The sequence below is a fragment of the Deltaproteobacteria bacterium genome, from assembly GCA_013151915.1.
Classification (GTDB): Bacteria; BMS3Abin14; BMS3Abin14; order BMS3Abin14; family BMS3Abin14; genus BMS3ABIN14.
In genome coordinates, this window is the sequence record JAADHJ010000002.1 from 1 (window position 1) to 55,600 (window position 55,600).

Consider the following 55,600-nt stretch of genomic DNA (forward strand, 5'->3'; position numbering starts at 1 on the left):
GACGGGACAGGCACTATTGACCTTCGGTCATGTTTGAGGTGGGATGCCCGCCTTCGTTATGCCTCCAGTCTTCGCTTTCAGCTTCGCCATGGCAAGTAGGCGTAACTTCGATGGGACGAGTCGGCGTGGCATCTGAAAACGTAAAGGCCCCAAGGCAATTGTTATCACCGTAGGGCTTAAGTTCGAGTGCCCTTCGACGCGGCACTCTTGCTTTCGGTGCCTTGCTCAGGACAACTCGACGCTGCTCGTGTCGTGCGTCTTCCGCATGTGGCCTGCCACGAGCAAATAAAAGCCCTTCCAGAAATGGAAGGGCTTTTATGCGTCGAGTGGAGCCGGGAATCGGACTTCCTTCGTCCCTCCTGAATCGGGACTCAGGACAGGTTCACTGGTGACCTTCGGTCATGTTCAAGTCCTCCGGCAATCCAGCCGCGCCCCCAAAAAAATACCCCATCATTGCGGATGGGGTATCGTTTTGGGATGGAGCCGGGAATCGGACTTGAACCGACGGCCTACTGATTACGAATCAGTTGCTCTACCAACTGAGCTATCCCGGCGTTGCATCAACGGCGGAATGATAGTCAAAGCCCGTGCGGCTGTCAAGGAATCCGTCCCGTGTTGCCAACACAGGATTTTTCATGTAGCTTTCCCCATATTGAGGTAAGTTGTAAGCTATGTGAATACGATTATTTATGCCCATTCGATTTCAATAATGGGTTGATCGGCGGGAATTGACTGTTGGCGAAAGGAGAGCCTACCCATGTGTGGAGAATCAGCATTTGTCCTCTTTTTCCCGAAAGGCCACCGTCACCTGGACGATGTGGATCTCATGGAGTTTACGGATGAGGGGGTCAAACTGAGGGATATGAACGGGAACGAAACATCCGTACCGGGCCGGATCAGAACCATTGATTTTGTGAACCGAAGGATCGAGCTTACGTAGAGGGGTAATTCAGGGTCTTAGGATCTTGGGTCTAGCCTTCGACCAGCTCAGGCCAGAGGAGTTCAGAGTCCAGAGGGGTTCGATACACACCCTGGTTGGAAAATGGCCGATGCAGCCTAAGCGGATATCCCCATGCGCCCATGGTTACCCACGAGATCGCTTCGCATGGAAAACGGCTCGCGATGACATCGCTGGACGTTGAACCTTGAACGTTGAACATTGAACTCTCTTTATCCCGTTGGACCTTAACTGTCCCCCTTCCGCTTTTTCCCACGTTTTCCCAGGAGGCCGTACTTCCTGAGCCTTTCCCGCAGAGTGTTCCGGTTAATCCCCAATATCCTGGCCGCCCTGAACTGGTTGCCCCCGGAGGCCTCCAGTGTCAGTTCGAAAAGGGGCTTTTCCATCCGTGTAAGGAGCTGGTCGTAAAGGTCCCCCTCCTCGAGGTTGCTCCACGTAGAGACGATCTCCCCTATCCGCGCGCGAAGGACCTCCTCGAAGGAATTCTCCCCGTCACCGTCCTTTTCAATCCCATCCAGTTCCAGGTCCTCAGTCTGGATAACCTGTCCCTGGGTCAGTACGGAAGCCCTTCTGATGGTGTTCATCAGCTCTCGGACGTTTCCAGGCCATGGATATCCGATAAGCAGGGCACGTGCGTCCTTGGACAGGCGCTTTGGGGGATGCCCGCTTTCCTCCGCGAAGACCCTCAGGAAATGCTCCGACAGGACAGGGATATCCTCCCTCCTTTCCCTCAACGGGGGAACATGAAGGGAGACGACGTTGAGCCGGTAATACAGGTCCTCGCGAAACTCCCCCTTGGACACAGCCTCTCTCAAGTCCCGGTGGGTAGCCGAGATGGTCCTCACGTTGGCGGTTATGCTTCGGTGGCCCCCAACCCGTTCGAACTCCCTGTTTTCCAGAACGCGAAGGATCTTTGCCTGGAGGTTCATGGGCATATCACCTATCTCATCAAGGAAGAGGGTACCTCCCTTCGCCAGTTCAAACTTTCCTTTGCGCGTTTCCGTGGCTCCGGTGAAAGCGCCCTTCTCATGCCCGAAGAGAACGCTCTCGAGAAGTTCCCCGGGGATGGCCGAGGCGTTGACGGCGATAAAGGGCCCTCCTGAACGACCGCTGAAGCGGTGAATGGCCCGGGCCACCAGTTCCTTTCCAGAACCGCTTTCGCCCAGGATAAGAACGGTGGCTTCGGTTGCGGCGACGCGCCCCATGGCTTTAAAAAGATCCTCCATAATAGGGGAGCGGCCGATCATGTCCTCCTTTTCCGGAAGTGGCTGGGTGGCCCCTGCCGGCGTACCCTCACCCTTTGCCAGCGCCAGCCCGCGTGCGACGTATTCCAGGAGGACGGGGATATCGAAAGGTTTGGGAAGATAATCAAAAGCCCCATGACGCATGGCCTCAATGGCGTTACTCATGATGTTCTGCGCTGTGATGATCAGGACGGGCAGTGATGGTTTTGATTCTTTTATCCTCTTTAAAACCGTGAGGCCGTCCATGTCGGGTATGAGGATGTCCAGAATCACCAGATCGGGATTATGTCGCCGGGCGATGGAGAGCCCATCAATGCCCCCGGAGGCCGTTTCGACCAGGTACCCTTCCTTGGTAAGGGACTTTTCCAGAACCCATCGCATGCTCTGGTCGTCCTCGATGATGAGTACCTTTTCCTCCGGCATCAACTGTTCCTTTCACTATTGGGAAGGGGCAGGATAACCCTTACCCGTGCACCACCTCCGGCCATATTTGCAAGCAGGAGATTTCCCCCGTGATTCTGAATGATCTGTTCGCTTATGGCAAGACCGAGGCCGACGCCTTTTGGTTTGGTGGTGAAGAAGGGAGCCGCGAAATCTTCAATGGAGGGATCAAAGCCCGGTCCATGGTCCAGGATATCAACCTCCAGAACGCCGCCGCGGCGGCCGGCGGCGGCGTTGTTTGTCCCTGCAACCGGTGCCAGAGTCCTGATGGTAATTATTCCATCTCCACCAGAGGCTTCCACCGAATTTTTGATGAGGTTAAGAAAAACCTGGACCAGGCCGCCCCTGTTTCCAAGTATATGGGGAAGACTCGGATCGAAGTCCCTCGTAAATGTTGTATGGGCCGCGTCTTCCCACCGCCTGATGAGGCGAAGAACATCGTCAAGGACCTCGTGGATGTTCAGAAGATTTAAGGGAGCGTTTTTTCTGGGGGCGGCGGCGAGCAGGTTTTCGAGAAGCGTGTCGATCCTCTCAACCTCGCGAAGAATGATATCGCAGTTTTCCAGGAGTGGACTGTCATCCCCCAGTTCGGATCGTAGAAGCTGGGTTGCGCCCTTGATCCCGCCTAGGGGATTCTTGACCTCATGGGCCATTCCCAGGTTGAGGCTGCCGATGGTTGCCAGGTGGTCCGCCCTGCGAAACGAGCGGGAAAGCTCGCTGAGCAGAGTTTCATCACTGGCCAGAAGGACGACTCCCAGTACCTTTCCATCCGGTTCCTGGAGGGGGGAAAGGCTGACGGAAAGTTGAAAGCGGTGCTCTTCAAGAGAAACGAGCTTAACCCCCCTGTTCGTTACGGGTCTGCCCTCCTTCAAAACGCCGGCGATAAGGTCGCACAGCTCGGTGTTCCCTGGAAATACCTCTTTGGCCGATCGGCCAAAGAGGTATTTTTCCGAGCGTCCAACGAACCTTTCTCCGGAAGGGTTGAGGCGGACAAGAACCCCTTTAGTATCGAAGATGAACAGTCCCTCGGAGAGGCTGGGTATGATGTAGCGTTCAAGGGTCATCGTTTAGTTCCACGTTTCAGAGTCCAGCGTCCAGAGTCCAGAGTTTCAAGTTTTTCGACACTTCGGTTTGTCACGCTGTAGCCTTGGCATAGGTGGATGGCGAAGGCGGATACTCCCATACGCCCATACAAGTCCCGTCAGGAATGTCACTGCGAAGCCGCCTTCCGGGCCGCGGCAGTCTCGCCATGCGGGATTGCTTCACACAGTTATCGGTTCGCAATGACTGCGCTTTGTTCCCCGCGTCATCCTTTCTTCGTGTCTCCGAGTCTGCTTTTCCCGCGTTGGACCTTGGACGTTGGACTCTTCAACAGGTTCAGCATTGAACCTGTCGAAGCCCCAGGAACTCCACCGCCAGGTCAACAATATCGTCGGGGTCATCCAGGCCGTTTATCTCCCTCCGAAAATCGGATCCGCCTGGAATCCCTTTGCTGTACCAACCGAGATGCTTTCGCAGATGTACCGTGCTTCTTTGGCCCGGCATCTCTCTTATTATAAGGTCAATGTGTGTTGATATGAGCCGTCGCCTGAAGTGGACATCGGCTTCCTCCGGATGCCCTTCAAGACTGGACTTTATTTCCCCGAAGATCCAGGGCTTCCCAAAAGCCCCCCTGCCTATCATGACGGCGTCGCATCCCGTGGTCTGGAACATGGCAATGGCGTTCTCGCTTGTTCTGACATCGCCGCTTCCGATGACGGGGATGGTGATAGCTTCCTTCAAATAGGCGATGTGCTTCCATTGGGCATCGCCGGCATAGCCCTGGACCCTTGTGCGAGGATGCAGGGTAATGGCCGACAGCCCCTCGGATTCCAGGATGCGGGCGATGGATATGTAGTTCTCCTCCATGGCCGACCACCCCAGACGTATCTTGGCTGTCACAGGTACATCCACCCTGGCGACAACCGCCCGGGCGATGGCGCCGGCGCGGTCGGGTTCCCTCATGAGCTGAACCCCGCTTCCGCTCTTCAGGATCTTTTTGACGGGGCAGCCCATGTTGATGTCTATAATGCCGGCTCCGGCCTCGGCCAGGTATTGAGCCGCCAGGGCCATCTCTTCCGGCTCCCTCCCGAAGATCTGGGCCGCCACAGGATGTTCGTCCGGGTGGAAAACGCCCATTTCCTTCGTTCTGCGGGACCCGAATCTAAACGCCCTGGCGCTTATCATTTCCGTAAAGACCAGCCCGGCCCCTCCTTCTCGGCAGACACGCCGAAAAGGCCCGTTGGAAATCCCTGCCATGGGCGCGAGAAACAGGGGCGTTGCCCCAACAGGGCAGGGGAGGGGGGAGCTGTTCAGTTCAGCTCTTCGGAGCATACCAACCCCCTGTCTCTGATATAGTTGAAGTCGTCATCGCGGGCGCCGGTATGGCAGGTGCGACAGACGCTTGCCTTCGGGATCTTTACCATGTGGTACAGACCGGGCGAGGAAACATGGAGAGACCCCATGCCGTGGCAGGCCTCACACTGGACGCCGAGGAGGTCCTTTCTCGGCCGGGCCGGAGCATACCCGGTGGGCCGGAGATACCCGGTAACGTGACAGGGAATGCAGTCCGGATCGGCCTCGGCGTCCTTGGGAGCAAGCGACTGGATGGCGGTTGAGTGAGGAGTTCCCTTCCAGAAGGCATACCTCCCCCTGTGACAGTCCAAACATGAGTCAGAACCTGTATATCTTATTTCCGTATCGGTTACGTCGCCGCCCGGATTGGCTTTACCGGCGGTCTCCTTGAGACCCCTTCGATAGTCCCTGATCATGGTGGCAATCTTCGGATCGTCCATGAAGGATGAAGCCAGGGATACCATGTCGCCGTCATAGCGGGTCATCTTATCAAGCTTGGTCAACTCTTTTCGAAAGCCGCCGGCCTGTCCGCTCCCGGGGCTGGCTGGTCCCCTGTCTTTTTCCGAGGATATCCTTTTCCTGAGGAAGTCGATCCTCGGCCCCGAAGCCCACCCTCTGCCGGACCGGTCAGGTCCGGCAAGGTGAAGCAGAAGCTTGCCCACGGCCCTCCCCTGAAAATATCCCGAGGTGATAAGGGTGCCGCTCTCCTCCCTGGGGTTCTTGATCCACGTCCGGCTTTTTCCGCCTACGATAACGTCAATCCCCTTGACGGCCTTCGCCAGTTCCCTGTCCTTTGGAAAGCCTATATTGGTAAGGGCGATCACCAGGTCGGATTTCCTCTCCAGTTCGGGGACAATCCTGGAAGCGATCCTGATGGGATCGTCCACCCAGATGCCTGGTACGCGGCGTTCCATGAGATCAACATTCACCTGCCGGGAGGTCAGCCCGAGCACCCCGATCTTTGTGCCGCCCACATCGAAAACCGCCCACGGATCGAAGACGGGCTTTCCCGCGGAATTCTTAATGTTTGCGGAAAGAAACCTGATGCTGGTGGATGCCGCAAGCCGCTTCAGGTTTTTCTCCCCCAGGTAGAGGTCCAGTTCTCCCACGGCGGCTGCCCGGTAATCCATCATCTCCATTGCCCGAAGGATGAGTTCAGCCTTCTTCAACGCCGGTTCAAGGGCCGCGTTTGAAAGCGGCTTTTCAGCAAAGATGTTGCCGGAATCCAGCACCAGGATGGGGATTCCCTCCCTTTCTTCCTGGTGGATAAATGTGGCTCGACGGGGCAGTCCCCCCACCTGCGCCGTCTTTCAGCCGCACGGATCAATGATGCCCCCTACGTCCCCGGTGTAGATGATCTTCACCGGGCCCACCGCTTTTTCTTCAGAACTGCAGCCCGAGACGAAGAAAACCGGCAAGAGCACCAGGAGAAATATGTAAGCGGTGTGCCGCATGTTAAGGTTCCACGTTCCACATGACTTTGATACTCCGGAAAAAGGTTTTCAAACCTGCCTCTATTCCCTCCATCCCTTTCATCCCTGTAAAATACACATATTTTTTTGCGGCTTCGCCTGAGATTGCCACGCCCGTAGTTTCACTCGGGGCTCGCAATGACATCTTTTCGTCCCCCGCGTCTGATCTTTCATCTCTGGACACTGGACCCTTCGACAGGCTCAGGGCAGGCTCTGGACTGACCCATCCCGTTGGACCTTAGACGTTGGACGTTCTTTACCCCTCTGGACTCTGGACCCTTCGACAGGCTCAGGGCAGGCTCTGGACACTGGACTATCCTTACGACCCCTCCAAACATTCTACATGTCCTTGAGGACACGGTAAAGGTCCGGCAGCTGATCCTCCGAGGGAGGAGGGACGATGGCTATCGACCAGCCCTGTCCCCATGCCAACAGCAGTCCGCTGATGAGATCCTCCACAGGAATCCGCTCGCCGGTCACCCAGTTTTTAGACTGGAATTTTAGGACAACTCGTGCCTTTTGTCCAAATCGTTCAGACAGGTCCTTAAGGGAGTTGTCCAGCAACTCGAGCGTCTGGGGTAACGTCAATCCCAACTCATCCTGTATCTGCCGGTGATAGAGCATGACACCCGCGTAGGAAGTGCCGTGGTCCAGTACGGAGCGCAGATCCTGGGATAGCCATAGCCGGCCGTTTTCCGGCGAGGTCACCGCCTCGTAGGTCAGATTCATTATCACACGTATTCCTGGATTGAATTTCCGGACCGTGTTCTCCAACTCCCGGGCCAGCGAGGTGATCCCCTCCGTTTTCCATCGCACCCACCGTTCGAATGACGGGGATGCCTTCATGTAGGTTTTCCCGTCGTCCCCGTGGTCCGAAAAAAGATATGTATAGGGCGGTACCCGGTCGCCGGTCTGCTGCGTGTAGCGGGCAAGGTTGCCCTCAGTGAAACCCTCTCCCATCCTGGATGCCAGGTCGTCCTGAAGGAGGATTCCGTCAACACCTGTTGAGGCCAGATCCATGTAGAGATTTTTCAGATAGGTTCTGACACGGGGATCGAAGATGTCCAGGTCCGTGAGGGTACGGAAGGTGTCGTCATCGGGGGAATAGGCAACGTCCTTCGGTAAATCGGCGTTACCAAAGGCTCCCTTTCTGGTAACCATCCACGCGTAGGCATTCAGCCCTTCCTGATGACAAAGACGGACGAAGGTGGTCATCATGTCCTTCACCACGGGTGCGCGTCGGGTAGGAAAATAGACCCCCTCGCTCTTGATGCCGGGCTGTCCAGCGGCGGCCGCGTGGTAGCGATCCCCCTTCAATTGGAAAGCTCGCAGGATTACGGTGTTAAAGCCCATTTTTCGGACCCGGTTGAGCCAGAGAGAAGTGGATCTATTGTCCCTGGGGCTGAGAACCAGGACCTGGACCGCCTTGATGCGTTTGAGCCCCTGGATCTCGGGCGCCTTTATGGTCCGGTGGTCCACGCAGCCCGAGAGGAGAATCAGGAGAGCAAGGGCGGCCGGGATGTATCTAGTCGAAAGCCGTGTCAAGGGCGTCCTCGATGTTCCGGACAGGTATGATCTCTATTCCGTCGACCCTGGGAAGGTGGTCCAGGCCGGAGGAGGATACAATTGCTCTTTCCATGCCGAGCCTTGCGGCTTCCCGGAGGCGTCCTTCCAGGCGCGGGACCGGCCTTACCTCGCCGGCCAGTCCGAGTTCACCGGAAACTCCTGTCCTTGGGCGGATGGACCGTTCCCGCATGCTGGATACCATGGCAAGGGCGATTCCCAGATCAGCGGCGGGTTCGGTGAGTCTCAGGCCTCCGGCGACGTTGACGAACACGTCCAGGCCGCCCGTCTGTATCCCCGCTTTCCTCTCCAGGACGGCGAGAATCAGAAGAACCCTAGACATGTCGGCCCCGGTTACGGTGCGGCGGGGGTTGGCGAATGGGGATGGGGCGGTCAATGCCTGGATCTCGACCATGATGGGCCGCGTACCCTCGATTCCCATGACAGCGGCGGAACCGGATGAGTGACGTCCGGGAGATGGGAGGAACAGACTCGACGGATCCGCAACCTCCACGAGGCCCTGCCCCGTCATTTCCAGCAGGGCTATTTCGTTGGTAGAGCCGAACCGGTTTTTGACCGCCCTCAGGATGCGGAAGCTGTGGGATGCGTCGCCCTCGAAATACAGTACCGTGTCAACAAGGTGTTCGAGAACCCTTGGCCCGGCGATGGCCCCGTCTTTGGTTACGTGGCCCACGATCCAGACGGCTATTTCCTGGGACTTGGCAAGGGTGACGGCCTGAGATGCGATTTCCCGGACCTGGGTAATGCTGCCCGCCGAGGAGGGGATATCCGGATGGTATAGAGTCTGGACTGAATCGAGAACGACGGCGTCCGGGGCGGTGGAACGGATCGCTTCCAGTACGGATGGAAAACTGTTTTCAGCCAGGACAAGAAGATTGTCCGATTCGGCGCTGACTCTCCTGGCCCGAATCCCGATCTGCTTTGCGGATTCCTCGGCGGTGGCGTAAAGGACCTTTTTCCCGTTCCCTGAAAGGGCGGACATTGTCTGGAGAAGCAGAGTCGACTTGCCGATGCCCGGGTCCCCGCCCAGGAGAATGGCCGATCCGGGCACGATCCCTCCGCCAAGGACCCGGTCGAGTTCGGCCGAACCGGTGGAAAGCCGTTCGACAGCATCCTCGGGAATCCGGGAAATCGGGACAGGTTCAGCCGCGGGGGAAAGGATATTTCTTTTTTCAACAGGCCGGTGGGGTTGTTCCGCAACCGATCCCCATGTACCGCAATCCGGGCACCGACCGAACCACTTCGGGCTGGTGGCACCGCACTCCTGGCAGGCGAAAATGGTTTTGGGTGCGGCCATGATTTCTCAGGGGATTCCCGCGCTGCCAAGAACATACTTGATGTCATCGTCCCTGAAGGTGAGACCAAGCCCCAACAAAAGGGATGGGTTACGCACACTGTTGACAATATCGTCCACACCGAGGTTGACATGGAAGTAGTCCAGAAATCGGTAGGCCATGTAGACGGTCAGGTGAGGATTTTCCTCACGGCTGAAATCGTAGGCGTCGAACGTGAGGCGAAGGTTGTCGTCCAGGGCAAACTGATCCACACCGACCCCGAAGGCAGACTCGATGTATCCGATACGAAGCGCCGTGTCGTTATACCGCCTGCCGTACTCCACCGAAAGTTTAAATGTGTCCTCGGCTTTGACCTGGCTGGTTTGGGTGACGGTGGTTCCCCCTCCCGTGGTGGTAGTGGTCGTGGTGTCCTTCCATGTCCGTTTTCCCTCCGAATCATCCACCAGTTCGAGGCGGTAGAATTTGTTTTTTCCGGGAATGATGTCCAGGCCAGCGTAACCTTTGAACTCATCGGTTTTTTCGAAGTAGCTCCCGTAAAAGTCCCACTTCAATTTGATTGAATCCTTCTTCTGGATGGCCTTGTTAACCCCCGCAAGGGTCTCGTTGAGATTGTTGTATACTGCTTTCTCGTTGATGAGTTTGCCCAAGGTTCCCTGTCCCGACTCTATACGTTGTGCGATGGTCCTGACGGATTTCAGGGTATTTTCAAGGATTTCCGAGTCCCGCTGAATGCGTTCGATGGTGGATTTGATATTCTCCCGGTTTTCGGAGATGATCCCGGTAACCTCGTCGGAGGCATTTCCAAGTTTTGATGTAAGGGTGGGCAGATCATCCCTGAGGCTCTCCGATACCTGGCGGATATTGGAGATGGCCGTCCTGAACTCCTCCCTGTTTTCCGATGCGATGGCGTCCAGGTTTTTCGAAAGACTTTCAACGTTAGAGAGGATCCGTTTCACCTTGCCCTGGTTTTCGGAAACCATACGATTGAGGTTGCCGGAAAGGTCTCTGGTGTTTTTCAGGATCTGGGAGAGGGACTTTTCCCCCTCATCGGAGGCTATAACCTTTCGCAGGCTGCTGAGGAGACCGGACAGGTCCCGCCCGGCGGATTCCAGTGATTGAAACAGCTTGTCCATGTCAACGGACGATTTGGTACGCACCACCGTCTCGCCGGGACGATAATAGTCCTTCGCGGTCCCGGGCTCGATCTGTATGTACTTGTCGCCCAGAATCCCCTGGTTCTTGATGGACAGGGAGGCGTCACGATCCACGCTGAACCGCTCTTCGATGACCATGGTGACCTGGGCCTGGCGCTCAACAATATCTATGTTCTTCACCCTGCCCACGTTAACCCCCACCATCCTCACCGGCGCATTGATTTCAAGGCCGCTTGCGTCGTGGAAGACGGCCGTCAGCTCATAGCCGTTTTTTTCCCCGAGTTGGGTCACCTTCATGGTGCCCCAAACGAAGATGGCAAAGCCGACGATTACGAAGATTCCCAGGCGGGCTTCAGCGCTGAATTTTGCCATGTACTTCTCTCCGTGTTAAGTTCGCTCTAATTTTGACAACCGCGTAAAAAGTCCATCAATTTTCCAGTTCCTCGGTTATGGGCCCCTGCGCTCTGCCGTTGATGAACTGTTGAACGTAGGGGTTGCCGGTTGTCCGGATCTCCTCCGGCGTTCCACTCTCTATAATCTTTCCTTTGTACAACATGGCGATGCGGTCGGCAATCTTGTATGCGCTGGTCATGTCGTGGGTAATGGATATTGAAGTAATTCCCAGGTCCTCCCTGAGCTGGACGATGAGGTCATTGATGGTGGCCGCCATAATGGGGTCCAGACCTGTTGTGGGCTCGTCGTAGAGGAGGATCTCGGGTTCCGTCGCAATGGCCCTGGCGAGTCCCACCCTTTTGCGCATGCCGCCGGACAGCTCGGCCGGAAAGAGATCAAGAATGTCGGAAAGGCCCACCTTGCCGAGCTTCTCCTCGACGATCCGCCGGATCTCCCTCTCCTTGAGGCCCGACTGCTGGATCAGGGCAAACCCGACATTCTCCCAGACCCTGAGGGAATCGAAGAGAGCCGCTCCCTGAAACAGCATCCCGAACTTCCTTCTCATCCGGTCCATCTCTTCGGGAGGTTGACCGATGATAGAGACACCGTCAACCTCAATTTCCCCCGCATCGGGTTTCAGAATCCCGATGATGCACTTGATCAAGACACTTTTGCCCACCCCGCTTCCGCCGATTACCACCAGGCTTTCGCCCTTCATGACGTCCAGGCCGGCGCCGTCGAGGACGAGCTTTTCCCCAAACGATTTTACCAGGCCCCTGACCTTTATCTTCGGCCGTGCGTTCATCAGAACATGAAAGCCGTGAGAAAATAGTTGAAGATAAGGATGAGGATGGATGCCCCCACCACGGCTCTGGTAGTGGCCCTTCCCACTCCCTCCGCGCCTCCGCTGGCATGAAACCCCATGTGACATCCCACCAGCGCGATGATCATCCCAAAGATGGAGGCTTTAAAGAGACCGGCTGTTATGTCTGAAAATTCCAGGTATTGGAGGGTCCGGTTGACGTAGATGGCGCTGCTGGTCCCGAGAATGGTCACGGAGACCAGGTAGCCTCCAATGATGCCTATCAGGTCGGCGAACACCACGAGAAAAGGGAGCATGATCATTGCCGCGATGAAGCGGGGCACGACCAGGTAGCGGACCGGATCTGTGGCCAGGGTGACGAGGGCGTCGATCTGCTCCGTCACCTTCATTGTTCCCAGTTCCGCCGCCATTGCCGAGCCGACGCGGCCTGCCACCATTATGCTTGCCAGCACGGGTCCCAGTTCGCGTGTCATTGACAGGGCGACCACGGTTCCTACCAGGCCCTCCGCGCCGAACCTCTTGAATCCACTGAAGGTCTGGAGGGCCAGAACAGCTCCGGTGAAAAGACCCGTAATCAGGACAACGGGAAGGGACCTGACCCCCACCTCCTCCATCTGCTGGATTGTCAGACGAAAGGGAACCGGCCGATGGAAGACGCCGCGGACGACCCTCACGAGCAGAAGAAAGCCGTCCCCTATTTCCTCCAGATATGTAAGGCTCAGTTCACCGATCCATTCGAAGGGGGAGGCAAGTCTCATGATTCTACGTGCCTTTTAATCCTTCGTCGTGATAGAACCTCGGGACCCGGCTGGAAATGCCGCAGAATATTTCGTAGTTGATGGTATGACAAAGATCTGCGATTTCCTCAGCTGTTACGGACACATCCCCCTGTTGCCCTATCACCACCGCCTCGTCACCCGGAAAAATACCGTCGATCCCGGTAATGTCCACCATGGTCATGTCCATGGTCACCCGCCCCACCACCGGGACGCGTTTTCCTCCAAGGAGAACCTGTCCGCAGTTGGTAAGGGATCTTGGATATCCGTCGGCGTATCCAACGGCGATGGTGGCGATCCGGCTGTCCCGGGAGGTGATGAAATCATGTCCGTAGCTGATCCCTGTCCCGGGAGGGATGTCCTTGACCTGTATGACACGGCACTTCCACGTCAGGATGGGTGACAGTTCGCCGGTGGCGGTGTCAGGGGAAGGCGCTGCCCCGTACAGCATGATTCCAGGCCTTACGCCGGTGCCTTCGGGGTATCTGGAGGTAAGGACAGCGGCTGAATTGGCCAGGTGGTAGAGGTTTCCCGGGAACCCGGATTTCCGAAGACTGTTCCGGACCTCCTCGAACCTTTCGATCTGGATCCTGGTCATCTCGGTGTCGGCGAGGTCCGCATTTGCAAAATGGGTGTAAACGCCCACCATTTCCAGGGCCGGCAGGCCCCGAATGGCGGTTGCCTCCTGCAGTGCGTCATGCCATGGAACGCCCAGCCGGGACATGCCGGTGTCCACCTTCAGGTGGACCTTCATCCTGCGGCCCCGGCCGACGGCTATTTCAGACAGCTTTTCAGCAAGCCGGGTGTGTGGGATGGTCAACTCCACGTTCCACCTGACTGCTTTTTCCAGGTCGGCCTCAATAGTTCTTCCCATGACCATCACCCGGCCGGAAATACCCGCCACGCGCAGCTCCCGGGCCTCTTCCACGTTGGCCACTCCCAGGATCGACGCGCCTTCCTCGACAAGCGCCCTGGCGACGGGTACCGCCCCATGGCCGTAGGCATTGGCCTTGATAATGGATATTACGGGTGTGTCGGGAGGAATTCGGCGGCGGACAAGCCTGAAATTACGGCGCAGGGCGGACAGGTCAACTTCAACCCAGCAGGCGGTGTTTTCATGTGTCGGCGGTTTCGAATGCGACATGGAATTATTAGAAAGTCTCGCGGTTAGTGAAGTCCTCGAATCGGGTGTACTTGTCGAGCCAGGCCAGCTTTCGGGTGCCCACGGGGCCGTTCCGCTGTTTGCCGATGATGATTTCAGCGGTGCCCTTGTCCGCCGAATTCTTGTCGTAGAATTCATCCCGGTAGATAAAGAAGATAACGTCGGCATCCTGTTCGATGGCGCCCGATTCCCTCAGGTCAGCCAGCATGGGCCTCTTATCCTGCCGGTTCTCCACCGCTCTGTTTAGCTGGGAAAGGGCGACAACGGGAAGGGCCAACTCCTTGGCAAGGGCCTTGAGCGAACGGCTGATTTCGGAGATCTCCTGTTCTCTGTTGTCGATTCTCCCTCTGCCGCGCATCAGCTGTAGATAGTCAACGATGACCAGATCCAGCCCCTTGTCCGCTTTCATCCGCCGCGTCTTCGCCCGCATCTCCATGGCGCTGAGAGCTGGGGTATCGTCTATGAAAATGGAGGCGTCCGACAGCAGGCCCGCGGCCCGCGTCAGCTTGGGCCAGTCGGTATCCCCAAGATACCCACTCCGCAGACGGTGAGCATCTATGCGTGCTTCCGAGCACAGCATCCTCGTTACGAGCTGTTCCCTGGCCATCTCCAGGCTGAAGATGGCCACGTTGAGTTTGCCGGCACACGCGGCGTTCTGTGCGATATTGAGGGCGAAGGCGGTCTTGCCCATGGAGGGGCGACCAGCTACGATAATCAGGTCGGAAGACTGCAGCCCGGATGTCAGATCGTCGATATCTTTAAACCCGGTAGGGACTCCGGTGACATGTTCCTTGCGGGCGTAAAGGCCCTCAATGGTTCTGAAACTGCTTTTGACGATCTCCTTGATGGAGAAAAACGTGGCGCCGATCCTCCTGTCGGATATCTGGAAGATACGGCGTTCAGCTTCATCAATGATTTCATCGACATCGCCGGGGGAATCGAAGCATTCCTCGACAATCTCGGAGGAAGTGGTGATAAGAGCCCGGAGGATGGCCTTTTCCTTGACGATATTTGCATAGTGGGCGGCCCCGGCGGATGTGGGCACGGCCTCGGCCAGGGAAGGGATATAGGCCGCTCCACCCGCCCGTTCCAGGAGACCGTCTGATCTCAATCGGTTGGTGAGGGTTACAAGGTCGATGGGTTGGCCACGCTCATTGAGGCTGAGCATGGAGGAAAAGATGGTTCGATGGCCCTCCTGGTAGAAGGCGTTGGGATCAAGGACCTCCAAAACCGTGAAAATGACCTCGTTGTCCAGAAGAATAGCGCCGAGGACGGCTCTTTCCGCCTCCAGGTTCTGAGGGGGGACTTTCCTTGGATCAACGTGGTCAGGCATGGGGCATTTTATTGAGCTTCACTTTCCGCTTCCCCGACGACTGCGATTTTGACGGTAGCGGAAACATTCTGGTGGAGCTTGATGGATACCTCGAATTCGCCAAGTTCCTTGATGTTATCCTCAAGCAGGATATCCCTCCGGTCAATATTTATCCCTTCGGCGGCCAGGGCTTCTCCAATGTCCATGTTGGTTACGGATCCGAAAAGCCTTCCAGCCTCGCCGGCCTTTCTGGTCAGCGTCAGGGAAACTCCCAAAAGCTTTTCAGCAATCGACTGGGCATCGGTACGTGTTTTCTCAACCTTTTTCTGAAGGGCTTGCAGCTGGTGTTCCTGAGACTTGATGTTTCTGGACGTGGCCTGAACCGCCAGTTTACGGGGGATAAGGTAATTTCTGGCATAGCCCTGCCGGACTTCCACCGAATCTCCCATTTTGCCAAGGCTGGATACGTCTTCCAAAAGTATAACCTTCATCGTCTGTCTCCTCTGTCCGTTTGGTGAACCACAGCTAACAAAATGGTGATCGTCTCAACCATCTGATGGGGGGGCGGTACCCTCTCCGAGGGGAAACCGTCGCCTGAAGTCAAACCATGTGTCGAACAATCCAAGCAAGGCGATTGTCAGCATCAGGGCCATTGGCAACTGCATGGCCAGAAAAGCGAGGACAAGCGCCCTGAGGAATAACGGGAGTGAATAACGGGCAAATAAATGGCCCATGACCAGCATTCCCTGAACTCCGTAAAGAGTTGCAAGCGGCAACAGGGCGTTCAGGCCCACATCCCTGATGGTTCCCTTACTGACCAGCACCATGAATGCCAGGCCGACAAAGACACCCACAAACGGAAACGGGAGCGCCCATGTGGAGAAGTAGTTGGGCGTGTCCCCGGCGGTGCCCTCTGATACCTGGAGCCATCTCCTGATAACCGACGAGTAGACGCTGATCAAAAGGATCAGTGTCGACAGCCAAATCCCGACGAGCATGCGCTTCCAGATCTCCAGAAGCCAGGCAATGCGCGCACTATCCTCGGCGGAGATACCACCGGTGCCTCCGGACGGGAGAGATTTCATCATCAGGCCCATCTGGTTCAGGGTCTTTTCGTAAACTCCCGATATGCCTTCCCCGGAAACGGCTCCGTAGATGACAAGCGCCGCCAGGGCGGATGCGGCCACCAGACCCACCGCCATTACCACTGAGATATAGGGCTGCCTGTTGGAACCTGAGACCCAGTAGATACCCAGACACATGGGAATGGTCTCAACCAGGAAATACAGGCCGGGCCCGACACCCTGGACAACCGAAACGACCAACGCGACGGCCGCGACGGCCGTCATGCCCTCCGGAACGTTTCGCCGTTTCATCCCATAGGCGAGGGGTAGGGGGATAAGGACAGCCAGGGCTCCCCCCAGCGGCGGGCTGAACGCCTGGACTGAAAGGGGAATCAGGGCAAACCCCAGGAGGCGCAGCCACAGGGAGATAATCCCCTTGTGGGATGCCTCCAGCACGGTTTCCTCAGCGCTCAACCGTGAAGGGTAAAAAGGCGATGTTGCGGGCTTTTTTTATGGCGTGCGTAAGCATTCTCTGGTGTTTCGCACAGTTGCCTGAAATCCTGCTGGGAAGGATTTTACCCCTATCGGTAATATATCTTTTAAGGGCGATGGCATTTTTGTAATCGACGTGATCAACCTTGTTCACACAGAAGTTGCAGACCTTTCGTCGCCTTATGAAATGTTTTTTCATATTATTTTTCCTGTCGGCAATATGTTCTCTTGTGACGTGCGTTAAAAGGGGATGTCTTTATCGTCAAACTCAGGGGGCGAATCATCGCCTCCCTTTTCCGAACGGTTCGTGTCGGATTTCCCGGACCCGAGGAACTGGACATTGGAGGCCACGACCTCGATCTTGCTCCGCTTTTGTCCATCATCGGTTTCCCACCGTCGCTGCTGGAGACGTCCCTCGATCAATATCGGGCGTCCCTTGCCCAGATATTCGCTGCAGTTTTCCGCCTGTTTGCCGAACACGACGATGTCGAAGAAGCTGGTCTCCTCCCGAACCTGGTCATCCCCCTTCCAACGGCGGTTGACGGCAAGCGAAAGGTTGGCTACCGCCGTCCCGTTTGGTGTGTATCTCAGTTCAGGATCGCGCGTCAGGCGTCCCATCAGGATTACCCGGTTAAAATCTGCCATTATAACCTTCCCGTATGGATAAAGTCGGGTCGTCCAGGAGGTGAGGCCTGATCTTCTCCGCCGCGTCCATATCCTCAACCCGAACGGTCATGAAGCGGATGCTCTGCTCGGAAATCCGCAGGTTTCTCTCAAGCTCGGCAATGGTTGGGGGGGTTCCCGTGAAGAGGAGCCAGACGAAGTTTCCCTTGACATGGCCCTTAACTTTGTAGGCGAGTTTGCGGAGTCCCCAGATATCGGATTTGCGTACTTCCCCGCCCTGTTCGGTGATTACGCCTGAGAACCGTTCAGTGGTACCCTGCACCTCCTCCTCGGTGAGATCGGGGTGGAGGATTATTACTGTCTCGTAGCCTTTCACGCAGATTTTCTCCTTTCGGGCTTCAGCCCCCACCCACCGGGTGGTTCCGGCAATGGGAGCAAGGAGTTGATGTTCCCCCTAATGGGCGCGTTGATGACTTCACAAGAAGTCATCAACGTTGAGTATGTTGGGAAATTTCTAGCACAATTACGGAACCTAATCAAGATGGACTTGCAAAAAGTCATCAGGCAGGGTTGCGCAGGGGAAAACCAGGGGTTAGTCAGGAAGGCTCTGAATGCCGGCCCCTTGAGGGTCGGCATTCAGAGCCGGATTGAAAGCGGACCGACCTAATGGATAAGAGGGGTCACCGCGAGAAAGAGCGGCGCGAGCACCAGGGAGACCACCGACATGAGCTTGATCAGGATGTTCATGGCGGGTCCGGAGGTGTCCTTGAAGGGATCGCCCACGGTGTCCCCGACGACTGCGGCCTTGTGGGGTTCTGAGCCTTTACCTCCGAAGTGGCCTTCTTCGATGAATTTCTTGGCGTTATCCCATGCGCCGCCGCCATTGGACATGAAAAGGGCCAGGAAAACGCCCGTAACCGTCGCCCCGGCAAGGGTTCCTCCCAGGGCCTCCTTGCCGAGTATCAGCCCGACGAGCAGGGGAGTGATGATGGCGATGACGCCGGGCAGGATCATCTCCTTGAGGGCGGCCTTGGTCGCAATGTCGACGCATCGCGCGGAATCAGGCTTGCCCGTGCCATCCATGATGCCGGGGATTTCACGGAATTGGCGCCGAATCTCCTCAACCATTGTGAAAGCAGCTTTACCCACAGAGGTCATGGTCAGTGCGGCGACCAGGAAAGGAACGATCCCGCCGATGAACATGCCGACGACTACCGTGGGATCGATAAGGTTGATGTTTTTCAGGCCAACCGCGGATGCGTAGGCGGCGAACATGGCCAGGGCCGTCAGGGCCGCGGAACCGATGGCAAAGCCCTTCCCGATGGCGGCTGTAGTGTTTCCAAGGGCATCAAGACTATCCGTGATCTTCCTTGTCTCCGGTCCCAGGCCGGCCATCTCCGAGATACCACCGGCGTTGTCGGCGATGGGTCCGTAGGCGTCAACCGACATGGTGATGCCTACGGTTGCCAGCATCCCCACGGCTGCCACGGCGATGCCGTACAGCGGTTCGGGAGATGCCATTTTGGACGCAAGCAAAATGGAGATGGCGATGACCAGGATGGGCAGGGCCGTTGACTCGTAACCGACTGCTAGGCCCGTGATGATGTTCGTGGCCGGTCCGGTCTGACTGGCTTCCGCGATCCGGCGGATAGGTTTGGCCGAAGTGTAATATTCCGTAATAAGACCGATGAGAATTCCCGCCAGGGTGCCGGAGAGAATGGCGTAAAAGATGCCGGAGTTAACTCCGGTGACCCCAACAAGAAAATAGGCCGAGACCAGCATCAGGCCCGCTCCGATAAAGGTCGAGTATCTCAGCGCTGCCTGGGGGGACATCTTCTCCAGGATCTTGATGGAGAGAATTCCGATTGCGGAGCACACAAGGCCCGCCATGGCGAGGAGGATGGGCAGCTCCATGTAGCCTAGTCGCATTTCGGGAGCGATGGAAATAGATGTTGCCCCGATGGCGATAGTCGCGATCATGGAACCGACGTAGGATTCGAATATATCGGCGCCCATTCCGGCGATGTCTCCCACGTTGTCGCCGACGTTGTCGGCTATGACTCCCGGGTTCCTCGGGTCGTCCTCGGGGATTCCGGCTTCGATCTTGCCGACGAGGTCGGCGCCGACGTCGGCCGACTTGGTGAAGATACCTCCGCCGACACGGGCAAAGAGGGCAATGGACGAGGCACCCATTGCGAATCCATTGATATACTTGGCCGTGGTCGGATCACCGAAGAAGAAAAATACGATCCCGACCCCGAAAAGCCCGAGGCTTGCCACCGATACGCCCATGACGGCCCCACCTGCGAAGGAAACGCTCAGTGCCTTGGCCTGACCGCTCTCGGTTGCCGCCTGGGAGGTCCTGACATTTGCTTTCGTTGCCGCGTTCATCCCGAAGTAGCCGGCCAGCATGGAGCAGGTGGTCCCGCCCAGGAATGCCAGCGCGGTCTGCACCTCGAGTTTCCACCAGAGAAGTGCGAATACCACGACGATATAGACAATCAGGATCGTGTACTGACGCCTCAGGTAGACCATGGCACCGTCATGGATCATATCGGCGATTTCCGCCATTGTCTGGGTCCCGACGGGCTGTTTCTTGATGAAATTGTAGATCCCCATGGCAAACAGCAAACCTGCGATGCCGAATAGGGGGGCAAGGGTAGTCAAACTCATAGCTCCTCCTCCGCTTCTGTTAAATTCATCGTGACAGTGTCCATCTCCCCCTCGGAGATGGCCCTCTCAGCCAGGTCGGCGGCGGTCTCCAGCATTCTGCCCACAACGGGAGATTCCTTCCGGGTGACTTTCGAGAGAACGTAATCTACGTTTTCCCCGGTGTTTCCCGGCCTGCCGATTCCAAGCCTGATTCTTTTGATGTCTTCGGATCCAAGACGACGGATAATGGAATCCATACCCCTGTGTCCGCCGCTGCCTCCCCTTTTTTTGAAACGCACGGTGCCCAGGGGGAGATCCATGTCATCGAAGATAACAACAATGCGGTTCATCTCAATCCCCTCTCTGCGAACGAGGGGTTCAAGAACCTCACCGCTCCTGTTCATATATTCAAGGGGCTTTACCAGAAGGATGTCTTCCGTGCCGTATCGGCCTTGGCCCTGGTCAATGAACCCGGAATGCCGGGCGAAGGGAATTCCCCATCTTCGCGAGATGAGTTCCAATGCCCAAAAACCCAGGTTGTGACGCGTCCCCTCGTATTTTGGGCCGGGATTCCCCAGCCCAGCGATAAGCCACATACAGATGGTCGGTCAAGAGGATATTGACTTCTAATCCTCCTTACCTTCCTCCTCATCCTTGCCTTTGCTGATAACCTCAGGTTCGGCCGATTCCTCCTCGACGGCGGCTTCAACCTCCTCTTCCTCTTCGGCGACAGCTCCTACGATGGTAAGGACAGTGAAGTTGACATCGTGATGGATGATGACGCCCTCGGGCGGCACGATTGACTCCACGTGGACGGAGTCGCCGATGTCCATGTCGCTGATGTCGATGGTGATGGACTCGGGAATGCTGTCGGGAAGGCAGGAGACCTCCAGTTCCCTCCGGTTGAACGTAAGGTTGCCGCCCATCGTGACCCCCTTGGAGTCACCCAGGAGTATCACCGGAACCTTGACGGTGAGTGTTTCATCCAGAGCGATCTCCTGAAAATCGACATGATAGATATACTCCCTGAAGGGATGTCTTTGAATCTCCCTGATAAGGACATTTTTTTCGCTTGTTTTTGTGTCCTCCCCGATCTGAAGCTTCAGGACATTCGTCGTCGCCTTACCACCGGAGAGCAGGTGCGACAGTTCCTCGGAATTCAGAACGAGAGGTGTGGTGGCCTCGCCCTGGCCGTAAAGAACAGCCGGGATTTTTCCATCCCGACGAAGCTTTCGGGCAACGCCCTTTCCGGAATTCTCACGGATCTCGGCAAAAAGTTTTAAAGCCGGCATGCTGGTATTTCCTCCTTTTTAACCCCTTCAGACGAAGAGGGAACTGACCGATTCGTGGTTGTGTGTCCTTCGGATTGCCTCGCTCAGGATTCCGGCCACGCTCAACTGGACTATCTTGTCGCACTTCATTGCTTCAGGTCGCAGCGGTATCGTGTCCGTAACGATGATCCGTTCAGCGGGAGACCGGGCAAGCCTTCCAACAGCGGATCCGGAAAAGACCGGATGCGTGGCACACGCAAATATCCGACGGGCTCCCGCCTTCAACAGGGATTCCATACCCTGGACCAGTGTTCCGCCGGTGTCAACAATATCGTCCACAATGACGACATCCTTTCCTTCCACGTCCCCGACGATATGCATGACCTGGCTGACATTGGGTCCGGTTCTTCTCTTATCAATAATGGCCAGACCGGCTTTCAGTCTCTTGGCGAAGGCGCGCGCCCTTTCAACCCCGCCCGCATCGGGTGAAATGACCACGGTGTTTTCCAGACGCAGTCCGTCCAGGTAGGAAAGAAGAACAGGGGCCGCGTAGAGGTTGTCGACGGGAATATCAAAAAATCCCTGTATCTGACCGGCGTGCAGATCCATGGTAAGAACCCGGTCCGCTCCGGCAACGGTGATTAGATTAGCCACCAGTTTGGCGGTTATGGGGGCCCTGGGGGCGACCTTGCGGTCTTGCCTCGCGTACCCGAAATAGGGAACAACCGCGGTTATCCTCCATGCGGATGCCCTTCTGAGAGCATCGATGAGGATCAACATCTCCATGAGGGTCCTGTTCCCGGGCTTTGAGGTGGATTGAATGACGAACACGTCCTCTCCCCGAATATTTTCGGAGATCTCAACCATGATCTCCCCATCGGAAAATTCACGGACCACTGCGTTCCCCAAGGGCTCGTGCAGGTTATTACAGATAGACTGTGCGAGTTCAGGATTTGCGTTTCCTGTGAACAGCTTTATTCTGTTTGCCATGATATTTCCGTGCCGTTGGTGCCGGTCATGTCGTTTATCTGGCTGGGGCGGTAGGATTCGAACCTACAAATGCGGGATCCAAAGTCCCGTGACTTACCATTTGTCGACGCCCCAGGAAGAGTTGTTATCCTCTGCGCCCCTGGCCCTTGGAGTGTCCCCTCCGAAAAAACGATGGGGCCGTCTTTATTCCTCGTAGCTGAACGCCTTTTCCGGGTCATCCGAAGGCTCGATGGTCGGGTTATCGGTCGGTTGCTTTTCCGGTTCCGTATTCTCGACGGGCGTTGGGTCGCTTGTCTCCGTATCCGAAGGGATGATTTTCTCTGCCGTGTCCTCCGGTACGTTCGCGTCCACGTCAGGGAGGGAATCCGGTGTGGCATCCACCTCGGGAGGGGAATCCGGTGCGGCATCCACCTCGGGAGGGGAATCCGGTGCGGCATCCACCTCGGGTCCAGCCGGCTCGACGACGATTTCCGCCTCCTGTTCGTACACCTTGAGGACCGCCTCCTCGATCATTTTTCTGGTCTCGCTGTTCAGGGGGTGAGCCACGTCCCTGAAGGTGCCGTCCTTACGTTTCTTGCTGGGCATGGCGATGAAAAAACCTTTGTTTCCGCTGATGACCTTCAGGTCCCTGACGATGAAACAGTTGTCGAAAGTGATCGTGGCGTAGGCCTTCAGTTTCTCCTCCTCCACCGGGAATACCTTTACATCCGTTATATTCATCCCCACACCATCCTTTCACTGTTGTCGTATTTTGAAACCCGGAGGTTCAATTCTGGTAGGGTCGTAAAAAGTCCATTCATGGCTTTTTACTCCTTTACTCCACGGAAAGCGAAAAGTGTCATTTCCACTTTCATCACAAATCAACAACTTGCCCTGCAAGTCATTGATTTGCGCGCCCCTAAGTGGGCGCCTTGATAACTTTTTGCGAAGTCATCAACCCCAAATCAGAAACCGTTGCAGGTCTCATCAAGACAGTCTTCCGGATCACCGGCATCTACGAAAAAACGGCTCGGGCGACGATCGCATCGAACCTTTCCAACCTCGTTATCTTCCGGGCGGCTTCTTTTGCGTCACCCATGTTTTCAAAAAGCCCGAAAACAGCGGAACCGCTCCCCGACATCAAAGATGCCCTTGCTCCATGTCGGATTAACACTTCCTTGCATCTCTTGACCTGAGGAAAACGTTCAAAAACACAAGTTTCCAGGTCGTTAACGAGGAACCCACCCCACATGTCGGGGGACAACTCTCCCCTCATGGCTCTGGAAAGTGGAGAAATCCTATATTCCCCCGGGCTTTTTGTCAAACGGAAATTGGAATAAGCCCACCGGGTGGAAACCGCTACATCGGGATAGACAATGACAAAGACAGCGTTAATCCGGAGATCGGATGGTTTGACAATCTCCCCCTTCCCACGGATGACCGCCGGTGATGGATGGAGGAACAGGGGGACGTCCGAACCCAGCTGTTCGGCAATGCCCAGGAGGACATCCCGGTCGAGGGAAAGCTTCCATATATGGTTAAGGCCCAGGAGTACGGCAGCCGCGTTGCTGCTGCCCCCCCCGAGGCCGGCCCCGTGGGGGATGTGCTTGTCGAGATGGATCCGGACCCCCTTGGCCGGAATGTCGGCCGATTCCCGGAGCAGCTCAGCAGCCCTTTGGGCGATGTTCCCGGAATCTATGGGCAGTGTGGGATCATTACACCGGAGCGTGATCCGCCCATCGGGGGAATTTTCAAGCGTGATCCTGTCGTAGAAATCCACCTTCTGAACGAGGCTTTCTATGTCGTGATATCCATCCGGGCGCTGGTTCAGGATCTGGAGGGTCAGGTTCACTTTGGCGGGTGCGAGGAGCCTTATCATTGCTCGATCTCGAGGTCACGCACAGGGATGTTTTGGGGGATTGGGCGCAAAAAGGCCCCCGGCGGGATGGTTTTCAAAACCCTGGAGTCCTCCAGCTCTGCTTTAAGTGTGGCCGTATCCGACCGAAACTGGAACCGGACAGGCAGATGCGGCGCGTCTTTGGAGTTGACGACCCTTATCGTTCCCCCCTTGACCTGAGCGGACAGTTCCATCGGGTAGGGGACGGCGCCATGTCCAAAAATGTATCGCAGGGACCCCCAATCCGGAACATCGAGGTAAAGTACCGTCTTCCCCGATTTCAATTCATAGGCCGTGGCCTCGGAGTAGTCAGAGCCGGGTGGCAGTGATCCTGTCACCAGGAAAGGGATCCAGGCTGGATCCAGGGGAAAGGGGAAGGGTAGGTAGGGAGAGAGGTCCATCCCGTGAGCTGAGGTGTGGTATGCGGCGCCGGCTCTTGGGTAGTAGGCCCAGACATTCTCACCGTCGCCGACCATGAGAAGAAGGGTGCTTCCCAGGATTCCCGGAACCTCCAGACGGAAGCTTTGAGGCTGGGAAACAAGCAGATAGGCCTTCCCCTGGAAGTGCCTGCCGTTTTCCGTGAAATTCATCTGCATGGTTGTCGCGAACGCCCCTGCCATACGGGAGCGGTCCTTCAGGATATTGAGAAGTGGAGTGGGATCGACAGATCTGATCCGCCTTAATTCGGCCGGGGCGCAGGAGGCCAGGAGAATGGCGGTGACGCAAAGGATGATATATGTGCGGAGGCGGGTCCTCATTGACCGGCGGGGGATTGACCGAGTTTACGGAGTTCTTCGCGTATACGGTCATTATCAGGGTCGGTCTTCAGTGCGCGTTGGTAGTATTCCACCGCCTTGTCCACCTTCCCGATTTTCCGGTATGTGTCGCCGATATGTCCCAGGACCGTTGGATCCGTTGACATCTTCTCCTGGGCCTTCAGGAGGTACTCCAGCGCTTCCGGGTAACGGCCCATCTGAAAGTAGGTCCAGCCGAGGCTGTCCATTATGTATGGGGCGTCGGGTTTTATGTCCAACGCTTTCTTTACAAATTCGAGGGCTTCGTCAAGGTTGATCCCCTTTTCGGCCCACGAGTAGCCGAGGTAGTTTAAGGCATCGTAGTGGGATGGATCCAACTTGATGATCTTCCGCATGATCGCCTCGGTTTTGGAGAAATCTCCGCTGCGGTCGTACATGATCCCAAGTTGGTAGAAAAGAGAGGTGTCGCCGGGATTTTTCTTCACACCCTCCTCAAGCAGGGCAACGGCCTCATCGTACCTCTTCATGTCCGCCAGAACCTGTGCCGTGAAGGTTATGATAGAAGTTTTTCCCGGTTCCAATGAAAGGGCCGTCTGTAGCTGGTTCAGGGTTTTTGCGGGATTCCCCATGGCCTCGTAGACGACGGCCATGTAGAAGTGGGGCTCGTAACGGTTCGGTGCCAGCAGCGCGGCCTCCCGGAACGTCTTGATTGCCTCGTCGTAACGTTTGAGCTCCCTCTGGAGTGTCCCCGCCTCCATGGTAATCTCGTAACTTGAAGGGGACAATGCCTTTGCCCGTTTTATGAAGGAGAGGGCCTCCTCAAAATTTTTCTCCTGCGCGTTTACCAGACCCATCATCAGCAGGGCGTTACTGTTGTCCGGCTCCTGGGAAAGTATGATCTCCATCTCCTGCTTCGCCTCCTCGAATTTTTCCTCCTTCACGAGCAGGTGCACCAGGAGTTGCCGTACGCTGTTCTCTTTCCCGTTGGTCTTCAAAAAATCCCGGTAAAGTTTTTCGGCTTTGTCGAGACTGTTCTGCTCTTCATAGATCTTTGCGAGTTGACTGATGGCCGACAGGAAGGAAGGATTGATCTCGATAGCTTTTTGCAGTGACTTCAGGGATTCATCGGAGTTTCCCCTGCGGGCGTGGAGCTGTGCCATGTAGTAGTAGGCGATAGCAGCGTGGTTTTCGTGAGAGGCAAGCTTCTGCAGTGTTCCCAGGGCCTTTTCCCAATCCCCTGTCTTTTCGTAAGCTTCGGTGAGGAGGATGTAGGGGGTTATACCTTCCGGGTCAAGAGCGATGCTCTTCTTGAAATGTTCTACAGCCTCAGCCATCTCGCCCTTTTCCGCGAGAGTTCTGCCGATAAAAGTATGGACTTCCGCCCTGTTCGGATTGATTTTCATGATCCGCTGGGCGGTCTTCAAGGCTTCATCCTTTCTCCCCACGTCCAGGTAGAGTTTGAGCAGCTCCATCAGGATGGTGTCAGACTCAGGGTCGAGTTTGTCGGCCTGTTCAAAATCCAGGATGGCCTCGTTACGCCGTCCGGCCCCGGACTCGATGATCCCCATAATAAAATGGGTGTAGGCATCCGATTGCCGGTCCGTTATTCCCCTGTGGCCGGATTCGGGGTATGCGCTCGCAGGAGGGTGTCCCTCAGGGAGCGGCGGTGTTCCCTTCTCTACCGGGAGCGTCGTACAGGCTGCGAGAAAAAGTGTTAAAAGAAAAGAAAGTGAGAGCATTTTCATCTGCTATTGTCCCTTTCGAACGGGTCCGCGGGCCCGAAGCGATTTGGTAGAATATGCGTTTAAGCTCAGGATGTCCATTCCGGCCTGGTCGCGCATCCGGTATCCCATCGCGGCCACCATGGCGGCATTATCTGAACACAGTGAAGGGGGCGGAAAATGGGAACTGAACCCATCCCGCAATCCTGCATCCACCATACGGGTCCTCAGGAGACTGTTCCTGGCCACCCCTCCTGTCACGACCAGATGTTTTACCCCGCAGTTTCTCACGGCCTGCCTGCATTTTGCCACCAGGACATCTATTACGGCAGCAAGATATGACGCGGCCAGGTCAGCGCTGCCCGGAAGCGGCCGGTCTGTTCCATTCGTGCCGGTGTCCAGGTACCCATTCCGGAGGAGATAGGTGTATAGAGCGGTTTTAAGGCCGCTGAAGGAAAAGTCCAGGTTATCCTTACCCACGAGGGGGCGGGGCAGGGCAAAGGCTTCCGGATTCCCTTTCAGAGCGGCTTTTTCCACTGCCGGCCCACCCGGGTAACCAAGGCCGAGCAACTTGGCGGCCTTGTCGAGGGCCTCGCCCGCAGCGTCGTCCAGTGTCTTGCCCACGGATCTGATGGAGCCCGTGGGACCGATTTCAAACAGCGTGGTATGACCGCCCGAGGCGACGAGAGCCACCGACGGGGTCGGAGTCCCCCCTGCAAGATCCATGGTCATCAGGTGGGCCTGGATATGATCCACTGCGACCAATGGCAGCCCCATGGAAAACGATAACCCCTTGGCGAAGGAAAGCCCCACCAGAAGGGAGCCAAGAAGACCGGGACCGGCGGTTACGGCAATAAGTTCCATTTCCGCGGGGTTCGTATCCGCCTCGTCAAGGGCGGCTGCCACTACACTATCGATGCGCTCAAGATGGCAGCGCGAGGCCATCTCCGGGACGATCCCTTCATATGGGGCATGGATCGAGTCCTGGGATGAAACGATGGAGGACAGGACTTCCCTGCCATTTCGCACGACGGCCGCGGCGGTGTCGTCGCAGGATGTCTCAATTCCCAGAATCAGCACGAGCCAGCACCTCCTCCACCGTGCCCCAACGAATGCCCCGTCGCCGGGCCTCTTCAGCCAGCCTTTTCAGCGCTTCCGCCGTTTCAGGATAGGGATGCCCAATGCCGATGGCCCAGCCCCTTTTCTCGGCCCTGTCCAGAAGTTCCCCGGCCTGAATGTCAATGTCTTCGGGCGTCCGTTTGTTGTCAAGAAACACGTCTCTTTCGCCGGCGGACATTTTCATCCCGCTGGCGAGTTTGTAGGCGACACTGTCGATAGAGGTCCTGCTGTCTATGAAAAACAGCCCTTTTTTCTTGATGACTTTGAGAACGGCCGACATGGTCCGTTCGTCAGACGTGGCTTTTGACCCCATGTGGTTATTTATCCCCACCGCGAAAGGAAACTCATCAAGGTCATTCGTTATGGTCCGCTCGATTTCATCGGGATTAAAACCGACGAGGACGGCCCCTTTTCCGGGATTTACATGTGGATACCCCACAGGTTCCATCGGCAGATGGAGGAGAACCGTCTTCCCCGCTTCATGGGCCTCCCGGGCGAGGTCCCTCGAGTGTGGCCGCATGGGAAGAAATGCGAGTGCGACAGGTTGGTCAAGCTCCAGAAACGGGGCGGCCGCCGGGCGGTTATGCCCGAGGTCATCGATAATGATGCAAAAAACATTGACTTTCGTCGGGGGTACGGGGACCGGTACCGGTATTGGGGGCAGAGGGGGAGGCGGTGCCGCCGGTGGCCTGAAGAACAGGACCAGGAAAAAGAGTGCGGCCAGCAGTACACCGATCAGTAAAGCCTTTTCACTTCCTTTTACCCAACCGGAGACTGCCTTCCGCTCCTTTTTGTTTTTACCTTTGCCTCGGCTCTTTGCGCCGCCAGACGATCTCTTGCCCAGTTGGTTACTCCGATGTTCCCTGAATTCCAGCCGATTGTTTGTTCCTGAAAAGGTTCAGGCCTTTCAGAAGGTCTACAGCTCTCATAAGCTGATCATCGTCCTTGGGGTTGTTTGGGATCATGTTTATGTGAGAAGCGGATTCATCTCCCTTCGATGGTTCCTTTTTCCCCTTTAACTGTTCGTTATCAAGATGTCCGGCGAGATCCTTTTCCCTGATGTGGCCTTCGGGCTTCCCTGAACGGTTTTCGACGACAATATCAGGTTCAATACCCGTATTCTGAATGGAACGTCCGCTGGGAGTGTAGTATTTGGCGGTCGTGACCCTCATGCCCGCTCCATCACCAAGTCGGTAGATAGTCTGCACAGACCCCTTTCCGAAGGTTGTCGTCCCGATTATGATTGCTCTTTTATCATCCTGCAGGGCGCCCGCGACGATCTCGGAGGCGCTCGCGGAACCGCCGTTTACCAGAACTACGATGGGATAATCCGGCTCCGTTCCCTTCTTCTGGGCATTATAGGAATAGTTCTGGTTCTTCAAGCGTCCTTTTGTGGAGACAATGGGCCCGGAGCCGATGAACCTGTTGGCAATGTCTATGGCAGACATCAGGAGGCCGCCGGGATTGTTCCTGAGGTCTATGATAAGCCCCTTGAAGGAATCCTTTTTGCCCTTCCGGATCTTCCGCAGGGCCGCGTCGAATTCATCCTTGGTCTTCTTTTGAAACTGGGTGATCCGGATGTACCCTATGCCGTCATCGATTTCTTTTGTCTTGACGCTGATAAGGGGGATGACATCCCTGGTAATGGTAAAATCAATGGGCTTGTCTACACCCTCGCGGGCGATGGTGATGGTGACCTTCGTTCCCTTGGGCCCCCTCATGAGTTTTACCGCCTCCATGAGGGACATATCTTTTGTAGGTTTGCCCTCGATCTTGACAATCTTGTCCCCGGCCAGGATTCCAGCCCTGAACGCGGGGGTATCATCAATGGGGGCTATCACGGTCAGGATGTTTTCCCGGATTCCGATGGTGATGCCGACCCCCTGAAACTCACCGGTGGTGTCGATCTGCATCTCCTTGTACATGTCCGGATCCATGAATGAACTGTGTGGATCAAGAGTGCGCAGCATACCCTTGATGGCCCCACGCACCATCTTCTTGCTGTCAGGGACGTCCACATAGTTCTGCTGGACGATAGAAAAGGCCTGAGAGAAGATCTTGATCTGGTCGTAGGTGGATGATCCACCGGTTCCGGCAAAGGCCTGAACGTCTGCAACCGGGTGGCGGTCGCCTATCAATATGCCGAACAGGAAAAGCAGAGTGACCAGAATCCCGATTTTTCCCCAGCGAAAGCGCTTCATCTTTTCCTCCTGTTATTCATCCACCGGAAAACCATGGCATGGGATCCACCGGTTTCCCGTGGTGCCTGATCTCAAAATAGAGGGCGGGACCTTCCAGGGAACCGCTCTCTCCGGCGAGGCCGATTACCTCATCAGTGTCAACCTCCTGGCCGATCTTCACGTTGATGGCCGAAAGGTGGCCGTAGAGGGTGTAATAGCCCCCCCCGTGATCCAGGATGATGATCCTGCCGTATCCCCGGAACCAGTCCGCAAAAAGTGTTTTCCCCTTGAAGACGGTCCTTACGGGCGTTCCTTCCGACGAGCGGATGGTGATTCCCCTCGACAGAGTGAAGGTGTTGAATTTGGCGTTCCTGTTCTTTCCAAAACCCACCATGATTTTGCCCGAGACGGGACGCTTCAGAGCGCCTTTGAGCATTGGAAAGGCGGATTCACCGGTCTCGGCCTGCTGGTTGAGAGCCTCTATGAGTTTAATGAGCCGTTTGGAAGATGCCTCCAATTCACTGATAAGGCGGGAATATTTTTTCCTGTCATTCCTCACAGACGCCAGAAGGATACCCCTGGACCGCTTTTTTCGAGAAAGAACCGAAAGATCGGATTCCAGGTCCCGGCGCGTGCCGGCCAGGCGTTTCTTTTCCTCGAGGAGTCGGTTCTCCTCCTGTTGCCCCTGATGATAGAGATCGGCCGCGCGATGGAAAAGATTGGAATCGTACGCTGAAACCCTTCTCAGGTAGTACAGCCGGCGTGTCAGATCATCAATCCCGCTGGAGCCTAAAACCACCTTTAAATAGCTTACATTACCTGCTTTGTAAAGAGCGATGGATCTTGCCAGAAGCCGGTTTTTTGCCGCCTCCCGTTTTTTGGCTATGGACCTCAGGTTCTCTTCCGCCCGAGCGATGTCGGCGCGTAATTTCCGTTCCTTCCGCCGAAGAAGACCGACTCTTCTCTTCTTGTCCCCGATATCCCGGTCCAACGCCTCCAGCTCTCCGAGAATTGTCTTCTCCCTGTTCTTCGATTGCCGCACTTTCTCCTTCGCGGTATCCTTCTTCCTCTCAACTGCCTGAAGTTCCTTCCTGCTCTTCTCGATTGACCCTTTGGTGTCCCTTCCGGCGACGTTGGCAGGCATGATCCAGGCGAACAGGAGAAAGGCTGATAGGGCGGACAAAGAGATTGAAGAGAGGAAAGGCCGCCGAATCATCTGGAAAATCTCCCTACGGAGGCCAGGCTTCCCACCCCTCCCAACGCCATGCCTCCAACAAGGATGGCGATGACGGCCACAGGAGGGAGAAAACGTAGAGAGGCGATTCCAAGGATCTGAAAAACCGTTGAGTCGATCCTGGCGACAAGAACCTGGTATAAAATTACAAGAAGCCCGATGGAAATGGCGGAACCGGCGAGACCCTGCATCAGCCCCTCTATGAGGAACGGGGTGCGGATGAACCCCTCCGTGGCGCCGACGAGCCGCATGATCTCCAGTTCCTCTTTCCTGGCCAGAACCGTCAGTTTGATGGTATTGGAAATGATAAAAATAGCCGCCAGGCAGATGATGCCGCCCAGGATCGCGGCGATGAGATTGATCACTTCCATGACCTTTTCCAGACGCTGCAGCCACTCCTTTCCGTAAGCGATCTCCTCTACCAATGGATCGTCCCCGATCCTGGAGAGTATGGAACGGACCCCCTCCACGTTTCGGTATTCGCTGCGCGGCGTTAAACGCAGGCTGGCTGGAAGAGGCTGTTCGCCCAGGCCCTCAAGGAGATTTTTCTCCCCTCCGAGCATGGATTTAAACTCCTTTAATGCCTGCTCTTTGGTGACGTAGGTTACCGATTCCATCTCAGGAAACCCCGTCACCCTGTCGATCAGGGCGTTCACATCCGAAGCGCTGAAGCCGTCCCTCAGATAGATGGTTATCTGGACATCCTTCTTCCACTGTTTAAGGACGCCGTTGAGATTGTGGTCCAAAAGGAGGTAGCTGCCGACCATCAGGAGGCTTATCGCGATTATGCCGGTGGTTATCGCGCTGCTGACCCAGCTTTGCCTGAGGTTGGCTATGGCCCTGAAAAGGGAAGACACGAGGCGGTTCAGGGTGCCCCTCCCCGCGCAATGCTTCCATTTTCCAGATGAATGGCGTCCCTGCTCATGTTCTTGACCATATCAATATTATGGGTCGCTACGATAACGGTGGTCCCCCGGGCGTTCACGTCGGAAAAAATATCCATGATATGCCGGGAGGCCTCGTTATCCAGGCTTCCGGTAGGCTCATCGGCGATGAGGATAAGGGGTTCGTTGACCAGGGCCCGGGCGATGGCCACCCGCTGTTGTTCCCCTCCTGAAAGGGTCAACGGATTCGCCCTCATCTTGTGGTGGACACCAAGACGCTTGAGGACGAGCCATACCCGTCGGCTGATCTCTCGCCTGGGGATACCAAGCACCTCCAGAGCCAGGGAGACGTTTTCAAAAACATTACGGTTGGGCAGAAGTTTGAAATCCTGAAATACCACGCCGATCTCTCTTCTCAACATCGGGATCTTCGAATTAGGCAGCCGCGCGATATTGCGGCCATGGACAAGTATCTGCCCGTTTGTCGGCCTTTCTTCGGCGAAAATGAGTTTCAGGAGTGTGCTTTTCCCCGCCCCGCTTGGACCGGTAATGAAAACGAAATCGCCCTTGGGAACGTGGAGGTTCATCTCGTGCAGAGCGGGCACGTCTTTCTGGTAATATTTGCTGACGTGAAATAGCTGAATCATTCCGTCGTGGAGCCCATCATTCTATAGTGTCGTAAAAAGTCCATTCGCTGCTTTTTACTCCACGGAAAGCGAAAAGTGTCATTTTTACTTTCCTCATTCCTCATCCATCTCGGAGGCGAGGTATTCAAGGATCACCTGGTCGAGATTTTTCTCCCTGAAAGGTTCAGGGGAACGCGTCGGCCCCGGGGCGGTGTCAGGCGATTTCATGTCCGCCGGTTTGTCTGGAGGGGGGGGCTCAGGCGGTGGGGACCAGAAAGCAGATACGGAAGGAGCCGGGGGGGTGGAGGCGGATATGGACCCGGTTTTTACAGCCCTTATCATGGCCCGATGCTGATCCTCCAGCATGATCCGCAACCGGGTCAGAAAACCTTCAGTGCCGAGGATCTCGGTGTAGTTTGTCTTCCTGGATGCTAGGATCCGCCCGCCTTGGTATACCAGGCTTACAATTACCGGGTGTTCTTCGCCGCCATCCTCCGTCTGGACATGGTAGACCGTGCCACCGCGTTTGATGTCGGTGTTATATCCGATGATCATCTGGTGTCATACCTGCCCTCAAAGTTCCCGTCCCTTTTGGGGTTGATTATATAACTCCTGTTCATTACTTCAAGACCCGACGAACATATTCAGCGGGACGACCCGGTCAGACTCTCCAGAAGGCATTGGGCGGCCGGGAGAAGGCTCCTTGATCGATGGGTTACAATAAAAAACCCACGCCGCACCTCCAGCCACGGGGTGTGCATCTCGATGAGCTCTCCCGATACCAGCTCTTTCTCAACTGTCATACGGGAAAGAAAGGCCCCCCCCATCCCGGTGAGGGTTCCCTCGAGTACGGACCTGGTACTGCCCAGCGTGGCGATCCAACGAAGCTTTTCAGGCTTGATATCCGAATCCTTTAACGCTGCATCCACCGCCATCTGGGTCCCTGAGCCGGATTCCCTTCGTATGAGCGGCATGCGCTGGAGACCCACCTTGTCAATAACCGGAGGAATACCGTTCTTCTCGACAAGATCGGGTCCGGCCACGAGGATGATCCTGTCCTCCCTGAAAAGGCTTGAATGAAGGGATGGATGTGAGGCTTGGGTCCCTGCGAGGCCGAAGGCGGACCTGCCGCTGAGGACCTGTTCCATTACGGACTGCGAATCGCCGACGGCAAGATTGACCTGGACCTCTGGAAAACGTCGGCTGAAAATGGTCAGGATACGTGGAAGAAGGTACTCCCCGGGCACCGTGCTGGAGGCAATCCCCACCTCACCTCTGATCTCTCCCATGAAGGCGCTGACGGCCTGACTCGCCTGCCCGCAAAGGCTCAGAATCCTGTCGGCGTAATCGACGAAAATAGCGCCCGCGGGCGTCAGGGTGACCGTTCTGCCGGCCCTGTCCAATAGCTTGACGCCCAACTCTCTTTCCAGATTCTGGATGTGCGTGCTTAAGGTCGGCTGGCTTATCTCCACCTCCCTGGATGCCTTTGAAAAACCGCCGTATCTCGCAACAGCGCTCAGTGCGCGTATCTGTCGAAGGTCAAAAGTCAAGACTAAAGCCCTCGCCCGGGTTATGGACTCTTCGTGGGCCCATCACCGTTTTTTCCTTTCATCGAGAAGGCGCTGGAAAATGCCCACCGCCGCCGTGGCGTCCCCGGCGTACGCGTCCGCTTCGATCTCCTTTGCGAAATCCTCGGTCACCGCGGCGCCTCCGATCAACACGGGAAAATCGATTCCCGTCGTTTTCAGAGCATGGACGGCCTCTTTCATCTTGGCCATGGTGGTTGTCATGAGGGCCGAGAGCCCGACAGCGTCGACCTTTTCCTCTTTGGCCGTCCGGACAATCTTCTCCGCGGAAACGTTTTTCCCAAGGTCAAAGACCTCATAGCCGTGGTTTTCCAGGAGGGTAATGACTATGTTTTTACCTATGTCATGGATGTCGCCCTCGACCGTGGCCATAAGGATACGTCCGCGTGCCGGCAGACCCTCGCCTTTGAGCTTTTCCTTGATCGGTTCAAAGGCGGCTTTCATCGCCCTGGACGACATGATGACCTGGGGCAGAAAATACTCATTGGAGGCGAACCTGGCACCCACCTCGGACATGGCCGGGATAAGAATGCCTTCACCAATCTCCATGGGAAGAGCTCCCCCCTCGAGAAGTTCCCGGGACAGCTTGCGCGCCTGGTCGGGGTCCCCATGAATAATGGATTTTGAAAGCTTCTCCTCGGGGGAGGTACCCTCCTCCTGCCGGGATATGGCCGCCCCCCCGTCATGTCCGGAATAAATCCGGATATATTCCCTGGCCTGGGAATCCTGGTTCAGGATGACCCGTGAGGCGCCCATGATTGCCATGGATGTTTTGTGGAAAGGATTGATGATGGCGGCCGAAAGGCCTGCCGACGCGGCCATTGCGAGGAAGGCCGCGTTAAGGTTTTCCCTGGCCGGCAGCCCGAACGACACGTTGCTGATCCCTAAAATGGTGTTTAGTCCCAGCTCATCGTGGATCATTCTCAGGGCCTTGATGGTCTCGAACACCGATTCCTGCTCCGCCCCGGCGGAAAGCGTCAGACAGTCGATGACAACGTCGGCGGGATTCATTCCCGCCTTGACGGCCTCGCGGAGTATTCGTCGGGCAATGGCCACGCGGTCTGACGCCCTGGAAGGGATTCCCCTTTCATCGAGTGTAAGACCCAGGACGGCTGTTCCGTACCGCACCGCCAGTGGAAGGACCTTTTTAAGACTTTCGGAATCCCCGGTGACCGAATTGATGAGGACCTTTCCGTCAGCGGCTTTCAGCCCCGACTCGATTACCTCGGGGCGCGGGGAATCCAGGCTCAGGGGAACGCGGGAGGACTGCTGAACGACGAGGACCGCCTCGTGCATTGCGGCGGCCTCATCTACGCCGGGAACCCCGACGTTGATATCCAGGAGGTTGACCCCCGCCTCGACCTGAGCATGCGCCTCATCGCGGTAAAGATCCATTCTTCCGTCCTTGACGGCCTGCGCGAGGGCCTTTCTACCTGTGGGATTGAGCCGCTCTCCAATGGCCCGAATCGGGCTGTTGCCCCCCAGAAAGAGGACGGATTGACGACAGGAAAGCCTGGTCGCTTTCGGGTCGGTCAGAGTTCTGGGAGCCCGGGGAGCGGACCGGTCGAGTTTCTCGCGCAGTTTCGAAATATGCGCCGGCGTGGTTCCGCAGCACCCCCCGATAATTCCCGTGCCGATCCCCAGCAGCTCTTCAACGGTATCCGCCGTCTGGTCCGGTGTTGCCGGGAAAATCGTATTCCCATCCACCAGTTTGGGCATGCCGGCGTTGGGAATGGAGGCCAGGGGCAGCTCCGTTGTCGAAGCCATGCGGCGAAGGATGTCAAGAATCCCCTCGGGGCCCAGGCCGCAGTTGGAACCTACCGCGTCCACTCCGAGAGCATCCAGAGTCACCGCGGCCGCTTCGGGGGATGTCCCCAGGAGGGTCTTCCCGACAGGTTCAAAGGTCATCATGGCGACGATGGGGATTTGGCAAAGGGAACGGACGGCGATGACGGCGGCCCGCAGCTCCTTGATATCGGTAAAGGTCTCAAGGAGGATCAGGTCGGCCCCGGCCTCGATGAGCGCGTCGGCCTGCTGACGAAAAACATCGAAAGCCTCGGAAAAATCCAGGTCGCCGACCGGGTTGAGAAATCTCCCCGTGGGGCCGATGCTCGCGCCCACCAGTGCCCGACCGGCCGCCGCCTCCAGGGCGATCCTTACAGCCCGGGCGTTGACCTTCTCAGTCTGGTCGTCGATTCCAAACGAGGAAAGCTTGATCCGGTTTCCGCCGAAGGTGTTTGTTTCGATAATGTCCGCGCCGGCCTCGATGTAGGCACGGTGAACGGCGGAAACGGTCTGAGGGTTCTGGATGTTGAGAACCTCGGGGCACTGTCCCACCTGAAGGGCCGAGGACTGCAGCATGGTCCCCATGGCCCCGTCACAGAGCAGGGTCTTCTCCTTGAGCCTTTCATGGAATGAATATGCCATTGTCGACGACCTCGTGATAAATCCCCCGATTTTGGGGTTGATATTTCAATCTCCGCAACGTCTGGCTATTGAACTATTGAATTTATTGATAGGTATAGCATATCTATTAAATCGGTTCATCCGGTAATGCGTACCTTAAGCCCGGGTTCAACGGGGGAAAGCAGTCCAGAGTCCATCCGCCTTCGCTCTTCGAGCTATGGGATAGAGCAGTCCAGAGTCCAGTGTCCAGAGTCCAGAGGAAAAAACAGGTCCAATGTCCAATGTCCAACAGGATAAAGCAGTCCAGTGTCCAGAGTCCATCCGCCTTCGCCCTTCGGGCTTCGTCGAGACATGGAGTCCAGAGGGAAGAAAAACGGGCGCCGTGACAAGCTTTTCAGCTCCGCCCGGGATTGCCGCGTCACTCTCGTTTCCCTCGATGCTCCTCGCAATGACAACAAAATAATAAGGTACGCATTAACCAGATGAACCGACTTCATAAGGCTTATTGGCCGCTGATACACGCTGATTTCCGCTGATAGATCTAAGACTAAACCCTAACCTGGGGGTTGAAAGGGAATCGCGACAAGATGTTCCTTAACCAAAGATTTTGGTTGTTGGCTCTTGCAGGCGGAATATTCGGGTTCGCTTTTATGTGGATAATGGATATCCCAATACAATCATTATTGCGCTAAAAACTCATTCCATGGTCTCTGACACCGGGGGTATGCGCTACAGCCCCAACCGGGCGGCCACGTCCCCATAGTCGGGGTCATCGGCGTAAAGCTTCTCGAATTCCTTTCGCGCCCGTTTGCGCTGACCCATCTCCTCGTACACGAGGGCCCGTTCGTACCTGAGCGCCATAAAGCCGGCGAGGTACGCTCCGTCGGCCAGGTGGGCCGCCTGTTCGAGGTGCTCAAGCGCCTTGTCTTCATCCCCCAGGACCAACTCCCGGCAACCGTCCACCAGGACTTCCTCGTCGTCCGGTGTGATGAACCGTTTGAAGAAGCCAAGGGTCAGGCGGCTTTCCGCGCTGACCTTTGGGACGGCCGGAGCGACGTAGGATGCGTTTTTTCCTCCGCCTGACCTCCCGCCTGTAAAAGTCGAGGTGTAAAAGAGCCCCGTTCCCGGAATACCCACCGTGGCCCGCTTGCCGCGGGACCCGACGGTGAACTTCGCGCCGCGTGGCCCGAACGAGAGGGACCCACCCGCTTTGCTCAGGTTCATGGTCACCCCCGGTGCGATCTTTACTCTTCTCCAGAAACGAAAAGCCATGCCTTTTTAACCGTATTCCTCTTTAGTTTCTACGAAATGGCTATTGTAAAAATCCAGCTTGCGCCGAACGGCCCTGTTCCCTGCCCGGCGAACTGTTAAGAATTTCTTGACAGTTGCTTCCGTAAAGCCCAGCCTGATTCAACGACGCTTTCAATGACTTCTTAATTCCACCACGGTCTCTGACACCGGGGGTATATGCTCCATCCCCATCCCGATGTTGTGTCTCATGGAATAGCTACACAAGGCATTGCTTCTCATATTATTATATTAATAATAATCAAATGCCTTTTTCGGTAATCCATGAGAATCAAAATGCATCGTATCCATCTGCTATGTTTAACAATTCAGTATACATGAATATTGCCGCAGTTCTTCCCTTTGCCTGGCGGATGTCTTTCAATATGCCATTTTTTTTCAATACACTGAGAATCCTGAATGCAGTTGGTTTCGGAATGCCTGCCGACCGAACAAAATCTGTACTTTTAAAAATAGGCCGCTCGAATATCCAGTCCAGGGCGAGAATGGCATATTGGGAATGGGTCAGATCCACAAATTTCGATTTCATCTGCTCATAAAGGTTCAAAATATCCCCGGCCTTACGCTGGTTTTCGTTGGCCTGTTCCCGTATAGCCTTCAGAAAAAAAATGCACCAGTCTGTCCAGGCACTTTCACTTGATACTCGCATCAGCCGTTCGTAATATTCATCACGGTGGGCTTCCAGATACGCACTGATATAGAACATGGGGCTGCTGATCATTTCCGCCTGGTACATAAAAAGCGGAACCAGCATGCGCCCCAGCCGGCCATTGCCATCCAGAAAAGGATGCAATGCCTCGAACTCGGCATGGATAATGGCAAGTTGTATCAGGCGGTCCGGCGCATCCGCATGCAGGTATTTTTCCCAGGAACTCATGGCCTTCGGTAGTTTATCTGCGGAAATCGGCACAAACCGCGCCTCTTCGATGGAGCATCCGGGGGGCCCGATCCAGTTGGGCGTTTTGCGGTATTCGCCCGGGGATCTTCCATGACCCCTCACACCGGTCAATAAAATCCGATGTGACTCTTTAACTATTCGCTGACAAAGGGGAAGATCTTTCAACATGCTTTCGGAAGTCCGCATGGCCTGGCGATAGTTCAGAATTTCGTGGATGTCGGCTGTGCGTTCCGGAGACAGTTTATCCGAGTCGCCTCCGGCTTCATATTCCAGAACTTCTCCCATGGTTGCCTGGGTCCCTTCAATGCGGGAGGAGAGAACCGCTTCCCGGGTCGTCAACGGGCTGAGCAATACGGAGGCATTGGGAACAGCCGACAATATCCCATCGTACCGGGCTACGGCAGCGCTGGCCGGCCCGATCAGGGGAATCAGATGCTCCCATTCAAGTTTTTCAGGGGGGAATCCGCCTTCATGATAATAAGCAGGCGCCATTTTATTTATCTCCTCTATTCTCAAAGAAATCCACTTTAACCGATGCCGGTTTTCTGTGTGCCAACCGGGAAATCTCCGGCCAAGACGAAGGGGAGGTTATTGCTCATTGGTCACCCCCGGTGCGATCTTTACTCTCCTCCAGAAACGGAAAGCCATATCAGATTCCCTTTCTCCCTGTCAGCAGTCCTTGGTGGACGTTCTTTCCCTCGCTGGACCCAGGAACCAGGACGCGGCGGTAATCCCTTTCGTTGACACCACTCCCCACCGTAACGTACCATTATATATGAGTCCAGAGTCCAGAGTCCAGAGTCCAGCGAAGGGCAAGGCAGAAGCGGAGACGCGGGGAGGTATCGGAGTATCGATGTGTAAAAGCATTGAGGTTTTCTAGACCCCAGACCCAAGATCCTAGACCCTGCTTTCAGGAACCCGAGGAACGAAAGCTCCGAGCACGTTGAACCATTGAACCGTTGAACCTTTGAACCTTTCTTTTAATGTCATTCAAGGGAGACACCATGTCCCGTGAACCATCGAAACGGTCCCAGAAGCTGCCGCCGTTTATCGTGATGGATGTCCTTGAACACGCCCAGGAGCTCGAGCGTACCGGGCGTTCCATTATCCATATGGAGGTGGGTGAACCGGACCTCGATACGCCCTCGTGCATAAGGGAAGCCGCGATTAGGGCCCTCAGGGACGGAGAGACGCACTATACCCACAGCCTCGGCCTGATCAAACTCAGGGAGGCCATCTGCGAGCACTACGATCGCCGGTATGGCGTTTCCGTCGGTCCGGACCAGATTGTTGTCACATCCGGCACCTCTCCCGGCCTTTTTCTGGTCTTCGCGGCGCTTCTGGAACCTGGAGACGAGGTTGTGATGACGGATCCTCACTACGCCTGTTATCCAAACTTCGTGTCTTTCCTCGGCGGCAGCCCCGTGTTTACCACCGTGACGGCGCAGGGCGGTTACCAGTTGGACCTTGAAGATCTGGGCCGTAAACTTGGTTCAAGAACCCAGGCCATCCTTATCAATTCACCTGGAAATCCCACCGGGGCCGTCATGCCCCCGGAAACCCTTGCGAAGGTAGCTTCCTTGGGACCGCTGGTGATATCTGACGAGATCTACCATGGCCTGGTATATGGAGACAGGGAACACTCCATCCTGGAGTACACGTCGGAGGCCTTTGTCCTCAACGGTTTTTCCAAACTCTATGCCATGACGGGGTGGCGCCTGGGCTACGTCATCGTCCCGAAACGGTTCGTGCGGCCCATGCAGAAGATTCAGCAGAATTTTTTTATTTCCGCGGGCTCCTTTGTCCAGTGGGCCGGTATCGCGGCCTTGAAGGAGGGAGGAGAGGACGCCCGACGGATGGTTGAAACATATGGAGAGCGGAGAAACCTGTTGCTGAAGGGCCTGAAGGAGATAGGTTTCCAGATCCCTGTCGATCCACAGGGGGCGTTCTACGTCCTCGTCGATACCCGCCATCTTGGTGATGACTCCTACCACCTGGCTTTTGATATACTAGACAGGGCCGGGGTGGCTGTAACACCGGGCATCGATTTCGGAGCTGCGGCGGAGGGACACCTCAGGTTTTCCTACACCAACAGCCTGGAAAATCTCAGGAAGGGACTGGACCGCCTGGAAGATTATGTGAGGGGGAGGGATATATGACAATCTTCAGTTATGGAAAATGGAATTCATGTCGAGGCCTGGCCTGTCTGGCGGCTCTGGCCATGGTTTTTACTCTTTCGTGCGCATCGAAACCTGTTAAAGACTACCGTCTGGTCGCCCAGGGGAGCCTTTCGGCATCCCGTGTGGTGATCGTCAACGGAGTGAAAGTCGCTGCCGTTTACCTTGACGAAAAACATCTGGCGGAAACGCTACGGGAAAAGGGATACGAGAGATTATCCAACACGCTGCAGGAACTGCCCCTGGATTATTTTCTGCTCACCATTACCAACGGAGCTTCACTCCCCGTAGACTTCAACCCCCGTGAAGCCAATCTTATGGATGGCGGCTGGAACAACCTGTCTCCCGTTGATTTTTCTGATCTATATATGCTCCTTCCACCGGGCTCGGGCCGAAAGACGGTTCTGCAGGACCTTCAGAAACTCACCTTGAACAGGGTGGTCAGGATAAAACCAGGCAAGACGCTGGAGGGAATGTTCCTGTTCCAGCGGCCGGAATCCATGGGAAAAAATGTGATCCTGGCGCTGGACGGATTCTACCTTGACGGGAAACCGCTGACGGTGGTGCTCACCTTCAACGCCATCTCCCGGGAAGGGGAGTAGCCTGAAATTCAGGAATTCTGAAGCAGGGAGAGGATCTTCAGGGCCTTTGGGTCCTTGATGCAGTAGATGGAATGCCCCCCCTCCCGCCTGAGGGACAGGATGCCCCGGGACCGCAGAATTCCCAGGTGCTGGGAGATGTTTGACTGTTTCAGGTTCAATTTCTCCCCGATGTTGGTGACGCAGCGTCCTTCCTTCTGCAGCATCTCCAGAATGCTTATGCGTGTGGGGTGGGCGAGTGCCTTAAGGTACTCCGCCTGGGTTCCTCTATCCTCTTCCATGCCGATATCCTCCGCGGCGCTCCAGTTACCCCTTCAAGACAGGCCATCGTGAATTTTCGATTTGCGCGCCCTTAAGTGAGTGCATTGATGACTTTGCGAGAAGTCATTAAATTTGTGGACCATCCTGGAAATGAGTACCTGGATGAGGACCGTATCCCACCATTTGTCATCGCGCCTGTCCCGCCATAGCTCGAAGAGCGACGGCGGAAGCTGTAACCCATGCGACCTGTCCGCCATAGCCCGTAGGGCGGACGGCGGAAGCGATCCCATGGCGGCCGGAGGCGCCGTGACGGCCTTTTCAGCTTTGCACGGGATTGCCGCGCCTATGGTTTCACTCGGGCTCGCAATGACAGTAAAATAATAAAGGTACGCATTAACCGGATGAACTGAATTTGTTTATCGTGATAATGTAATTATTAGAATATGATAATGCCTGTGTCAATAGAAAACCACGCCCGGGGCGTGGTTTTCTACATCGTTTAAAGGATGGATGAAGGACAAAATCAGGATTTGCTGTTTTCCTTTTTGCCCTTTTCGCTCTCTTCTCCCTCGTCGATCTCCTTCTTTTCCGGGGTCACATCGATCTCGTCTTCTCCAGATGTGGCTTTCTTGAAGTTTTTAATGCCCTTCCCAAGGCCGGCTCCTATTTCGGGCAGCTTTCCCGCCCCGAAGATGACGAGGACGATAACGAGGATGATTACCAGTTCCGAAACACCGAATCCAAACATCTTTTTCCCCCTTCTTTTTCCGCTCACCCGGGGACATGTCGGAGCTCCCCGACAGTCTTCCAGATGGAAACCCTCCCTAAGAAGATGTGGCTACACGTTGGACCAGTCCAGGCAGTTCATCAGGCGGGGTGGACTTGGAAATGTGCACTACCTTTGAAAACCCCTGTTGAGTGCCGCTCTCCCGGACAGTTCCTCCACTTTCCTTGACTGTTGAACTGTAGACGACAAGCAAACCTTCCTTCCTGTTGGGAAGACCCTTCACGGACATGAGAAAACGGGTTCCGCCTGATTGGGACATGATCCTGTCCAGAATGACTACGTCCGGTAAAATCTTCCTGTACAGTACGAAGCCCTCATTGCCGTCAGGCGCCACAAAGGTTCTGTATCCCTGTTCCCGGAACGCGTCGCTGAGCGTGGCCCTGTAAAACTCCTCGTCGTCGATTATGAGAATAACGGGTTTGCTGCCGGGATGCAACTGTGAAGGGGTCATGATGCGCGGAGGGGCTATTCTTCCCCCTGGTCCTCATTCTCGGGGGTATGACGTGGAGCCTGGGGTTTCTTCATGGCGTTTTTGATGATGAGCAGACCGTTTTTTCCTCCGGGAACAGGGCCTTTGATGGCAATGAGGTTCTGATCTTCCCGGACGTCCACCACCTGGAGGTTCTGAACCGTCACGGCGTGATTGCCCATCCGGCCGGCCATCTTGGTACCTTTGAAGACCTTGGCGGGATACGCCGCGGCGCCGATTGATCCGCCACCCCGTTTGCTCTCATGGGTGCCGTGGGATGCCTTGAATCCTTTGAAACCGTGCCGCTTCATAACCCCGGCAAACCCCTTTCCCTTGGAGGTGCCGGTGACGTCGATTAAGTCGCCCGTTTGGAATATCCCGGCGGTAATAACCTGCCCGGGCTTAAAGGACTCCGGATCGGGAACCCTGGCTTCCCTTAGATGTCTTTTCGGAGTGCTTTCGGATTTGGCGAAATGCCCGAGATCGGGCTTGTTGGTCCGCTTTTCACTCCTGTCGTCAAAACCGATCTGGATGGCATTATAACCTTCCTTTCCATCGGTCTTGACCTGGGTTACGGTGCAGGGTCCTGCCTGAACGAGGGTTACGGGAATGATGTTTCCCAAATGATCGAAGATCTGGGTCATACCCAGCTTCTTTCCCAGGATCAAGGTGGTCATCTTGTGTGCCTCCATTGACTATCTTATCCGCACTCGACCGCGGCGGATGTTTTAGCGGGAGGGGTGTCTTGTTACATGAAAAGGGGGTCTGCGTCAAGCCTCCCGAAAACCCGAATCCACAATGTTGATGACTTCGCAAAAAGTCCATTCGTGGCTTTTTGCTCTACGGAAAGTGAAAAGCGTCGTTTTTACTTTCCTCACAAATCAATGACTTACGTGGTAGGTCATTGATTTGGGCGCCCCAAGCGGGGCGCGTTGGGGACTTTTTGCGACTCTGTCAATGTTACATGGCGGAAGTGCATGGGAATCGAACCCACCGTCCCGGGTTTTAACCGGGACCACTGGATTTGAAGTCCAGGAGGGCCACCAGTGCCCTAGGCACTTCCAAGGAGAGAATATCCGCCGTCCGGGCTGGTGTCAAGAGTAACCCAGCGTCCAATGCCCGCCACGGCGTAGTCCACAGGACGAAGACGGGTTCAACGGGGAAAAAGCAGGTCATAAGCGAGGGATAAGTAAAATGGTCTAACAGGTAAGCGTCTCAAAATCATTGACAAATTTCGTACAGTGAAATTAATCTTGGGAGAAAATGTTCAATAGTCTCCTTTTGCGTGGGGTGTTTAATGAAAAAAATTGGAATTATTGGCGGACTGGGACCGGAATCAACTATCGACTACTATAAGGGAATTATTAATGCCTTTCGGCAACGAGAGGTCGGTTTGGCTGCCCCGGAAATCGTAATCTACAGCGCGAATGTAACTAAACTTCTGGAATTGCTTGAATCCAGGAAATGGGATAACTTGGCTAGTTGGTTGATTGACATGGTCAACGCACTTCACAAAGCAGGTGCGGAGTTTGCTGTAATTGCTTCCAACACACCGCATATAGTCTTTAATGAGGTAAAATCGAGATCTCCTATACCTATGCTGAGCATAGTTGAGGAAACATGCCGAAAGGCTGAAAGCTTAGGGTTAAAGAGACTCGGCCTCATGGGCACAAAATTCACCATGAAATCCGATTTTTTTCAGAAGCAATTTCTCGATAAAGGGATGTCGGTAGTCGTTCCCAAAAAAGATAATCAGCAAATCATCCATGATAAGCTCATGTCTGAAATTGAGTTGGGCGTTATAAAAAAATCAACCAGAGAGGAGCTCTTGTCCATAGTCAAACAAATGATAGACAAAGATTCTATTGAAGCCTTGATCCTTGGTTGTACCGAACTTCCCATGATTCTCAATAAAGACGAATATGGCATCCCCTTTCTAAACACAACTGCTATTCACATCGATAGCATAGTGCGATATTGCATTGAATAACAGGGAAGTTGAATGACCTCAAATCACTGGAAACAGAGCCATTCCACTTTATGATGGAAGGGTCGAGAATATCTCGGTCACGGTGGATGGAAACGAATATTGTTATGAGGATTACAAGGGAAATTTCAACCTCAAATTCGAACCGCACCCCGTCTGGAAAGGACACGTGGAGCGGGATTGATCAATCCGGATTATTACCCATGAATATCGTTCAGACCATAAGAAAAACTACCAGAAACTACCGGGACCATGGGTTGGGAATAACTGTTTCGAAAGCTTCACGGCGCCTTATCAGTTTCGCCTATGAAAGGCGGATCTATAGAATTTACAGGATTCATCTCGACAATCATCCAGTAATGCAGCATGACGACAAAGGCTTTACATTCCGCCTGGTTCAACCCGAAGAACATGAGCTCGTGAAACAGATCGAGGCGATGGAGGAATGGATCGAGGGCAAGGTCGCTGAAAAACTCCAATCAGGTTCCATCTGTCTCATTGCGAAGAAGGATGACCGGATGGCAGGTTTTAACCTTGTCTCCTTCGGAAGCGTGTTCATGCCCGTAGTGCAGATGAAAAGGACCTTTCGACCATCGGAGGCATGGTCCGAGCAGATCACTGTCAGCAGAAATTTCAGAGGAAAAGGCCTTGCTACCCTTCTACGTTATCATATCTTCGATGAACTGAAGAACAGAGGGATCAAGAGATTCTACGGCGGTACCCTGCTCTCAAACACCCCAAACCGAAAACTGTCCCGCAAGGTTGGCTTTAACGGGATAGCGGACATATGTTACAAGAAATCCATTGCTGAACGAACATGGACTTTTACCAGGGTAAACGGATGAAGCCGGCAAGGAAATTAAATGAATTTCTGGTTGGCAACCTTCTTTTTCCGGCCACCAGCAATCTTTTTAACCGTAAAAAGATCCTTTCCAACTACAGGGCATTCAGGAAATCTGAATGGTATTCCCCCGAGCGCTTAGCCGAGATCCAGACCGATAGCCTGAAAAGATTGGTCGATTATGCCTACAATTGGATCCCTTTCTACCGAACCAGGTTCGATGATATCGGCATGAAGCCCGGAGACATCAGAACCCTTGAGGACATCAGTTCCATCCCTCCGGTAACCCGGCAGGATGTCATCGAACATCATCACCTCATGGTGGACAAACGGTTTGTCAAGTCGGCTCTCTTTGCCGATCAGGGCTCACGGAAAGCAGGCGCCCCTATCCCCTTCGCTCCACTCAGGAAAAACCGTCTGGTTCGCAACACCTCAAGCGGCTCTACCGGCGCTCCGACAGTCTTTTACGAGGATGGTTCCCGCACCGCGATGAACTGGGCTCACGAACTGCGGTTCAGAAACTGGTTTGATATCGGCCCGGGTACCAGGGAAGCCCGTTTCGCCAGATTGTCCACCGATTTTATGCCCAACAGCCGTGATTTTTTGTTCCGGAAATATTTCTGGAACCAGCTGGTCTTGCCCGGGCTCAACCTTGCGGAGGAGGATTACGACATATGCCACAGGAGCCTTATGGAATACAGACCCGGGGTATTCTGGGGATCCACGTCCGCTCTCATCGGTTTTGCCCGGTATGTCAAGGACCATGAAATCGACTTTGCCCCTTACCGACCGGAACTGATCATTACCTGGGCAGCTCCAATGTACGAACACGAGGAGGCACTTATGAGGGAAGTTTTTCAGTGTCACGTAACGAACATTTATGGAGCACGGGAGGTAGGACACATTGCCTGCCGATGCCCTGAGGGGAGTTACCATATCAATCAGGAGGTCCTGCTGGTTGAGCAGGAAGAGATTATGTCGGATGGTCATGGCGCTGGAGAGATCCTGGTCACGACCCTGGACACGACGATCATGCCCTTTATCCGCTACCGGATGGGGGACATCGGCAGGGTCTCCAGAGACAGAGACAAATGTTCCTGCGGGAGGACCCTCCAGACGCTGGAGAACCTCCTGGGCCGCACGGGTGAAGTTTTTACCACAAAAGATGGCCGCATGATCTCACTCATCTTCTGGTGTGATGCATTCATGAACCCGGCGCTCAGCGAAAAGATTGTCCGTTTCCAGGTGATTTACAAAGCCAACGATGACATCAGGATAATACTCGTCAAAGGTAATGGTTTCAAACAGGATACGGAAAATGAACTATATCGGTTCCTCCGGGACAACTTCAGTGAAGATATAAAGATCTCTTTCCAGTATGCTGATGAGATCAAACCACGAATTTCCGGAAAATATCAGATGGTTGTCAATGAAATGGAGACCCGGTCATGAGAGACGCGAGAGTGGGGCTCCAGGGGGGCACCTGACATTTTTCCGCTAAACCCCAAAATGCAGGTGAACTCAAACCTTATGTGCCAAAAAACAGAGACAGAAGGAAACTAAATTGGCTAAGGGGTTCAGAAAATGAAAATTTACGAAGTTCTTACCAGGATTTTCTTAAATCCTGAAGAGATAGATAGCACTATTTCCTTCTATGAAAATCTTTTTGGACAAAAATGCAAATTACGGTTCAAATATCCTGAAAAAGGACTTGAACTAGCTTCAGTTGGTTCATTCTTGCTGATTTCAGGTTCAACAAATCACTTGAAACCATTCAGAGATACAAAAGTAACCTTATTGGTTGATTCAATTGATGATTTAAAGGAATTCCTTCAGGAACAGGGAGCAACCATATTGGAAGAACCGAAATCGGTCCCTACGGGAAGAAATATGCGAGTAAAGCATATAGATGGCTTGGTCGTTGAATATATTGAACACAACGCAGCAGATTGCCCATAACAACAGCATCAACTCGGACTGCCGATTCCGCTGCGCTTCATCGCCATCCGGTTGTGCTGGGCATTATGTGCTTTAAGGTATAGAGAGAAGCATGAAATATATTTCGATACTTCGTGGGATAAACGTCAGTGGGCAAAAGAAGATAAAAATGATCGAGCTGAAATTATTGTATGAGTCATTGGGTTTTCAAAATGTGGTGACTTACATTCAGAGTGGTAATGTAATATTTGACGCAAGTGATAAAAATAAATCTAATATAAAAACGTTGATAGAAGAAGCTATAGAAAAGAAGTACAAATTTCATGTGTCTGTAGAAATTCGTACAAAACGAGAGATTGGGAACATTATTAAAAATAGTCCTTTTGGTCCTGTTGATCTAGTAGAAGATGGTACAAAGGTATTAGTAACGTTTCTATGCACTAAGCCGGATAAAGTTAAGATTTCAAATGTACTGAACTATGTTGTTTTACCCGAAAAGTTGGTTGTTAAAGGGAAAGAGGTATACCTATATTGCCCTAATGGCTACGGGAAAAGTAAGCTGTCAAACACCTTTCTCGAGAACAAACTAGGGGTTAAGGCTACCACTAGAAACTGGAAGTCAGTGCATAAAATATATGAATTGTTAGTGTAGCGTAAACGCACATAACCAGGCGCTCCAGCGGACAGCCGAAAGTGGAAACAAGGCCTAACAAATCGTTCGTTGGGACGCAGCGCCGCAACGCGGCTTGCGCCCCACAGCTCAGGCGATTAGCCAGCCGGGCGCGGCGATGGCAAGCAGAACGATGAGAAGCAGTAAGAAGGTGCTCGACAACTTGTGGACCTCAACGCCTCAATCGGCCGGAATTTTGAAAAATGGAGACTTGGCCGCTTTGCCCGACGCGGCGCGCCGCTACTTGCAGCACGCGATTGTTGATGGCACACATTTGGCAACCATAGTCCGCTTGCGCATGCACGGCGAAATCAAGCTTGGTCGTTGGCTACCCTTTACTGCTGAACAGGTCATCCATCGCGATCGGGGCATGCTATGGTGCGCTACGGTTCGGATGTTTGGTCTGCCTGTTCGAGGCTTCGACAGCTATCTGGATGGCCAAGGCGAGATGCGCTGGAAGATGTTGGGTCTCATCCCGATCGTTACCGGCTCCGGACCAGACATCAGCCGGTCGGCACTGGGCCGTCTTCAGGCTGAACTCGTGTGGTTACCCTCCGCGCTTTGTGGGCCTGAAGTGTCATGGACATCGTCTTCAGAGTACCAGACTCAGGCGGAGTTTCATTTACACGGTCACGCCGCAACGTTGGAACTTGCGGTGGATTCAGTTGGTCGCCTTCACATGGTGAAGATGATTCGCTGGGGCAATCCGTCTGGCGGAGCCTATGAATCGTTGCCTTTCGGGGGAATCGTGGAAGATGAGTCGAGGTTCGGCGGATACACTGTACCTAGTCGCCTTCGTGTTGGCTGGTATCTAGGTACAGAACGCTTCGATACCGAGGGGGACTTTTTTCACGTTACTGTCGATGATGCCGTGTACCGGTGCGGGCGGCGTTAACTGGCATTGGGGCACAGGCGAAGCGAATGATAGAAAAAGAAGTCACGTTTCAATCAGGGAACATCACCGGGGTTGACACCGGTCGGTAATACCTTGCCTTGCCTTCTAATGAATGATTTCCCAGCGAGCGCCTCGTCCCCTGCCGGCAAGCCGAATCTTGCCTTGTTTTTTTTGCTCGGCGAGAATTTTCTTGATCAACTGTGTGCTGGCTGACGGCAGTTGGGCCGCAAGGTCTCCCAGAGTGAACTGCTCCACCTGAGCGAGGATAGTCTGCCTTACCAAGTCGCTCTTGGCGGGACGGGCCTCCGTCGATTCCACCTGTCGCTCGAACTCCTTATAGGCAAGTCGCAACACGCTCAGGAAATAATTCCACCACGGCATAAGTTCATTCTTTCCTTCATGCCATCCCTGCGAACATTCAGCCAGGACGGCATAGTAATCTTCCTTGCTTTGCTCCACCAGACATTCCAAACTGACATACCGCGCTACCTGGAAACCATGTGACTGGAGCAAGAGCGTTGTAGCCAGTCGTGAAACGCGTCCGTTCCCGTCGCGAAATGGATGGATGCATAGAAGATCGAAAACGAAAGTGGCGACAATTAAAAGCGGTGGAACGCGTTGGTCGTCACAGGCTTCCCGATAATTCCAGCAAAGCGCATCCATGATTTTCGGGGTGTCTTTCGCGGACGTGGGAACAAACCTGATTTTTCTCTCGCCGTTCGGCAGAATATCCATGATTTCGTTATCCCGCTTTTTCCATTCACCCACATCGCCGGAAGAACCTCCCTGAGCGAAGGCGTGAAGCCGCTGAATGACCGCCGGTATGACCGACACCTTGCGCTTCCGCGAGAAAATCCAGTCCAAGGCCTGCCGATACCCTGCGAGTTCCTCTTCCGAGCGGTCCCGTGGCCTGACCTTTCCCCTCCGTCGTAGGCTTCGGGGGACAAGTCGCCGTACCTGGTGCCGAGGGACTGAGCGAGGGGAACACTCCCCACCGGTTCATCAGGGGACTGATGCTTTCGGAATAACGACGAAACGCGGTGCGCTGGGCAATTGAAATACCACGCAGCCTAGGTGCCAGAGACAGGTAGGTGAGTAGGGGCGTAAGGGAAAACGAGGGTCGCCGTAGATAAATGTTACCGATCGGTAACATAAGGCTTCCTTTTTAATTTTATACGTGTTATTTACCCGTACGGTAACATTTATGGAAAGGGGTAGGTATGAAAGATCAAATTATCCCGTACGGGACCATAAGCTCATCGGAAGAGTTGGGTTCCATGATAAGATACAAACGGAAATTGGACGGTTTGACCCAGTTTGAGGCCGCTTCCTTGTGTGGTGTCGGAAGGCGTGTTTTAAGTGAAGTCGAGCGTGGAAAAAAATCCGCTGAAATCGGGAAGGTGCTTCAGATCATTTATGGCCTCGGCCTGGAACTCAGCGTAACACCCCGCAGGAGCAGATTTTGATGAAAGCGTTGTCTGTTTATATGGGGTTGGAGAAGGTGGGGCGCCTTGAATGCGACGATAAGGGTCGATTCGGCTTCCAATATGATCCGAAGTGGATAAGTAAGGACAATGTTCCACCTCTTTCACTCTCCTTGCCGCTGCGTAAAGAAGTATATGATGACGAATCAGCAAGGCCGTTCTTCACAAATCTGCTTCCAGAATCTGCGTTGAGAGAGGCTGTGGCGCGAAAACTTGGGATCTCCCCCAGAAATGAATTTGCTTTGCTTGCGGCATTGGGTGGTGAATGTGCCGGTGCGGTTTCTTTGCTTCCTCCCGATACCGATCCTGTGGCTGACGGTGACTATCGTGAACTGTCCGAAGATGAACTCCATAAGATTGTCAGGGAATTGCCCAACCGTCCTTTTCTGGCCGGGGAAGAAGGAATCCGTCTTTCCCTTGCCGGCGCACAGGATAAATTGCCTGTTTATATGAAGGGCAACAGGATCTTTATCCCACGGGGATCGTTCCCCAGCTCCCACATTCTGAAGCCGAATATCAAGGGCATCGATGGTAGTGTCCGCAACGAGGTGTATTGCATGGCTCTTGCGGCTGAACTGGGGCTTCAGGTTCCATCAGTCACAGTAAAAACAGGGTTGGATGAGTTGTTCGTCGTTGACCGTTATGACCGCTGTCAGGACGAAAGCGGAAATGTTTACCGTTTGCACCAGGAGGACTTCTGCCAGGCGTCAGGTCTCGTGGCTGAAACAAAGTACGAAACGGAGGGCGGCCCATCGTTTGCCGATTGTTTCAAAGTTCTCGAACAATATTCGACCAGTCCTGCCCTTGACCGAAAGAAATTACTGGAATGGACAGTGTTTAATACACTGATCCATAATGCGGATGCCCATGCAAAAAATATCTCGCTTCTGCTGTTGCCTGACGAGATAAGGCTGGCTCCGTTTTACGACTTGCTGTGTACAAAAGTATATGAGGGTGTGAGTGAAAAGCTTGCCATGAAAATTGGTGGAGAAAATCGACCGCAGTGGATTCAGTTGCGCCATTGGGAACGATTTGCCGAGGCAGTGGGAATCGGCTCGAAATTGGTGATTAAAACAGTCAGTGATTTGACCGGGCGGATCAACTCGGCAGCAAGAGAAGTGGCGGATGCACAGAGCAGGATCTGGGGTGATGCCCCCGTTGTTCATAAAATTCTGCGGGTTATCGCAACGCAGGTCAGGCATGTTGAGCAAACCCTGCTCCAGTATCCAAGATCCGACATCTAACGTCCAACGTGACAAAACAGCTAGACCCCAGACCCTTGATCCTGTGTTCCAGCCCAGGTGTCAGAGGCAGGTAGGTGAGTAGGGAAGTATTGAGGTATCGAGGTATAGGCCGATAAGGGATAAGTACCTGGTACCTGGTACCTGGTGCCGAGGGACTGGGCGAGGGGAACACTCTCCGCCGGTTCATCAGGGGACTGATGCTTTCGGAATAACGACGAAACGCGGTGCGCCGGCAATTGAATTACCATGAAAATCCTTCTTGTAATACACGATTTTCATGGTAATATGGCACCGTGGTCGAGCGCAAATCCATACTACACATGCTCAAAAGCGCCCTTTCCCGAAGTCGGGTCGTGGTGCTGACGGGGCCACGCCAGTGCGGCAAGACGACGCTGGCGCGGGAACTGCTTCCGGAGGACTCCGTCAATTACTTCGACCTGGAAGATCCATCCAATCTGGCCCGACTGGATGAACCCATGACTGCGCTAAGGCCTTTGACCGGCCTGGTAGTGATCGACGAGGTGCAGCGGCGTCCTGACCTCTTCCAGGTTCTGCGCGTGCTGGTGGACCGCAGGGAGAACCTTGCGCGTTTTTTGATTCTCGGCAGCGCCTCGGGTGACCTGCTGCGTCAGACATCGGAGAGCCTGGCCGGAAGGATGGAACGAGTGACCATCGGCGGCTTTTCCTTGCAGGAACTGGGCGCCGAAGCGGAGCAATCGTTGTGGCTTCGCGGTGGTTTTCCGCTTGCATGGCTGGCCGACAGCGAAATCGACAGCATTGCCTGGCGCAAGAACTTCATTCAGACCCTGTTAGAGCGGGACTTCCCGCAGTGGGGGATCCGGGTGCCTGTCACCGCCTTGCAGCGCTTCTGGACCATGCTTGCCCATTATCACGGGCAAACCTGGAATGCCGCCGAACCGGCTCGTGCCCTGGGCGTGAGCGAATCCACCACCCGGCGCCATCTTGATCTGCTGACCGATGCCTTTATGGTCCGCCAGCTTCAGCCCCTTCACGCCAACTTGCGCAAGAGGCAGGTAAAGGCGCCGAAAATATATGTCCGGGACAGCGGACTCCTGCACCAGTTACTCGGCATCGACTCGCTTAAAGGCCTGCTGACCCACCCGAAAGTGGGAGCTTCGTGGGAGGGGTTTGTCATCGAACAGGTGTTGATGACCGAATCGTATGACGAGGCGTTCTTCTGGGCTACCCACCAGGGAGCGGAGATCGACCTTATTCTGAGGTGCGGAAATGATCTGTTTGGCCTGGAGTGCAAACGCACCGACTCACCGCGTCTGACCCCTTCAATCCGTAACGCCCTTTCTGATCTGAAATTGAAACGTGTAATCGTACTCTATCCCGGTACAAAGCGTTTTCCTCTTGAGCGACGGGTGGAAGCCGTGCCGCTGCAGGACCTCGCAAAAGGCAAATCGATATTCAAAAGCGGCTAGGACTAACCACGGACGAGTATCCTCGCGTCTGGACCACTTCCCAGGACCGGCCCCCGTACTCTCAGCTTCCAGGATTCCCGGTCACTTTCAATTCGAGCAAGCCCGGTGTCAGAGACAGGGGTATCGAAGTAAGGGCGTAGGGGAGTATGGGGGCCCTCCTGGTGGAAGCGAAATTATACTTGCCCCTTATTCAATCGGTTAATGCGTACCTTTATTATTGCAGTCATTGCGAGCCCGAGTGAAACCGTGGCGCGGCAATCCCGTGCGGCTTGTCACGGCGAAGTCGAAGAACGAAGCCGGGAGCTGAAACGGCCATCACGGCGCCCTCCGGCCGCTACGGGATCGCTTCCGCCGTCGCCCTACGGGCTATGGCGGACAGGTCGCATGGGTTACAGCTCGCGATGACATTCTTTTGCTCCATGTCCGCTTTTCCACGTTGGGCTTTGACATAGTCGCAAAAAGTCCATTCGCGGCTTTTTGCTCAACGGAAAGCGAAAAGTGTCATTTTCACTTTCCTTACAAATCAACGACTTACGTTGCAAGCCGTTGATTTGGGCGTCCTCCCCGGACGCGTTGATGGACTTTTTGCGAGTCCATCAACTTTGGACGTTGGACCCGTCTTATTCCTCTGGACTCTGGACTTTCGACCCTTCGACAGGCTCAGGGCAGGCTCTGGACTTCTGGTGAGCCCTAAGTGCCGGCCAGTACTCTGCCCAGAAACTGCCCGGTGCAGGACTCCAGGCATTGAGCCACCTCTTCAGGGGTTCCCGATGCCACCACCGCCCCGCCGCGGTCACCCCCCTCCGGTCCAAGGTCTATGACGTAATCGGCGGACTTGATCATCTCGAGGTTGTGTTCGATGACGATCACCGTGTTGCCTTTTTCCACGAGATTGTTGATTACAGCGAGGAGCTTGACCATGTCATCGAAGTGAAGGCCCGTGGTCGGTTCGTCCAGGATGTAGAGCGTGTTTCCCGTGTCCCTCTTGGATAGCTCCCTGGAGAGCTTTACGCGCTGTGCTTCACCCCCCGAGAGGGTCGTGGCGGGTTGTCCGAGGCGGATATATCCCATCCCCACCTCCTGCAGGGTTTTAAGCCGCCGTGCGATGGCCGGAACGTTGGCGAACAGCTCCGCGGCCTGGTTGACCGTCTTCGACAGGACCTGGGAAATGTTTACGCCCCGGTAGGTAACCTCCAGGGTTTCCCTGTTGAACCGTTTGCCTTCGCACACCTCGCAGGTCACCTGTATGTCGGGGAGAAAGTGCATCTCGATTTTTTTTACGCCATCGCCCTGACAGGCCTCGCAGCGGCCGCCTTTTACGTTGAAGCTGAACCTTCCGGGCTTATAACCCCTTACCCTTGACTCGGGGACCTGGGCGAACAGTTCCCTGATGGGGGTGAAGGCGCCGGTATAGGTCGCAGGATTGGACCGGGGAGTCCTGCCGATGGGCGATTGGTCAATATCGATCACTCTGTCAATGAACTCGGCCCCCTGGATCTTAGCGTGGTTCCCCGGCCTGGGGGCGGAAACCGCGCGCCTTCTTGCCAGAGCGCGGTAGAGGGTGTCGATAACCAGGGAGGATTTTCCCGAACCGGACACGCCCGTGACGCAGGTAAAAACGCCGATGGGGAAATTGACGTCAATGTTCCGGAGGTTGTTGTGCGTGGCGCCCGTAACCTTCAGACTTTCTCTTACACCGGGCCGCCGCCGTGTCTCCGGGACGCCGATGGACATCCGGCCTGAAAGGTACTTGCCTGTCAGTGAACGGTCTGAGGCCATGATGGTTTCAGGCGTTCCCGAGGATACCACCTCTCCGCCCAGGATGCCGGCTCCGGGCCCCATGTCGATCACGAAGTCGGCCGCCCGGATCGTCTCCTCATCGTGTTCAACCACAATCACGGTATTCCCCATGTCCCTCATCTGCATCAGGGTTTTCAGGAGGCGGGTGTTGTCGCGGGGGTGAAGTCCTATGCTTGGTTCGTCCAGGATGTAGAGGACCCCCACGAGGCTCGAACCGATCTGGGTCGCCAGGCGAATCCGCTGTCCCTCGCCTCCGGAGAGGGTTCCCGATGCCCTGTTCAAGGTGAGGTAATCCAGGCCCACGGC

At 55.0% G+C, this 55,600-nt stretch carries 54 protein-coding genes, 3 tRNA genes and 1 pseudogene; 13 read left to right on the forward strand and 45 right to left on the reverse strand.

Going from position 1 to position 55,600, the window contains the following annotated elements; all coding sequences use genetic code 11:
- Positions 1–478: 478 nt before the first annotated feature.
- Positions 479–554, reverse strand: a tRNA-Thr gene (locus GXP52_00230).
- Between the two features lie 203 nt (positions 555–757).
- On the opposite strand from GXP52_00230, the gene GXP52_00235 reads away from it, so the two are divergent.
- Positions 758–940, forward strand: coding sequence for a CooT family nickel-binding protein (locus tag GXP52_00235; protein ID NOY85716.1), 183 nt, complete (start codon positions 758–760; stop codon positions 938–940).
- A 245-nt stretch (positions 941–1,185) separates the two neighbouring features.
- Here the strand turns inward: GXP52_00235 and GXP52_00240 are convergent, their stop codons facing one another.
- The 37 genes and pseudogenes from GXP52_00240 to GXP52_00420 form a co-directional block, all read right to left on the reverse strand.
- Complete coding sequence (locus GXP52_00240; GenBank protein NOY85717.1) at positions 1,186–2,625, reverse strand: sigma-54-dependent Fis family transcriptional regulator; 1,440 nt, start codon at positions 2,623–2,625, stop codon at positions 1,186–1,188.
- Entirely contained in the window at positions 2,625–3,707 is a 1,083-nt protein-coding gene (locus GXP52_00245; protein ID NOY85718.1) for a PAS domain-containing protein, read from the reverse strand. Before GXP52_00245 ends, GXP52_00240 begins: the two co-directional genes overlap by 1 nt.
- 313 nt (positions 3,708–4,020) lie before the next feature.
- Positions 4,021–5,016 (reverse strand): tRNA dihydrouridine synthase DusB, encoded by a 996-nt coding sequence (gene dusB / locus GXP52_00250; GenBank protein NOY85719.1) that lies wholly within the window; start codon positions 5,014–5,016, stop codon positions 4,021–4,023.
- Positions 4,995–6,335, reverse strand: coding sequence for a hypothetical protein (locus GXP52_00255; protein NOY85720.1), 1,341 nt, complete (start codon positions 6,333–6,335; stop codon positions 4,995–4,997). Before GXP52_00255 ends, dusB begins: the two co-directional genes overlap by 22 nt.
- A gap of 12 nt (positions 6,336–6,347) precedes the next feature.
- Positions 6,348–6,491, reverse strand: coding sequence for a hypothetical protein (locus GXP52_00260; protein NOY85721.1), 144 nt, complete (start codon positions 6,489–6,491; stop codon positions 6,348–6,350).
- Between the two features lie 357 nt (positions 6,492–6,848).
- Positions 6,849–8,054, reverse strand: coding sequence for a hypothetical protein (locus GXP52_00265; GenBank protein ID NOY85722.1), 1,206 nt, complete (start codon positions 8,052–8,054; stop codon positions 6,849–6,851).
- Positions 8,035–9,390, reverse strand: coding sequence for a DNA repair protein RadA (gene radA, locus GXP52_00270; protein ID NOY85723.1), 1,356 nt, complete (start codon positions 9,388–9,390; stop codon positions 8,035–8,037). Before radA ends, GXP52_00265 begins: the two co-directional genes overlap by 20 nt.
- 6 nt (positions 9,391–9,396) lie before the next feature.
- Positions 9,397–10,914 (reverse strand): MCE family protein, encoded by a 1,518-nt coding sequence (locus GXP52_00275; GenBank protein NOY85724.1) that lies wholly within the window; start codon positions 10,912–10,914, stop codon positions 9,397–9,399.
- A gap of 55 nt (positions 10,915–10,969) precedes the next feature.
- On the reverse strand, positions 10,970–11,740 hold the full coding sequence (locus GXP52_00280) for an ABC transporter ATP-binding protein (protein ID NOY85725.1): 771 nt from the start codon (positions 11,738–11,740) through the stop codon (positions 10,970–10,972).
- Positions 11,740–12,516, reverse strand: a complete 777-nt coding sequence (locus GXP52_00285) for an ABC transporter permease (GenBank protein ID NOY85726.1) — start codon at positions 12,514–12,516, stop codon at positions 11,740–11,742. Before GXP52_00285 ends, GXP52_00280 begins: the two co-directional genes overlap by 1 nt.
- A gap of 4 nt (positions 12,517–12,520) precedes the next feature.
- Positions 12,521–13,678: an alanine racemase gene (gene alr / locus GXP52_00290; protein NOY85727.1), complete on the reverse strand. Its 1,158-nt coding sequence runs from the start codon at positions 13,676–13,678 to the stop codon at positions 12,521–12,523.
- 7 nt (positions 13,679–13,685) lie between these two features.
- Positions 13,686–15,029, reverse strand: coding sequence for a replicative DNA helicase (gene dnaB, locus GXP52_00295; protein NOY85728.1), 1,344 nt, complete (start codon positions 15,027–15,029; stop codon positions 13,686–13,688).
- An 8-nt stretch (positions 15,030–15,037) separates the two neighbouring features.
- Positions 15,038–15,499 (reverse strand): 50S ribosomal protein L9, encoded by a 462-nt coding sequence (locus tag GXP52_00300; protein NOY85729.1) that lies wholly within the window; start codon positions 15,497–15,499, stop codon positions 15,038–15,040.
- Positions 15,500–15,553: 54 nt separating this feature from the next.
- Entirely contained in the window at positions 15,554–16,528 is a 975-nt protein-coding gene (locus GXP52_00305; protein ID NOY85730.1) for a DUF2232 domain-containing protein, read from the reverse strand.
- A 7-nt stretch (positions 16,529–16,535) separates the two neighbouring features.
- Complete coding sequence (gene rpsR / locus GXP52_00310) at positions 16,536–16,763, reverse strand: 30S ribosomal protein S18 (GenBank protein NOY85731.1); 228 nt, start codon at positions 16,761–16,763, stop codon at positions 16,536–16,538.
- Positions 16,764–16,804: 41 nt separating this feature from the next.
- Positions 16,805–17,209 (reverse strand): single-stranded DNA-binding protein, encoded by a 405-nt coding sequence (locus GXP52_00315; GenBank protein ID NOY85732.1) that lies wholly within the window; start codon positions 17,207–17,209, stop codon positions 16,805–16,807.
- The gene (gene rpsF, locus GXP52_00320) at positions 17,196–17,564 is read right to left on the reverse strand and encodes a 30S ribosomal protein S6 (GenBank protein NOY85733.1); all 369 of its coding nucleotides are present in this window, start codon (positions 17,562–17,564) and stop codon (positions 17,196–17,198) included. The genes GXP52_00315 and rpsF overlap by 14 nt, the downstream gene beginning before the upstream one ends.
- Positions 17,565–17,851: 287 nt before the next feature.
- The gene (locus GXP52_00325) at positions 17,852–19,861 is read right to left on the reverse strand and encodes a sodium-translocating pyrophosphatase (protein NOY85734.1); all 2,010 of its coding nucleotides are present in this window, start codon (positions 19,859–19,861) and stop codon (positions 17,852–17,854) included.
- Entirely contained in the window at positions 19,858–20,436 is a 579-nt protein-coding gene (locus tag GXP52_00330) for an aminoacyl-tRNA hydrolase (protein NOY85735.1), read from the reverse strand. Before GXP52_00330 ends, GXP52_00325 begins: the two co-directional genes overlap by 4 nt.
- 30 nt (positions 20,437–20,466) lie before the next feature.
- Positions 20,467–21,132, reverse strand: a complete 666-nt coding sequence (locus GXP52_00335; GenBank protein NOY85736.1) for a 50S ribosomal protein L25/general stress protein Ctc — start codon at positions 21,130–21,132, stop codon at positions 20,467–20,469.
- 27 nt (positions 21,133–21,159) lie between these two features.
- Positions 21,160–22,101 (reverse strand): ribose-phosphate pyrophosphokinase, encoded by a 942-nt coding sequence (locus GXP52_00340; GenBank protein NOY85737.1) that lies wholly within the window; start codon positions 22,099–22,101, stop codon positions 21,160–21,162.
- A 39-nt stretch (positions 22,102–22,140) separates the two neighbouring features.
- Positions 22,141–22,215, reverse strand: a tRNA-Gln gene (locus GXP52_00345).
- A gap of 342 nt (positions 22,216–22,557) precedes the next feature.
- Positions 22,558–22,821: pseudogene (gene spoVG, locus GXP52_00350) on the reverse strand (septation regulator SpoVG).
- 274 nt (positions 22,822–23,095) lie between these two features.
- Entirely contained in the window at positions 23,096–23,959 is an 864-nt protein-coding gene (ispE, locus tag GXP52_00355) for a 4-(cytidine 5'-diphospho)-2-C-methyl-D-erythritol kinase (GenBank protein NOY85738.1), read from the reverse strand.
- Positions 23,956–24,735, reverse strand: coding sequence for a hypothetical protein (locus tag GXP52_00360; GenBank protein NOY85739.1), 780 nt, complete (start codon positions 24,733–24,735; stop codon positions 23,956–23,958). The genes ispE and GXP52_00360 overlap by 4 nt, the downstream gene beginning before the upstream one ends.
- A complete protein-coding gene (locus GXP52_00365) occupies positions 24,732–26,477 on the reverse strand; it encodes a tetratricopeptide repeat protein (GenBank protein NOY85740.1) in 1,746 nt (581 codons plus the stop codon). The genes GXP52_00360 and GXP52_00365 overlap by 4 nt, the downstream gene beginning before the upstream one ends.
- A gap of 3 nt (positions 26,478–26,480) precedes the next feature.
- A complete protein-coding gene (gene tsaD, locus GXP52_00370) occupies positions 26,481–27,533 on the reverse strand; it encodes a tRNA (adenosine(37)-N6)-threonylcarbamoyltransferase complex transferase subunit TsaD (protein ID NOY85741.1) in 1,053 nt (350 codons plus the stop codon).
- Entirely contained in the window at positions 27,514–28,446 is a 933-nt protein-coding gene (locus GXP52_00375) for a divergent polysaccharide deacetylase family protein (protein NOY85742.1), read from the reverse strand. Before GXP52_00375 ends, tsaD begins: the two co-directional genes overlap by 20 nt.
- Positions 28,421–29,773 (reverse strand): S41 family peptidase, encoded by a 1,353-nt coding sequence (locus tag GXP52_00380; GenBank protein ID NOY85743.1) that lies wholly within the window; start codon positions 29,771–29,773, stop codon positions 28,421–28,423. The genes GXP52_00375 and GXP52_00380 overlap by 26 nt, the downstream gene beginning before the upstream one ends.
- 16 nt (positions 29,774–29,789) lie before the next feature.
- Entirely contained in the window at positions 29,790–30,968 is a 1,179-nt protein-coding gene (locus tag GXP52_00385; protein ID NOY85744.1) for a peptidoglycan DD-metalloendopeptidase family protein, read from the reverse strand.
- Positions 30,965–31,843, reverse strand: coding sequence for an ABC transporter permease (locus tag GXP52_00390; protein NOY85745.1), 879 nt, complete (start codon positions 31,841–31,843; stop codon positions 30,965–30,967). The genes GXP52_00385 and GXP52_00390 overlap by 4 nt, the downstream gene beginning before the upstream one ends.
- An 8-nt stretch (positions 31,844–31,851) precedes the next feature.
- Positions 31,852–32,517: a cell division ATP-binding protein FtsE gene (ftsE, locus tag GXP52_00395; protein ID NOY85746.1), complete on the reverse strand. Its 666-nt coding sequence runs from the start codon at positions 32,515–32,517 to the stop codon at positions 31,852–31,854.
- Positions 32,518–32,610: 93 nt separating this feature from the next.
- Positions 32,611–33,051, reverse strand: a complete 441-nt coding sequence (locus GXP52_00400; protein NOY85747.1) for a hypothetical protein — start codon at positions 33,049–33,051, stop codon at positions 32,611–32,613.
- A gap of 89 nt (positions 33,052–33,140) precedes the next feature.
- A complete protein-coding gene (locus GXP52_00405) occupies positions 33,141–34,046 on the reverse strand; it encodes a LysR family transcriptional regulator (GenBank protein NOY85748.1) in 906 nt (301 codons plus the stop codon).
- A gap of 42 nt (positions 34,047–34,088) precedes the next feature.
- On the reverse strand, positions 34,089–36,509 hold the full coding sequence (locus GXP52_00410) for a dihydropteroate synthase (protein ID NOY85749.1): 2,421 nt from the start codon (positions 36,507–36,509) through the stop codon (positions 34,089–34,091).
- Between the two features lie 708 nt (positions 36,510–37,217).
- Positions 37,218–37,760 (reverse strand): DUF4236 domain-containing protein, encoded by a 543-nt coding sequence (locus GXP52_00415; protein ID NOY85750.1) that lies wholly within the window; start codon positions 37,758–37,760, stop codon positions 37,218–37,220.
- A gap of 307 nt (positions 37,761–38,067) precedes the next feature.
- The gene (locus GXP52_00420) at positions 38,068–39,186 is read right to left on the reverse strand and encodes a Fic family protein (GenBank protein ID NOY85751.1); all 1,119 of its coding nucleotides are present in this window, start codon (positions 39,184–39,186) and stop codon (positions 38,068–38,070) included.
- 512 nt (positions 39,187–39,698) lie between these two features.
- Between GXP52_00420 and GXP52_00425 the strand changes: the two genes are divergently transcribed.
- The gene (locus tag GXP52_00425; GenBank protein NOY85752.1) at positions 39,699–40,853 is read left to right on the forward strand and encodes a pyridoxal phosphate-dependent aminotransferase; all 1,155 of its coding nucleotides are present in this window, start codon (positions 39,699–39,701) and stop codon (positions 40,851–40,853) included.
- Positions 40,850–41,473 carry a hypothetical protein gene (locus GXP52_00430; protein NOY85753.1) on the forward strand — a complete coding sequence of 208 codons (624 nt, stop codon included), beginning with the start codon at positions 40,850–40,852 and terminating at the stop codon, positions 41,471–41,473. The genes GXP52_00425 and GXP52_00430 overlap by 4 nt, the downstream gene beginning before the upstream one ends.
- Positions 41,474–41,481: 8 nt before the next feature.
- Here the strand turns inward: GXP52_00430 and GXP52_00435 are convergent, their stop codons facing one another.
- Positions 41,482–41,751 carry a winged helix-turn-helix transcriptional regulator gene (locus GXP52_00435; GenBank protein NOY85754.1) on the reverse strand — a complete coding sequence of 90 codons (270 nt, stop codon included), beginning with the start codon at positions 41,749–41,751 and terminating at the stop codon, positions 41,482–41,484.
- Positions 41,752–41,893: 142 nt separating this feature from the next.
- On the opposite strand from GXP52_00435, the gene GXP52_00440 reads away from it, so the two are divergent.
- The gene (locus GXP52_00440; protein ID NOY85755.1) at positions 41,894–42,112 is read left to right on the forward strand and encodes a hypothetical protein; all 219 of its coding nucleotides are present in this window, start codon (positions 41,894–41,896) and stop codon (positions 42,110–42,112) included.
- A gap of 142 nt (positions 42,113–42,254) precedes the next feature.
- Here GXP52_00440 and GXP52_00445 read toward each other — a convergent pair whose 3' ends face one another.
- The 4 genes from GXP52_00445 to GXP52_00460 form a co-directional block, all read right to left on the reverse strand.
- The gene (locus tag GXP52_00445) at positions 42,255–42,479 is read right to left on the reverse strand and encodes a twin-arginine translocase TatA/TatE family subunit (GenBank protein ID NOY85756.1); all 225 of its coding nucleotides are present in this window, start codon (positions 42,477–42,479) and stop codon (positions 42,255–42,257) included.
- A 76-nt stretch (positions 42,480–42,555) separates the two neighbouring features.
- Positions 42,556–42,969, reverse strand: coding sequence for a response regulator (locus GXP52_00450; protein NOY85757.1), 414 nt, complete (start codon positions 42,967–42,969; stop codon positions 42,556–42,558).
- Between the two features lie 14 nt (positions 42,970–42,983).
- The gene (gene rplC / locus GXP52_00455; protein ID NOY85758.1) at positions 42,984–43,664 is read right to left on the reverse strand and encodes a 50S ribosomal protein L3; all 681 of its coding nucleotides are present in this window, start codon (positions 43,662–43,664) and stop codon (positions 42,984–42,986) included.
- Positions 43,665–43,952: 288 nt separating this feature from the next.
- Positions 43,953–44,050: transfer RNA gene (locus GXP52_00460), tRNA-Sec, on the reverse strand.
- A 234-nt stretch (positions 44,051–44,284) separates the two neighbouring features.
- Between GXP52_00460 and GXP52_00465 the strand changes: the two genes are divergently transcribed.
- The 6 genes from GXP52_00465 (at position 44,285) to GXP52_00490 (ending at position 49,318) form a co-directional block, all read left to right on the forward strand.
- Positions 44,285–44,977 carry an amino acid racemase gene (locus tag GXP52_00465; GenBank protein NOY85759.1) on the forward strand — a complete coding sequence of 231 codons (693 nt, stop codon included), beginning with the start codon at positions 44,285–44,287 and terminating at the stop codon, positions 44,975–44,977.
- Between the two features lie 200 nt (positions 44,978–45,177).
- Positions 45,178–45,819, forward strand: coding sequence for a GNAT family N-acetyltransferase (locus GXP52_00470; GenBank protein ID NOY85760.1), 642 nt, complete (start codon positions 45,178–45,180; stop codon positions 45,817–45,819).
- A complete protein-coding gene (locus GXP52_00475) occupies positions 45,816–47,267 on the forward strand; it encodes a phenylacetate--CoA ligase family protein (protein ID NOY85761.1) in 1,452 nt (483 codons plus the stop codon). The genes GXP52_00470 and GXP52_00475 overlap by 4 nt, the downstream gene beginning before the upstream one ends.
- A 132-nt stretch (positions 47,268–47,399) precedes the next feature.
- A complete protein-coding gene (locus tag GXP52_00480) occupies positions 47,400–47,774 on the forward strand; it encodes a VOC family protein (GenBank protein ID NOY85762.1) in 375 nt (124 codons plus the stop codon).
- Positions 47,775–47,865: 91 nt separating this feature from the next.
- Entirely contained in the window at positions 47,866–48,405 is a 540-nt protein-coding gene (locus tag GXP52_00485) for a DUF1697 domain-containing protein (protein NOY85763.1), read from the forward strand.
- Between the two features lie 316 nt (positions 48,406–48,721).
- The gene (locus GXP52_00490) at positions 48,722–49,318 is read left to right on the forward strand and encodes a hypothetical protein (protein ID NOY85764.1); all 597 of its coding nucleotides are present in this window, start codon (positions 48,722–48,724) and stop codon (positions 49,316–49,318) included.
- A gap of 105 nt (positions 49,319–49,423) precedes the next feature.
- Here GXP52_00490 and GXP52_00495 read toward each other — a convergent pair whose 3' ends face one another.
- Positions 49,424–50,182, reverse strand: a complete 759-nt coding sequence (locus GXP52_00495; protein ID NOY85765.1) for a Fic family protein — start codon at positions 50,180–50,182, stop codon at positions 49,424–49,426.
- Positions 50,183–50,538: 356 nt separating this feature from the next.
- Here GXP52_00495 and GXP52_00500 point away from each other — a divergent pair, with 356 nt between their 5' ends.
- The 3 genes from GXP52_00500 (at position 50,539) to GXP52_00510 (ending at position 53,494) form a co-directional block, all read left to right on the forward strand.
- Positions 50,539–50,784, forward strand: a complete 246-nt coding sequence (locus tag GXP52_00500; GenBank protein NOY85766.1) for a helix-turn-helix transcriptional regulator — start codon at positions 50,539–50,541, stop codon at positions 50,782–50,784.
- On the forward strand, positions 50,784–52,046 hold the full coding sequence (locus GXP52_00505) for a type II toxin-antitoxin system HipA family toxin (protein ID NOY85767.1): 1,263 nt from the start codon (positions 50,784–50,786) through the stop codon (positions 52,044–52,046). The genes GXP52_00500 and GXP52_00505 overlap by 1 nt, the downstream gene beginning before the upstream one ends.
- A gap of 320 nt (positions 52,047–52,366) precedes the next feature.
- Positions 52,367–53,494, forward strand: a complete 1,128-nt coding sequence (locus tag GXP52_00510) for an ATP-binding protein (protein ID NOY85768.1) — start codon at positions 52,367–52,369, stop codon at positions 53,492–53,494.
- 690 nt (positions 53,495–54,184) lie between these two features.
- On the opposite strand, the gene uvrA is transcribed toward GXP52_00510, so the two are convergent.
- On the reverse strand, positions 54,185–55,600 hold a 1,416-nt coding region (gene uvrA / locus GXP52_00515), incomplete at its 5' end, for an excinuclease ABC subunit UvrA (GenBank protein NOY85769.1).

Coding starts and splice junctions, on each gene's coding strand:
- GXP52_00235 (NOY85716.1), top strand. CDS start 758: ATGTGTGGAGAATCAGCATTTGTCCTCTTTTTCCCGAAAGGCCACCGT.
- GXP52_00240 (NOY85717.1), bottom strand. CDS start 2,625: ATGCCGGAGGAAAAGGTACTCATCATCGAGGACGACCAGAGCATGCGA.
- GXP52_00245 (NOY85718.1), bottom strand. CDS start 3,707: ATGACCCTTGAACGCTACATCATACCCAGCCTCTCCGAGGGACTGTTC.
- dusB (NOY85719.1), bottom strand. CDS start 5,016: ATGCTCCGAAGAGCTGAACTGAACAGCTCCCCCCTCCCCTGCCCTGTT.
- GXP52_00260 (NOY85721.1), bottom strand. CDS start 6,491: ATGCGGCACACCGCTTACATATTTCTCCTGGTGCTCTTGCCGGTTTTC.
- radA (NOY85723.1), bottom strand. CDS start 9,390: ATGGCCGCACCCAAAACCATTTTCGCCTGCCAGGAGTGCGGTGCCACC.
- GXP52_00275 (NOY85724.1), bottom strand. CDS start 10,914: ATGGCAAAATTCAGCGCTGAAGCCCGCCTGGGAATCTTCGTAATCGTC.
- GXP52_00280 (NOY85725.1), bottom strand. CDS start 11,740: ATGAACGCACGGCCGAAGATAAAGGTCAGGGGCCTGGTAAAATCGTTT.
- GXP52_00285 (NOY85726.1), bottom strand. CDS start 12,516: ATGAGACTTGCCTCCCCCTTCGAATGGATCGGTGAACTGAGCCTTACA.
- alr (NOY85727.1), bottom strand. CDS start 13,678: ATGTCGCATTCGAAACCGCCGACACATGAAAACACCGCCTGCTGGGTT.
- dnaB (NOY85728.1), bottom strand. CDS start 15,029: ATGCCTGACCACGTTGATCCAAGGAAAGTCCCCCCTCAGAACCTGGAG.
- GXP52_00300 (NOY85729.1), bottom strand. CDS start 15,499: ATGAAGGTTATACTTTTGGAAGACGTATCCAGCCTTGGCAAAATGGGA.
- rpsR (NOY85731.1), bottom strand. CDS start 16,763: ATGAAAAAACATTTCATAAGGCGACGAAAGGTCTGCAACTTCTGTGTG.
- GXP52_00315 (NOY85732.1), bottom strand. CDS start 17,209: ATGGCAGATTTTAACCGGGTAATCCTGATGGGACGCCTGACGCGCGAT.
- GXP52_00325 (NOY85734.1), bottom strand. CDS start 19,861: ATGAGTTTGACTACCCTTGCCCCCCTATTCGGCATCGCAGGTTTGCTG.
- GXP52_00330 (NOY85735.1), bottom strand. CDS start 20,436: ATGTGGCTTATCGCTGGGCTGGGGAATCCCGGCCCAAAATACGAGGGG.
- GXP52_00335 (NOY85736.1), bottom strand. CDS start 21,132: ATGCCGGCTTTAAAACTTTTTGCCGAGATCCGTGAGAATTCCGGAAAG.
- GXP52_00340 (NOY85737.1), bottom strand. CDS start 22,101: ATGGCAAACAGAATAAAGCTGTTCACAGGAAACGCAAATCCTGAACTC.
- ispE (NOY85738.1), bottom strand. CDS start 23,959: ATGATAAGGCTCCTCGCACCCGCCAAAGTGAACCTGACCCTCCAGATC.
- GXP52_00360 (NOY85739.1), bottom strand. CDS start 24,735: ATGAGGACCCGCCTCCGCACATATATCATCCTTTGCGTCACCGCCATT.
- GXP52_00365 (NOY85740.1), bottom strand. CDS start 26,477: ATGAAAATGCTCTCACTTTCTTTTCTTTTAACACTTTTTCTCGCAGCC.
- GXP52_00380 (NOY85743.1), bottom strand. CDS start 29,773: ATGAAGCGCTTTCGCTGGGGAAAAATCGGGATTCTGGTCACTCTGCTT.
- GXP52_00385 (NOY85744.1), bottom strand. CDS start 30,968: ATGATTCGGCGGCCTTTCCTCTCTTCAATCTCTTTGTCCGCCCTATCA.
- ftsE (NOY85746.1), bottom strand. CDS start 32,517: ATGATTCAGCTATTTCACGTCAGCAAATATTACCAGAAAGACGTGCCC.
- GXP52_00400 (NOY85747.1), bottom strand. CDS start 33,051: ATGATCATCGGATATAACACCGACATCAAACGCGGTGGCACGGTCTAC.
- GXP52_00410 (NOY85749.1), bottom strand. CDS start 36,509: ATGGCATATTCATTCCATGAAAGGCTCAAGGAGAAGACCCTGCTCTGT.
- GXP52_00415 (NOY85750.1), bottom strand. CDS start 37,760: ATGGCTTTTCGTTTCTGGAGAAGAGTAAAGATCGCACCGGGGGTGACC.
- GXP52_00420 (NOY85751.1), bottom strand. CDS start 39,186: ATGGCGCCTGCTTATTATCATGAAGGCGGATTCCCCCCTGAAAAACTT.
- GXP52_00425 (NOY85752.1), top strand. CDS start 39,699: ATGTCCCGTGAACCATCGAAACGGTCCCAGAAGCTGCCGCCGTTTATC.
- GXP52_00430 (NOY85753.1), top strand. CDS start 40,850: ATGACAATCTTCAGTTATGGAAAATGGAATTCATGTCGAGGCCTGGCC.
- GXP52_00435 (NOY85754.1), bottom strand. CDS start 41,751: ATGGAAGAGGATAGAGGAACCCAGGCGGAGTACCTTAAGGCACTCGCC.
- GXP52_00440 (NOY85755.1), top strand. CDS start 41,894: ATGAGGACCGTATCCCACCATTTGTCATCGCGCCTGTCCCGCCATAGC.
- GXP52_00445 (NOY85756.1), bottom strand. CDS start 42,479: ATGTTTGGATTCGGTGTTTCGGAACTGGTAATCATCCTCGTTATCGTC.
- GXP52_00450 (NOY85757.1), bottom strand. CDS start 42,969: ATGACCCCTTCACAGTTGCATCCCGGCAGCAAACCCGTTATTCTCATA.
- rplC (NOY85758.1), bottom strand. CDS start 43,664: ATGACCACCTTGATCCTGGGAAAGAAGCTGGGTATGACCCAGATCTTC.
- GXP52_00465 (NOY85759.1), top strand. CDS start 44,285: ATGAAAAAAATTGGAATTATTGGCGGACTGGGACCGGAATCAACTATC.
- GXP52_00470 (NOY85760.1), top strand. CDS start 45,178: ATGAATATCGTTCAGACCATAAGAAAAACTACCAGAAACTACCGGGAC.
- GXP52_00475 (NOY85761.1), top strand. CDS start 45,816: ATGAAGCCGGCAAGGAAATTAAATGAATTTCTGGTTGGCAACCTTCTT.
- GXP52_00480 (NOY85762.1), top strand. CDS start 47,400: ATGAAAATTTACGAAGTTCTTACCAGGATTTTCTTAAATCCTGAAGAG.
- GXP52_00485 (NOY85763.1), top strand. CDS start 47,866: ATGAAATATATTTCGATACTTCGTGGGATAAACGTCAGTGGGCAAAAG.
- GXP52_00490 (NOY85764.1), top strand. CDS start 48,722: ATGCACGGCGAAATCAAGCTTGGTCGTTGGCTACCCTTTACTGCTGAA.
- GXP52_00500 (NOY85766.1), top strand. CDS start 50,539: ATGAAAGATCAAATTATCCCGTACGGGACCATAAGCTCATCGGAAGAG.
- GXP52_00505 (NOY85767.1), top strand. CDS start 50,784: ATGAAAGCGTTGTCTGTTTATATGGGGTTGGAGAAGGTGGGGCGCCTT.
- GXP52_00510 (NOY85768.1), top strand. CDS start 52,367: ATGCTCAAAAGCGCCCTTTCCCGAAGTCGGGTCGTGGTGCTGACGGGG.